The sequence below is a fragment of the Acinetobacter terrestris genome, assembly GCF_004331155.1.
Taxonomy (GTDB): Bacteria; Pseudomonadota; Gammaproteobacteria; order Pseudomonadales; family Moraxellaceae; genus Acinetobacter; species Acinetobacter terrestris.
In genome coordinates this window covers 1-57671 of the sequence record NZ_SJNZ01000009.1, presented here as the reverse complement: position 1 = coordinate 57671, position 57671 = coordinate 1, and the positions used below count along the sequence as shown (strand labels likewise).

The 57671-nt window shown below is 36.8% G+C and carries 52 protein-coding genes and 5 pseudogenes (1 of these 57 running past the window's edge); 33 read left to right on the top strand and 24 right to left on the bottom strand.

Features of this window, described 5'->3' with window-relative positions:
• Positions 1-711, bottom strand: partial view of a type VI secretion system protein TssA gene (gene tssA, locus E0H81_RS06815; RefSeq protein WP_131317650.1) — the 5' portion only. 417 nt of this gene lie to the left of the window's left edge; 711 of the gene's 1128 nt are visible here — the first part of the coding sequence; it begins with the start codon at positions 709-711; its stop codon lies off the left edge, out of view.
• A gap of 49 nt (positions 712-760) precedes the next feature.
• Positions 761-3442, bottom strand: a complete 2682-nt coding sequence (tssH, locus tag E0H81_RS06810) for a type VI secretion system ATPase TssH (protein ID WP_131317648.1) — start codon at positions 3440-3442, stop codon at positions 761-763.
• Between the two features lie 384 nt (positions 3443-3826).
• Between tssH and E0H81_RS06805 the strand changes: the two genes are divergently transcribed.
• The 11 genes and pseudogenes from E0H81_RS06805 (at position 3827) to E0H81_RS06755 (ending at position 16707) form a co-directional block, all read left to right on the top strand.
• Entirely contained in the window at positions 3827-4543 is a 717-nt protein-coding gene (locus tag E0H81_RS06805) for a hypothetical protein (protein ID WP_131317646.1), read from the top strand.
• A 15-nt stretch (positions 4544-4558) separates the two neighbouring features.
• Positions 4559-5062, top strand: coding sequence for a type VI secretion system contractile sheath small subunit (gene tssB / locus E0H81_RS06800; RefSeq protein ID WP_131317643.1), 504 nt, complete (start codon positions 4559-4561; stop codon positions 5060-5062).
• The gene (tssC, locus tag E0H81_RS06795) at positions 5055-6536 is read left to right on the top strand and encodes a type VI secretion system contractile sheath large subunit (protein WP_131317641.1); all 1482 of its coding nucleotides are present in this window, start codon (positions 5055-5057) and stop codon (positions 6534-6536) included. The genes tssB and tssC overlap by 8 nt, the downstream gene beginning before the upstream one ends.
• Positions 6537-6587: 51 nt before the next feature.
• On the top strand, positions 6588-7091 hold the full coding sequence (locus E0H81_RS06790; protein WP_131317639.1) for an Hcp family type VI secretion system effector: 504 nt from the start codon (positions 6588-6590) through the stop codon (positions 7089-7091).
• Positions 7092-7166: 75 nt separating this feature from the next.
• Positions 7167-7643 carry a type VI secretion system baseplate subunit TssE gene (gene tssE, locus E0H81_RS06785; protein ID WP_131317637.1) on the top strand — a complete coding sequence of 159 codons (477 nt, stop codon included), beginning with the start codon at positions 7167-7169 and terminating at the stop codon, positions 7641-7643.
• 11 nt (positions 7644-7654) lie between these two features.
• Complete coding sequence (gene tssF / locus E0H81_RS06780) at positions 7655-9463, top strand: type VI secretion system baseplate subunit TssF (RefSeq protein ID WP_131317635.1); 1809 nt, start codon at positions 7655-7657, stop codon at positions 9461-9463.
• Positions 9427-10419: a type VI secretion system baseplate subunit TssG gene (gene tssG, locus E0H81_RS06775; RefSeq protein ID WP_131317633.1), complete on the top strand. Its 993-nt coding sequence runs from the start codon at positions 9427-9429 to the stop codon at positions 10417-10419. Before tssF ends, tssG begins: the two co-directional genes overlap by 37 nt.
• The gene (locus E0H81_RS06770; RefSeq protein WP_131317631.1) at positions 10419-11855 is read left to right on the top strand and encodes a hypothetical protein; all 1437 of its coding nucleotides are present in this window, start codon (positions 10419-10421) and stop codon (positions 11853-11855) included. Before tssG ends, E0H81_RS06770 begins: the two co-directional genes overlap by 1 nt.
• A 35-nt stretch (positions 11856-11890) precedes the next feature.
• Entirely contained in the window at positions 11891-15709 is a 3819-nt protein-coding gene (gene tssM / locus E0H81_RS06765) for a type VI secretion system membrane subunit TssM (protein WP_131317629.1), read from the top strand.
• Positions 15709-15849, top strand: a pseudogene (locus E0H81_RS16120) (type VI secretion system-associated protein TagF); the annotation flags it as partial. The gene tssM and the pseudogene E0H81_RS16120, both read left to right, overlap by 1 nt.
• Positions 15850-15990: 141 nt before the next feature.
• Complete coding sequence (locus E0H81_RS06755) at positions 15991-16707, top strand: OmpA family protein (RefSeq protein WP_244926510.1); 717 nt, start codon at positions 15991-15993, stop codon at positions 16705-16707.
• 101 nt (positions 16708-16808) lie between these two features.
• On the opposite strand, the pseudogene E0H81_RS06750 reads toward E0H81_RS06755, so the two are convergent.
• From E0H81_RS06750 to E0H81_RS06710, 9 genes and pseudogenes are all read right to left on the bottom strand, one after another.
• A pseudogene (locus E0H81_RS06750) lies at positions 16809-16955 on the bottom strand (ISNCY family transposase); the annotation flags it as partial.
• Between the two features lie 318 nt (positions 16956-17273).
• Complete coding sequence (locus tag E0H81_RS06745) at positions 17274-17765, bottom strand: flavin reductase (RefSeq protein ID WP_131317733.1); 492 nt, start codon at positions 17763-17765, stop codon at positions 17274-17276.
• A gap of 202 nt (positions 17766-17967) precedes the next feature.
• A complete protein-coding gene (locus tag E0H81_RS06740; protein ID WP_131317625.1) occupies positions 17968-18996 on the bottom strand; it encodes a methionine synthase in 1029 nt (342 codons plus the stop codon).
• A 61-nt stretch (positions 18997-19057) separates the two neighbouring features.
• Positions 19058-20068, bottom strand: a complete 1011-nt coding sequence (locus tag E0H81_RS06735; protein WP_131317623.1) for a DUF1852 domain-containing protein — start codon at positions 20066-20068, stop codon at positions 19058-19060.
• Between the two features lie 812 nt (positions 20069-20880).
• The gene (locus E0H81_RS06730; RefSeq protein WP_131317621.1) at positions 20881-21582 is read right to left on the bottom strand and encodes a CocE/NonD family hydrolase C-terminal non-catalytic domain-containing protein; all 702 of its coding nucleotides are present in this window, start codon (positions 21580-21582) and stop codon (positions 20881-20883) included.
• A gap of 45 nt (positions 21583-21627) precedes the next feature.
• A complete protein-coding gene (locus tag E0H81_RS16320) occupies positions 21628-21924 on the bottom strand; it encodes a CocE/NonD family hydrolase (RefSeq protein WP_165492598.1) in 297 nt (98 codons plus the stop codon).
• The gene (locus E0H81_RS16315; protein ID WP_131317617.1) at positions 21836-22900 is read right to left on the bottom strand and encodes a CocE/NonD family hydrolase; all 1065 of its coding nucleotides are present in this window, start codon (positions 22898-22900) and stop codon (positions 21836-21838) included. The genes E0H81_RS16320 and E0H81_RS16315 overlap by 89 nt, the downstream gene beginning before the upstream one ends.
• A gap of 472 nt (positions 22901-23372) precedes the next feature.
• The gene (locus E0H81_RS06715; RefSeq protein ID WP_131317615.1) at positions 23373-23936 is read right to left on the bottom strand and encodes a DUF4385 domain-containing protein; all 564 of its coding nucleotides are present in this window, start codon (positions 23934-23936) and stop codon (positions 23373-23375) included.
• Between the two features lie 334 nt (positions 23937-24270).
• Positions 24271-24486, bottom strand: coding sequence for a cold-shock protein (locus tag E0H81_RS06710; RefSeq protein WP_067723482.1), 216 nt, complete (start codon positions 24484-24486; stop codon positions 24271-24273).
• Positions 24487-25029: 543 nt separating this feature from the next.
• Between E0H81_RS06710 and E0H81_RS06705 the strand changes: the two genes are divergently transcribed.
• From E0H81_RS06705 to E0H81_RS06690, 4 genes are all read left to right on the top strand, one after another.
• Complete coding sequence (locus tag E0H81_RS06705) at positions 25030-25419, top strand: hypothetical protein (protein ID WP_131317613.1); 390 nt, start codon at positions 25030-25032, stop codon at positions 25417-25419.
• A gap of 295 nt (positions 25420-25714) precedes the next feature.
• On the top strand, positions 25715-26164 hold the full coding sequence (locus tag E0H81_RS06700; RefSeq protein ID WP_131317611.1) for a universal stress protein: 450 nt from the start codon (positions 25715-25717) through the stop codon (positions 26162-26164).
• Between the two features lie 811 nt (positions 26165-26975).
• Complete coding sequence (gene otsB, locus E0H81_RS06695) at positions 26976-27824, top strand: trehalose-phosphatase (protein WP_131317609.1); 849 nt, start codon at positions 26976-26978, stop codon at positions 27822-27824.
• Complete coding sequence (locus E0H81_RS06690; RefSeq protein ID WP_131317607.1) at positions 27812-29257, top strand: alpha,alpha-trehalose-phosphate synthase (UDP-forming); 1446 nt, start codon at positions 27812-27814, stop codon at positions 29255-29257. Before otsB ends, E0H81_RS06690 begins: the two co-directional genes overlap by 13 nt.
• A gap of 84 nt (positions 29258-29341) precedes the next feature.
• On the opposite strand, the gene E0H81_RS06685 is transcribed toward E0H81_RS06690, so the two are convergent.
• Positions 29342-30535: an MFS transporter gene (locus E0H81_RS06685; protein WP_131317605.1), complete on the bottom strand. Its 1194-nt coding sequence runs from the start codon at positions 30533-30535 to the stop codon at positions 29342-29344.
• A 682-nt stretch (positions 30536-31217) separates the two neighbouring features.
• Here E0H81_RS06685 and E0H81_RS06680 point away from each other — a divergent pair.
• On the top strand, positions 31218-31541 hold the full coding sequence (locus E0H81_RS06680) for a pyrimidine/purine nucleoside phosphorylase (RefSeq protein ID WP_131317603.1): 324 nt from the start codon (positions 31218-31220) through the stop codon (positions 31539-31541).
• A gap of 221 nt (positions 31542-31762) precedes the next feature.
• On the opposite strand, the gene katE is transcribed toward E0H81_RS06680, so the two are convergent.
• Both katE and E0H81_RS06670 read right to left on the bottom strand, forming a co-directional pair.
• Complete coding sequence (gene katE / locus E0H81_RS06675) at positions 31763-33892, bottom strand: catalase HPII (RefSeq protein ID WP_131317601.1); 2130 nt, start codon at positions 33890-33892, stop codon at positions 31763-31765.
• An 83-nt stretch (positions 33893-33975) separates the two neighbouring features.
• Positions 33976-35394 (bottom strand): iron-containing redox enzyme family protein, encoded by a 1419-nt coding sequence (locus E0H81_RS06670; protein ID WP_131317599.1) that lies wholly within the window; start codon positions 35392-35394, stop codon positions 33976-33978.
• 240 nt (positions 35395-35634) lie between these two features.
• On the opposite strand from E0H81_RS06670, the gene E0H81_RS06665 reads away from it, so the two are divergent.
• The 6 genes from E0H81_RS06665 to E0H81_RS06645 all read left to right on the top strand — a co-directional run bounded on the left by E0H81_RS06665 (position 35635) and on the right by E0H81_RS06645 (position 39218).
• Positions 35635-36105 carry a CinA family protein gene (locus E0H81_RS06665; RefSeq protein ID WP_131317597.1) on the top strand — a complete coding sequence of 157 codons (471 nt, stop codon included), beginning with the start codon at positions 35635-35637 and terminating at the stop codon, positions 36103-36105.
• A 214-nt stretch (positions 36106-36319) separates the two neighbouring features.
• Positions 36320-36760 carry a hypothetical protein gene (locus E0H81_RS06660; protein WP_205677719.1) on the top strand — a complete coding sequence of 147 codons (441 nt, stop codon included), beginning with the start codon at positions 36320-36322 and terminating at the stop codon, positions 36758-36760.
• Positions 36761-36854: 94 nt separating this feature from the next.
• The gene (locus E0H81_RS06655; protein ID WP_131266243.1) at positions 36855-37163 is read left to right on the top strand and encodes a hypothetical protein; all 309 of its coding nucleotides are present in this window, start codon (positions 36855-36857) and stop codon (positions 37161-37163) included.
• A gap of 294 nt (positions 37164-37457) precedes the next feature.
• Entirely contained in the window at positions 37458-38324 is an 867-nt protein-coding gene (locus tag E0H81_RS06650; protein WP_131317596.1) for an SDR family oxidoreductase, read from the top strand.
• A gap of 249 nt (positions 38325-38573) precedes the next feature.
• The gene (locus E0H81_RS15910) at positions 38574-38744 is read left to right on the top strand and encodes a hypothetical protein (protein WP_165492597.1); all 171 of its coding nucleotides are present in this window, start codon (positions 38574-38576) and stop codon (positions 38742-38744) included.
• 240 nt (positions 38745-38984) lie between these two features.
• On the top strand, positions 38985-39218 hold the full coding sequence (locus E0H81_RS06645) for a hypothetical protein (RefSeq protein ID WP_131266241.1): 234 nt from the start codon (positions 38985-38987) through the stop codon (positions 39216-39218).
• A 409-nt stretch (positions 39219-39627) separates the two neighbouring features.
• On the opposite strand, the gene E0H81_RS06640 is transcribed toward E0H81_RS06645, so the two are convergent.
• Complete coding sequence (locus E0H81_RS06640; protein WP_131317595.1) at positions 39628-39903, bottom strand: hypothetical protein; 276 nt, start codon at positions 39901-39903, stop codon at positions 39628-39630.
• 474 nt (positions 39904-40377) lie between these two features.
• Here E0H81_RS06640 and E0H81_RS06635 point away from each other — a divergent pair, with 474 nt between their 5' ends.
• Together E0H81_RS06635 and E0H81_RS06630 are read left to right on the top strand one after the other, a co-directional pair.
• On the top strand, positions 40378-40959 hold the full coding sequence (locus E0H81_RS06635) for a lipocalin family protein (protein WP_131317593.1): 582 nt from the start codon (positions 40378-40380) through the stop codon (positions 40957-40959).
• A 107-nt stretch (positions 40960-41066) separates the two neighbouring features.
• Positions 41067-42488 carry a cryptochrome/photolyase family protein gene (locus tag E0H81_RS06630; protein ID WP_131317589.1) on the top strand — a complete coding sequence of 474 codons (1422 nt, stop codon included), beginning with the start codon at positions 41067-41069 and terminating at the stop codon, positions 42486-42488.
• A gap of 136 nt (positions 42489-42624) precedes the next feature.
• On the opposite strand, the gene E0H81_RS06625 is transcribed toward E0H81_RS06630, so the two are convergent.
• From E0H81_RS06625 to E0H81_RS06615, 3 genes are all read right to left on the bottom strand, one after another.
• Positions 42625-44003 (bottom strand): IS3 family transposase gene (locus tag E0H81_RS06625; RefSeq protein WP_425320989.1). Its coding sequence is split into 2 segments (ribosomal slippage): positions 42625-43529 and positions 43529-44003, totalling 1380 coding nucleotides; the frame shifts between segments, so codons are not numbered across the junction.
• A complete protein-coding gene (locus E0H81_RS06620; protein WP_131317585.1) occupies positions 44004-44951 on the bottom strand; it encodes an IS30 family transposase in 948 nt (315 codons plus the stop codon). It lies immediately after the preceding gene.
• 577 nt (positions 44952-45528) lie between these two features.
• Positions 45529-46506 carry a GlxA family transcriptional regulator gene (locus E0H81_RS06615; protein ID WP_131317583.1) on the bottom strand — a complete coding sequence of 326 codons (978 nt, stop codon included), beginning with the start codon at positions 46504-46506 and terminating at the stop codon, positions 45529-45531.
• Positions 46507-46639: 133 nt separating this feature from the next.
• Here E0H81_RS06615 and E0H81_RS06610 point away from each other — a divergent pair, with 133 nt between their 5' ends.
• The 3 genes and pseudogenes from E0H81_RS06610 to E0H81_RS06595 form a co-directional block, all read left to right on the top strand.
• Positions 46640-47524 carry an MBL fold metallo-hydrolase gene (locus E0H81_RS06610; protein WP_131317581.1) on the top strand — a complete coding sequence of 295 codons (885 nt, stop codon included), beginning with the start codon at positions 46640-46642 and terminating at the stop codon, positions 47522-47524.
• Positions 47525-47606: 82 nt separating this feature from the next.
• Positions 47607-48149: a cysteine hydrolase family protein gene (locus tag E0H81_RS06605; protein WP_131317579.1), complete on the top strand. Its 543-nt coding sequence runs from the start codon at positions 47607-47609 to the stop codon at positions 48147-48149.
• A 157-nt stretch (positions 48150-48306) separates the two neighbouring features.
• Positions 48307-48468, top strand: a pseudogene (locus tag E0H81_RS06595) (helix-turn-helix domain-containing protein); the annotation flags it as partial.
• Here the strand turns inward: E0H81_RS06595 and E0H81_RS06590 are convergent.
• The 3 genes and pseudogenes from E0H81_RS06590 to E0H81_RS06580 all read right to left on the bottom strand — a co-directional run.
• Positions 48463-48627, bottom strand: a pseudogene (locus tag E0H81_RS06590) (helix-turn-helix domain-containing protein); the annotation flags it as partial. The pseudogenes E0H81_RS06595 and E0H81_RS06590 overlap by 6 nt on opposite strands.
• A gap of 161 nt (positions 48628-48788) precedes the next feature.
• Positions 48789-49187 (bottom strand): hydroxyisourate hydrolase, encoded by a 399-nt coding sequence (uraH, locus tag E0H81_RS06585; RefSeq protein WP_131317575.1) that lies wholly within the window; start codon positions 49185-49187, stop codon positions 48789-48791.
• 26 nt (positions 49188-49213) lie between these two features.
• Positions 49214-49690 (bottom strand): GlcG/HbpS family heme-binding protein, encoded by a 477-nt coding sequence (locus E0H81_RS06580; protein WP_378235458.1) that lies wholly within the window; start codon positions 49688-49690, stop codon positions 49214-49216.
• 121 nt (positions 49691-49811) lie between these two features.
• On the opposite strand from E0H81_RS06580, the gene E0H81_RS06575 reads away from it, so the two are divergent.
• The 6 genes and pseudogenes from E0H81_RS06575 (at position 49812) to E0H81_RS06550 (ending at position 56195) form a co-directional block, all read left to right on the top strand.
• Complete coding sequence (locus E0H81_RS06575) at positions 49812-50483, top strand: heavy metal response regulator transcription factor (RefSeq protein WP_131317571.1); 672 nt, start codon at positions 49812-49814, stop codon at positions 50481-50483.
• Positions 50480-51859 carry a heavy metal sensor histidine kinase gene (locus E0H81_RS06570; RefSeq protein ID WP_131317569.1) on the top strand — a complete coding sequence of 460 codons (1380 nt, stop codon included), beginning with the start codon at positions 50480-50482 and terminating at the stop codon, positions 51857-51859. The genes E0H81_RS06575 and E0H81_RS06570 overlap by 4 nt, the downstream gene beginning before the upstream one ends.
• Before the next feature lie 315 nt (positions 51860-52174).
• A pseudogene (locus tag E0H81_RS06565) lies at positions 52175-52336 on the top strand (ISNCY family transposase); the annotation flags it as partial.
• A gap of 160 nt (positions 52337-52496) precedes the next feature.
• Positions 52497-54194 (top strand): phosphoethanolamine transferase, encoded by a 1698-nt coding sequence (locus E0H81_RS06560; protein ID WP_378235457.1) that lies wholly within the window; start codon positions 52497-52499, stop codon positions 54192-54194.
• A gap of 3 nt (positions 54195-54197) precedes the next feature.
• Positions 54198-54875, top strand: a complete 678-nt coding sequence (locus E0H81_RS06555; protein ID WP_131317567.1) for a response regulator transcription factor — start codon at positions 54198-54200, stop codon at positions 54873-54875.
• On the top strand, positions 54876-56195 hold the full coding sequence (locus E0H81_RS06550) for a sensor histidine kinase (protein ID WP_131269225.1): 1320 nt from the start codon (positions 54876-54878) through the stop codon (positions 56193-56195). It abuts the gene before it with no gap.
• On the opposite strand, the gene E0H81_RS06545 is transcribed toward E0H81_RS06550, so the two are convergent.
• From E0H81_RS06545 to E0H81_RS06535, 3 genes are all read right to left on the bottom strand, one after another.
• Positions 56192-56875, bottom strand: coding sequence for a phosphatase PAP2 family protein (locus E0H81_RS06545; RefSeq protein ID WP_131269226.1), 684 nt, complete (start codon positions 56873-56875; stop codon positions 56192-56194). The two genes, E0H81_RS06550 and E0H81_RS06545, sit on opposite strands and share 4 nt — an antisense overlap.
• A 30-nt stretch (positions 56876-56905) precedes the next feature.
• Positions 56906-57277, bottom strand: a complete 372-nt coding sequence (locus E0H81_RS06540; protein ID WP_131269227.1) for a diacylglycerol kinase — start codon at positions 57275-57277, stop codon at positions 56906-56908.
• Between the two features lie 258 nt (positions 57278-57535).
• On the bottom strand, positions 57536-57671 hold a 136-nt coding region (locus tag E0H81_RS06535; RefSeq protein ID WP_165492596.1), incomplete at its 5' end, for an integrase core domain-containing protein.

The following is a 57671-nucleotide window of genomic DNA, read 5'->3' as shown; positions in this document are numbered from 1 at the left end:
GGATTCCAGTTGAGAATCAATTACTGCAAAACTTGGAGCATCTAGGCCCATTAAGCCATTCAGTACATCTTTTAAAATATTCCACTGTTTCAAAATTTCTAAATACGCTTGATAATTTTTATACTGAAAAGATTTAGAGCTATTAAAAAGTGCTTGTTCAAATTGCTCAAGTGATGAGTTCAAGTTAACTTGATCATTATCTTCAGTATGTTTACGGCGTAAATTTTGTTGATGTAATAAAGCCTCATAATCTATTAAAGAATAAAAAGGTGATAGATTCACCACAGGGATATTTTTGATTGATACTGGCAGCTGATTAATCAGTCCTTGCAGTAAACCCAGACGTTGATCCAAATCATCATCTTCAATTTCTGGATGCAATAACATCCAGAAATCACTTAAGCTCCGTTGGGTTAACTCTAAACCTTTGGCTACACCTTCAAAGCCATACAGCTTTGACCATGCTTCAATCAACCAGCTATATAACCGAATATCCTTGGTTTTTTCAGTCAGCAATTCAGTGGCTTTGCTATTTACAAAGTTCCAGTCTGCCTGTTTAGGCTCAGTAATCCAGTCACCCTGATCTAACAGCGGGTCATCCTGAGTTTTTGCTTTCTTAATGGCATGAAACTCATTGGAAAATGAACAATCCATCCCGCACGGGGCTTCAAGTGAAATTGCTTTTAATAATGCTTCGAGTTCTAAACTCATGTCCTGGCTTTCTCTTTTTTTAATTTTTTTAAAATAAAGTTTTTTAAAATTATGCTTCTATAACTTTGGCTTTTTTCGTACGTTTTTTTGTTGTTTTAGCTATCGGGTCAAGTTGATAAATAATTTCTTCATCCTGAACATCAATAAATATTTGTTTAGGTAACTTCTGTTCTGCCAAGCAAACCAGAATCTCTGTGGCTAAAGCAGGCAATACCGATGCATTCAGGATGTTATCAATATTGCGTGCGCCACTATCGACTTCAGTGCAACGGCTAAGCAGTAATTCAATCAGATCTTCACTATAGGTAACTTTGGTTGTGTATTGTTGTTCTAAACGTGCAGTAATTTTGCCTAATTTATGTGTGATGATGCGTAGCAGTAATTCATCATGTAAAGGAAAAAAAGGAACCACACGCATACGACCTAAAAATGCCGGTTTAAATTGTTGATATAAACTTGGCTTTAAATGAACGATTAATTCTTCTGCCGTTGGCCATTCTTCAACAGGCGAGTTCAAGCAGGCTTGCATAATGGCACTCGAGCCTGTATTGGAAGTTAAAAGAATTGTGGTATTTTTAAAATCAATTAAACGGCCTTCGCCATCTTCAAGCATGCCCTTGTCGAAAACTTGATAAAATAATTCCTGAACATCGTTATGTGCTTTTTCAATTTCATCTAGCAAAACAACGCTATAGGGATTACGGCGTACCGCTTCAGTTAAAATGCCCCCTTGACCATATCCAACATATCCCGGGGGAGCACCTTTAAGCGATGAAACCGTATGGGCTTCCTGATATTCAGACATATTGATAGTAATCAGGTGAGACTCACCCCCATATAATTCGTGAGCAAGGGCTAAAGCTGTCTCAGTTTTACCTACACCACTTGGACCCACCAATAAAAATACACCTTGTGGTTTATTTGGATCTTCTAGTTTTGCTTTTGAAGTTTTGATGCCTTGAACCAGTTGCTGTAATGCATAGTCTTGCCCCATCACACGTTCAGCAAGTTTGTCCCCTAAAGTCAGAATTTGTTTAATTTCATCACTGACCATCTTCCCTACAGGAATACCGGTCCAGTCTGAAATAATTTCATTAATGATTTGTGTATTTACACATTCATAAACCAAGGGGGATACGCCTTGGATATCAGCCAATTGCTGACGAAGGGCAGAAATCGTATGCTTATCTTGATTTGAATATTCAGCTACCTGATCTTTATGTTCAAACGCTTGAATGTTTTGAACAATTTTAAGTTCAGATTGCCATTGTTGTTCAGTAGCGATAATTTTAGATTTAAGTAATTCAATTTTCAGACCTAATGCTTCTAGACGCTCATGATGAATCGGTAGATTTTTATGCTCGTTTTCCAGAATATCGCGTTCAAGATTTAAATTATGCAGTTGTGCTTGAAGTTGATCCAACTTTACCGGTTGAGCATTCTGCGTAAGTGCAACACGCGCAGCTGCGGTATCAAGTACGCTAATCGCTTTATCGGGAAGTTGACGACCACTTATATAACGATGAGAGGAGTGTACTGCTGCCACAATCGCCTCATCATCAATCTGCAAATTAAAATGCTTTGCCATCACCGGAATCATTGCGCGTAGCATATCTATTGCAACAGCTTCTGTTGGTTCTTCAATCTTAACCACTTGAAAACGACGGCTTAACGCAGCATCCTTTTCAAAATATTGCTTATATTCAGCCCAAGTGGTTGCCGCAATGGTACGTAATTCACCACGAGCCAAAGCCGGTTTGAGTAAATTAGCCGCATCATTCTGACCTGCCTGGCCACCCGCACCAATCAAGGTATGTGCTTCATCAATAAATAGGATAATGGGGTGACTAGAATTTTGAACTTCCTGAATCACTTGTTTTAATCGGTTTTCAAATTCACCTTTAACGCTGGCACCTGCTTGTAATAGCCCCATATCCAGAACATGCAAATGGACATTTTTTAGGGCATCTGGAACCTGATTATTGGCTATTTTTAGAGCTAAACCTTCAACGACTGCGGTTTTTCCAACTCCTGGCTCGCCTGTTAAAATCGGATTGTTCTGACGACGGCGCATTAAAATATCAAGCATCAAGCGAATTTCAAATTCACGGCCAATCACCGGGTCAATTGCACCATTTTTTGCTTTTTCAGTTAAGTTAATGGTGTATTGCTCTAGAGCCGGTGTTTTTTTCGAGGTTTGTTCTAATTGCTCTGGATGTATTGTTGGGTCTTGATAATGTTCATTTTGTTCAGATTCCTGTTCAATACTGTGTAAACATACCTCCAAAAACTTGTGCTTCATTGTATCGATCGGGAACAATTCAAATAAACTCGAAGCACGGGTCGCAATTTGATAAAGATCGGATGCAGTCAATATTGCAACCAGTAAATGCCCACTTCGAATTAATGGTCTTTGTTCTGCCGAAGCCAATAACCAAGCTTGTTCTAATAGACGTACAATTGATTTTGCAAAAATAGGGGTTCGTGCATTGCCTTTAGGTAATTGTGAAATACTTTGTTTTAAATCAGCAATTAAACCATCAGTTGAAATTTTGTACTTTTCTAATAACAGGTGTAAATCATTTTTTGCAGTATTCTGTAGAAGTTCTAAAAAGAAATGTTCAATTTCTATTTCATAATTTTGTTGAGAAATACAGGTGTTGGCCGATTTTTCCAGTGCTATACGGGCACAGGAAGATAACTTTGTGATCAAAATTTTTAAATTATTCATATGTTACTCAATATTCCAAAAGAACAATCAGTTTTTATTTTTATTTCAATCCGAATGGGGTGGATCTTATTATTTTTTAATTTTTATTAAAAACAATACCTTATATTTTTATCTGTTAAAGCATCTGGCACATTCTACACATTTATTTTGAAATATTAAAAAATATTTGACCAAAATTAGCTGCTTTTACATAAATAAACAATAAATCATGAAAAAAATTGCCGATTACTGTTAATTTCCTGTTGACTTGAAGTGATTATTTTTTGTTAAATTCGCAACGTTGATTTGAAGTCATAAAAATTAAACTAAATTGAGAAAATCGCGGAACATGATTTAACTCAGATAAACAATAAAATTTAAAATTAGAATAATTAGAGGCATCTTTTGAATAAAAATATATCTTTTATCCCCTTGATTGTAATGATCTTGGTGAGTCAATTAACCTTTGCTAATGAAAAACCAGTTGAACTAAAAAAAGGGTGTATGAAAGACTATCCTTTAGTTACTGGTGAAACTGACCGCGATTTACTCAATATTTATAGCCAGATATGCGATAAAAAGAATAAGAAAAATATCGCCTTGCAAAGTGAATTATTAATTCAAGCTGCACAAAAATATCAGCAACTTGGGAAAAATCTGAAAGCATTGCAGTTGGTAGAGAATTTACATCAACAAAATGTTCAACGTGCTGCTCTTACGGATGTTGCTTTTCTTGCAGGGGTCGGTATAGCCGAGAGTTCTTTGCAATATATGCGTTCCAATGAAGTACGTTATTTAAGTGCGCAAACGACTTATCCTGCAGCTAAAAAACTGTCGGATTATATTCAGATCTCATTACCTGAACCGGATACATCTGATGCTCAGGCCATCACGGATGCGTCAATTAAACAAAAAAAATTCTCAAAAAACACTTTCAATAAAAATGCTTCCTTGAACCGTTCGGCTTATAAAGCCACTCAGGTGAATCACCAAAAAAATAACAATGCAAAACTCAAAACAGCTAAAGCACCTGCACGAAACACCATAGCACAAGCCAAACCACAAAATGGCAATACGACAGCTTCTGGTTCAAGCCCATTTGCTTCATTTAATAAGAACTAAAATAGGAGAACATCCATGGCTAAACGTGAAAGTGTGCAAAAGAAATTACAACGAATTCGTCCACCACGTGTACAACTGACTTATGATGTAGAAGTGGGTGATGGTAAAGAAGTAAAAGAATTACCTTTTGTTATTGGGGTGTTAGGTGACTTTTCGGCTGCTTCAGAATTAGAAAAAACAAAGTTAAAAGATAAAAAATTTATCAATGTTGATTTGGATAATATTGATGAGGTGATGCAATCACTTGCGCCACGTGCAAATTTTCAGGTCGAAAACGCTTTAACTGAAGAAGGCGGAGGTATGTCAGTCGATTTAACTTTTAACTCAATGCAAGATTTCCGTCCGGAAAATGTAGTACAGCAGGTTGATCCTTTACGTAAACTGGTTGAAGCACGCGAGCGTTTAACCGATTTACGCAACAAAATTTCGAATAATGAACGTCTTGAAGACTTACTTGATGAGGTTTTACAGAATACTGATCAAGTTCGCAGATTAAGCGCGGAGGCAGAACATGAATAATTTACAAACTGCTCATGCAACCAATACCGATGTTGAAGAATTCACTTTGCTGGACTCTATTGTGGAGCAAAGCCGTATTGCCCGTAATGGTGAAGAACATGATCGAGCAAAAAGCTTGATTGGCGAATTAGTTAAAGAAATTATGGCAGGAACTATTATCGTTTCTGAAAATATGACTTTGTCGCTTGATAAACGAATCGCAGAAATTGATGCCTTGATTTCAAATCAGTTAAGTAAAATTATTCATCATGAACAATTTCAAAAAATTGAATCAACATGGCGTGGTTTATATTATTTTTGCCAGGAAACACCTTCACATTCTCTCATCAAAATTCGTATGCTTAATACGACTAAAAAAGAACTGATGAAAGATTTCCAGGGTGCGACAGATTTTGACCAAAGCACCTTGTTTAAAAAAATCTATGAAGAAGAATATGGTTCTTTTGGTGGTGCGCCATATGCAACTTTAATTGGTGATTTTGAATTTGATCGCACGCCATCAGATATGTATTTGTTGGCGCAAATTTCTCATGTTGCAGCTGCTGCACATGCACCCTTTATTTCAGCAGCAAGTCCCAACATCCTTGGGCTTGAATCATTTACAGATATTAATCGACCACGTGATGTTTCTAAGATTTTTGAAACAGCCGAATATGTTCAATGGCGTTCATTCCGTGAAAGTGACGATGCACGCTATGTCGCATTAACCATGCCACGCGTATTAGGTCGTCTGCCATATCATCCTAAAGAAGGTACTGTCACTGAAGGATTTAACTTCGTAGAAGAAGTGTCTGGTCAAAATCATGATGAATATTTATGGATGAATGCGGCTTATGCATTTGCGACACGTTTAACCAATGCCTTTGATATGCATGGTTGGTGTGCAGCCATTCGTGGTGTTGAAGGCGGGGGCTTGGTTGAAGGTTTACCCATACATACCTTTAAAACCAATGATGGTGAAGTAATTTTTAAATGTCCAACTGAAATTGCCATTACCGACCGTCGTGAAAAAGAACTCAGTGATTTAGGCTTTATTCCGCTGGTGCATTGTAAAAATACAGATTATGCCGCTTTCTTTGGTGCGCAATCGACTCAAAAACCGAAAAAATATGATAGCGATACAGCAAATGCCAATTCAGCTTTATCTAGCCAGATTCAATATATTATGGCGGTTTCTCGTATTGCCCATTATTTAAAAGCCATGATGCGTGACAAAGTGGGGAGTTTTGCCTCTGCTGGAAATGTTGAAGCATTTTTAAATGAATGGTTATCGCAATACGTTTTGTTAGACGATGGAGCCTCGCAAGAAGCGAAAGCACAATATCCGCTTCGTGAAGCTTCAGTAAAAGTTGTAGAGAATCCAGCTCAACCTGGACACTACAAGTCTGTGGTCTTTTTAAGACCACATTTTCAATTGGATGAGTTATCAGTTTCTTTACGACTCGTTACTGAGTTACCTCAGTCCTCTCATTAATCAGAGTGCAATTTATAATAACTTAAAATAAAAATAGGAAAACTTATAAAAATGAAAGATATATACGTGCAATTTCGAGGAAAATATAAAGTTGACGGCGAATCTCGTGACTCAGAGCATAAAGATTGGCTTGAGGTGAACTCTTGGGCACACAATATCCGCCAACCAAAATCTGCAACATCTTCAAGTGTGGGTGGGCATACTGCTGAACGTGTTGAACATTCAGATATGCTGTTTATTAAAGATCTGGATGCGACAAGTCCAAAACTTTGGGAAGCTTGTTCAGCTGGCCATACCTTTGATGAAGTCCAAATCGATTTTTACCGTGCCAATGGTGATAAACGTATTAAATATCTTCAAATTAAGTTGAAACATGTTCTGGTATCTAGCGTAACGCCACACGTAAATGAAGAAGGTGTACCTACAGAATCATTCGGTTTGAAATATGCAGCGGTAGAGTGGACCTATAATCAACAAGATATTAACGGCACACAAAAAGGTGCTGTAACCAAAAAATGGTCACTTTCAAATAATACAGCATCTTACGCTGCATAATTTGGTGACAAGAATAGTGGCTAACCTATGTTGGCCTCTATTTCTTCATCAATTACATGAATAAATAAGAAAAACATGAATCTAGATCAACTTTATCCATATGGTTTTAGAACAACTTTATTTGACCGTTTATTGCCTGAAACAGAGAAAAACTATCAGGGAATATCGCTTCAACAACTGCGGGAATCTATTGCCTCTGATTTAGAGGATTTGCTGAATAGTCGTATGGCAAAATTGGATGACTTAATTGATGATTTTCCTTTAGCGAAACAATCTATTTTGCAATTTGGGATTATTGATTTTGTTGGATTATCCACCGCTAATCCAACTGATCGGGACAAAATCTGTCAATCCATTGAACAATCAATCGCTGCACATGAACCGAGGTTAAGACAAATTAAAGTCGAGATGTTACTCGATGGTCATAATATGGGAGCGCTATGTTTAAGTATTCAAGCCTACTTAAACATTTATCCTCTATTTGAACCGGTTGTTTTTGATGCTTTATTAAAACCAATAACACAACAATATGTTATTTCCGCACGATCTTAAGTGGGTTTTCCGTGATTGAAGAACTATTACCGTATTATGAAAAGCAATTACAAGAATTTGGGCAACAATCGCGTGAATTTGCGCAAAAATATCCAAAAATTGCTCAGCGTTTATCGCTCAATCAGGAACAAATTGATGATCCGCATATTGAGCGTTTGATTCAGGCTTTTTCACTGGTGGCTGCGCGTATTGATAAAAAGTTGGCAGATAGTTATGAGGTTTTTACCCGCTCATTATTCGAGGTGATGTTTCCTCAATACCTTAAACCTTTCCCTGCATGTTCAGTGGTGAGTTTTGAGGATATCAACAAGGTTAAACAACTGACTGCAGTACATGAAATTCCTAAATCAACTGCATTAAAGTCACGTAGTTTTAAAGGGGTACAGTGTGAATTTACAACGACGAGACCAGTTAGATTACTGCCTATTTTATTGAATCGGCTAAATTTTAAGACCAATCCAAGTGCGCATATGCATTTAAATCAAAATGCGATCTTGAGTTTTGGTTTTGAAATTTTTAATCAAAGCACAGAACAGTTAATTCATGAAAAATTGCCAATTTACCTGGATGCAATTTCCAATTTCCCATTACAGGTTTTAGATAACGTATTCAATAAAAGTACTGGATTTTCATTAAAAGTGGGGAATGATTTTATTGAAATCACCAATCCATTTGAAGTGGTGGGTTTTGATGAAACAGAAAGTTTATTACCAATCGATCAGCATACTCATCAAGCTTACCGTTTGTTAATGGAATATTTTTGCTTTCCTGAAAAATTTAATTATCTAAATCTCAATTTAAATTTTTTAAAGCATTTACCAATCGAGAAAAACGAATTCGAAGTGCTGATTCATTTAAAGTTAAATCTGAATGATCAGGCATGTATTCAAAATTATGCTGAATTAAATGTTGCTAACTTTAAATTGTTCTCGACGCCAGTGGTGAATCTATTTAATAAGCAAGCAGAACCCCAGAAAATCAATCATAAACAATTGGAATATTCCTTGGTGACAGATGCTCATCATCCCGAATTTTATCAAGTTTATTCAATTCTTGAGATGAATATGATTCGGGAGAAAAGTAATCAAGATCAGAGAACTTTTCCTGTTTTGCCATTTTTTGCGATGAGTCATTATCATCAGAATGACGTTCAATTTTTCTATAGTGTCAATCCAACGCAATTACAAAATAAATTTGTTGGAACAGGCTACTCTATTATTTCAAAACACTTATCGCCACAGAGTACCAAGTCTGATTTTATCAGTACCAGGTTATTGTGTTGCAATCGAGATTTGCCGCATGAGGCTTTAAGTCAGGCCAATAATATCCTGAATTTGAATGATAGTAATTTGGCACGGCGCGCAGTGGTATTAAAGCGACCCAATAAGCCCTATTATTTTGAGCAAAATAAGAAAGAACAATGGCGTATTATTTCGCATCTGTCTTTGAATACCTTGTCCTTAATGAAAGACAATGCGGTCAGCCATATTAAAGAACTTTTAGAACTTTATAATTTATCTAAATCAAAAGAAAATCATCTCATTATCGATTCGATTAAAAATATCCATTTTTCTTTGACCCAGAAACTGGTTGAGGCGAAACCTTTTCCATTATTTGTACGAGGCGTTAAAGTCAATTTAAGCATTGATGCACAAGTTTTTAGAGGGCATAGCCTATATATATTTACTCAGCTTTTAAGTCATGTTTTTAATTTAAAAGTTCAAATGAATAGTTATGTAGATGTCATTGTTAGTGATTCAAATAGTCAACAGGAGTTATACCAATGCGTGCAGAACGTTGGTGGCAAGAAGCTTCTGTAATAGATGATCTGATCACCATACCTACGGCTTATGAGTTTATTCAAGCAACTCGCTTGTTGCGGCACGTGCCGCAGTCATCCAGAGCTGGGTATTGGGCGAATAGCTTTAAATTTCACAGTTCTTTAAATCTTAATTTTCCAGTATCTGAGATTGAAACATTAAAACTGGATAATGAACACATACATATTACCAATCTGATGGTCGGTTTAACCGGTATGCAAGGGGCTTTACCTTATACCTATAGTCATAAAATTAAACACAGTAGTCGGCAGCAGAAAGTAGAATCCATTAACTTTCTGGGATTGTTCAATCATAAGCTCACTACACAATATGTAGATGCAAGCTTAACTTATCATTTGCCGGTACGTTATGAAATAGAAAAAGAAAATGATTATCTTGATATTCTGCATGCTTTAAATGGTTATGTCAGTTCACAACAAGATCAATGTGAATTAGATGATTATTTCGCTGAATTTTCAGGTTTAATGCAGGGGCAAAATAATACGGCTTATGCTTTAAGCACCATGCTAAATTGTATTTTCAAAGCTGATTTTCAAATCAAAGAGTTTATTAAAGAAAAATTCAAATTAGACGATGCACAAAAAATAACTTTGGGCGGCTTAAGCACAAGTTTATTGGGTGTGAATACCTTCTGTGGTGAAAGTATTCGACAAATCGACGGAAAAATAGAAATCCAGATTGGTCCATTGTCCCGAACAGATTACCTCAGCTTTTTACCCCAGCAGAAAATGAGTGAAAAACTTAAAAAAATCCTCACCACCTGGTGTAGTCCAACCCTCATGGTGGATTTACGTTTGATATTAAAAAAAGAAGAACTACAGCCTCTTTGCCTAAATTCCAACTTACAACTTGGCTTGGCGCAGGGGGCTTTTTTAATGCCTAAACCTGCTGAACATAATTCAGAAACCTGTTATGCATTATTGGGGGATATTTAGTGATTAAACTCGTTTTAGCAACGTTTAGCAGTATATTTCTAGTGGTCAGCATAGCGATTATTTATTATTGGCGTGATGTGCAATATGATCCATCTAGCATGAATTTATTGTCCTATTTTATTGTTTTACCATTAGTTTTATCTTTAATTCTGCTTGCACCCTATTTAATTTATAAAGCTTACAATGCATATAAAAAGCGTAAACAGCAGCAAAAAATAGCCTTATTGGAACCACAGTCGAATAAAAAAACATCAGAAATTAATGAACAAGTTGAAGATGTTGAATGGCTGAATTTAAATATCTTCTCATCATCTGTATTCAATGCATTCGGTGAAAATAAGAGCATTATTAATGCATTAAAAAACTTTAAAAGTCCTGAGTTGGATCGGCACTTAACCAATGCTTATGGCTTACCTGTGTTGTCATACAGAATTACAGCATTGGATAATGTATTGGAACAACAGAACGATGACGACGATATAGAAGAGAAGCAGGGGCGTTTGCAACGAATCCAAACCTTGATTCAACACCAGTTAGAGCAGCAAAGTGAAATTCTATTGCAGGTGGCTCAACACTTAAAACAGTCTGCATTCTTTTATGATAGTGAACTGGCATACCAATATCGCATGCATCCTGCATGGATCGACCCCGACTATCAAGCACAGCATGAAGATGATCAAGACGTTCAGGTTGAACAAGTGCCGCGTCTAAATCGATTGAATATTCATATTTTATTAGCAGACAACTTATTGCATGTTTGGGATGAAAATTCAAACAATGAAATGCTGCTTAATTTTGTAGAATCTCTGGGCATCATTTCGCAGCAAATACATATCGAACATCATTTTATAAATCAGCAAAGTTCCTATAAAAACTGGCTGAATTTATTAGGTCAAATATCAACACAATTACATGAAGTGTCATTGGTGATCAATGTGGATTCTGAGATTGATCAAGAATTGCTGGATGAAAAAATGTGGCTGTCGGATCATTATTTGGCAGCAGAATTTGCATCCAGTTGGTGCGTAGCTGCTCGGGACGTAAAGATTGACCATGCAGAAGCCATCAAGTCACTTAAAATTGCACTCAATGTCCATGATCTAGCAACATGTTTAAATCAGGCCGTACCTCGTCATACGAAATACACCCAGCAGGAACAACCTTTTGTACTGGTTTTAGATGGTGCAACTGATATCACGGTGATTAAAAAAATAAATCAGATATTTACCCCAGCTTTAATAGAAAATCATCATTTTGTATACATAAAACAAATGTTTGGGAATACACAATCACTCGCAAAAATTTTTGGCTTTATGTTGGGCATGCATTTGCCAGAGGAACTTGCGGCAATGATATACAGTACGGATCAAGTTTTAAGCCATGCTTTTTTTCAAGCGCTTAATGAATCAGATCAATTTGAAGAACAAGTCATCTAAATATTAATAAAAATTAAGAAAATAACGAGAATCGCATGTTTTATATCATTTTAGGCTATGTCTGGCAGTATCTAACTCATCCTAAAGCCATCATTGCATTATCTTTTTTGGTGGCATTGGTTTCTTCATATAATATCATTCCCCGAAATATTTTTTGGGCGTTAGTCACAGCTTATATTTTGGCACTCATCGGCTATGGCATATATTGGCTGATTCAAAAATATCGTCATGCTCGACAAGGGCAGGTCCTTGCTGAGACCATTCAAAACGATACCCAGGCTGAATATGGCAAACAGAAAGATAAAGATGAATTACAACTGATCAATCAGCAAATGAAGGAATCGATCCAGTTGATTTGTAAGTCAAAACTGGGAGATAAAAAGGGCAATGCTGCCTTATATGAATTACCTTGGTATATGGTGATTGGTAATCCGGCAGCAGGCAAAAGTTCGGCTATTTATCATTCAGGGCTGAAGTTTCCCTTTGAAGCATCACATCAAAAAATGCTTTCTTCAAGCTTAAGCGGGACGAGAAACTGCGACTGGTTTTTCTCAACTGAAGGGGTTTTGCTCGATACTGCCGGGCGTTATTCGGTTTATGCTGAAGACCATTCAGAATGGTTAGGCTTTTTAGGTTTATTAAAGAAAAGCCGGTCTAAAGCACCAATTAACGGTTTAATTGTGATTGTCAGTATTGCTGAACTAGTGAGTCAAAGTCCTGAAAAATCAATCAAACTGGCGAAAAATTTAAGGGCACGCATTCAAGACTTAACCGAACGTTTAGAGATTCTTGCACCGGTCTATCTGGTATTTTCCAAAATGGATTTAATTGCTGGATTTACTGAGTTTTTTGAATGTTATGAAGTCAATGAATTTGATCAGGTGTGGGGTGCAACCTTAAAGTATGACCCAAATTCTGCAAATAATGCCGTTGAGCTTTTTGAACAGCATTATTCTGTTCTATATGATGGTTTAAAAGGACTAAGCACTACGCATCTCAGTCGTCGTCATTCGCAAAATATCTCACCGAGTGTAATGACATTTCCTTTGGAGTTTAAAAGCCTAAAACCTGTCCTAAAAACCTTTATTGAGACTTTATTTGAAGAAAACCCCTATCAGTTTAAACCGGTGTTCCGTGGCTTTTATTTCACCAGTGCCTTACAGGAAGGCAGGGTCGAAAGTCCAATGACAGAACAGCTTGCACAGGATTTTAATTTATTTAAAAGCCCAAATAGTGAAAGTGGTATACCGACCAATTTGACTGCCAAAAATCATGGCTACTTCCTGAAAGGCTTATTTTCAGATGTGATTTTAAAAGACAAGAATCTGGTTAAACAGCATATTAATCCGGGACGTAAGAAACAGCGTTATCTTGCTTTTATTGCGGCTTTGTTAGGTGTGTCGATTATTTTAAGTTTATGGGTATGGTCATATCGTAATAATCAACAATTGATTGCTGATGTTCAGGCTGATCTGGACAAGGTTATGCAACTTGAAAAACAGTCAGGACAAGAACTGTTCACCCAATTGAACGCCTTGTTGATTTTACAAGAGCGTATGCAACAACTTGATCAGTTTGAGCAAGATCAGCCTATTCAATTGGGTTTTGGCTTATATCAAGGCAATGAATTGCGTGATAAGTTAAAAGTGGAATATTTAAAAGGCGTGAAACAAATTGTTTTACAGCCGACACAGCAAAATATTATTCAGTATTTGCAACGGGTAAAAAGCAATCAAACCACCTTAAAAACCAATCATGTCAATGTAGAAATAAAACAGGTTGCTAAAAATCAACAATATTTAGAGCCGTCTGAAACCAATCCTCAAGATGCTTATAACGCATTAAAGGCTTATTTAATGATGAGCAACGCACAATATATGGATGCAAGTCATTTAAGTGATCAAGTGACACGTTTCTGGCGCTCCTGGCTGGATTCAAATCGAGGACAAATGCCGCGTGGTGAAATGATACAGAAAGCGGAGCAAATTTTATCCTATAGTATGACCCTAACCAATGAGCAGAAATTTCCTATTCTTGAATCGGATACTTTGCTGGTCGATCAAACGCGTCAGGTTTTATTGTCCGTGATTCGTGGCATGCCTGCACGTGACCGTGTCTATAACGAAATAAAAATGCGTGCAGCAGTTCGTTATCCAACCGTCACTATGAAGCAGTTAGTTGGGGAGAATAACCAAAATACAGTACTGGGCAGTTATGCCTTACCTGGCATATTTACCTATAAAGCATGGTCTGATTATGTAGAAAAAGCCATTGATGAAGCAGCGAACCGTCCAACGGATAGTAAGGATTGGGTGTTAAACAGCACACAATCGGATGACCTGACTTTTAGTGGAAGTCCCGACCAGATTCGCAAGCAGTTAACTGCATTGTATAAACAGGAATATATTGCTGAATGGCGTAAATTCTTGAATGGCATTCACTACGCAAAAACCAATAATTTTAAACAACAGGCTAAAAATATAGAAATATTAGGTGAACCAGAAAATTCACCACTTCGTTTTATGATCACTCATATTGCGAGAGAAACCAGTTGGGATAATCCTGTTGTTCAAGCAGAACTCGCTGCACCACAAACAGGTTTCATGGCATGGTTTAAAGCTAAAGTTTTAAGTAATCATGAAGCTAAAGTGGCACAACAAACATCAAATCATGCACAGGGCGTGATTTCTAAAGAATTCCAGATGTTCTACCAAATGCTGCGTAAGCGTGATGATCAGCAGAACAAATCTTTATTCGATGAATATATGCAATCACTTGCCCAAGTACGGAGCAAGTTTAATGATCTAAAAAGTGCAGGGGATATTGGTCCTTCAGCCATGACTATAGTCAAGCAAACCATTAATGACCAAAATTCAGTCTTTAATAGTGCCCAAAAAATTATTGATGAAAAAATGTCCGTTGGTCTGAATGAATTGGATCAACAGGTTTTACAAAAATTATTGATGAGTCCGTTAACACAGTCATTTGATAGTTTATTGATTCCTGCTCAGGATGAAATTAATAAGTTGTGGATGCTACAAGCCAATCAGCCCTTTACAGCGAATTTAAGCCAGAAATATCCATTTAATTCTTCTGCTAGCTTACAAGCAACCAGTCATGAAATTAATCAAATTTTGGGTGAAAATGGCAGCATTGCACGTTTTGTGAAAGACAATCTTGACCCATTGGTGATTCGTCGTGGCTATACCTTGACCTCTAAAACATGGAAAGATTTAGGGCTGAGTCTGAATCCTGAATTTGTCATGAATTTCCAGAGTTATGTAGCACCAAGTCATGGTATGGCAACAGGAGAATTGAATCAGACCACAGCACCTGCGGCAACCAATCAATCTAATTTCCAGTTTTACCCATTGGAAAATACCCAGCTATTTTCTTATACCATTGATATTGATGGACAAAGAATGGTCTATGAAAATGGCATTCAACAATGGGTGAATTTTGTCTGGCCAAACCCGGGATCTATTCCAGGTGCGCGTATTACAGTCTTAGATTTGGAAGGGCAGACCCATACGATTTTTGATGAGCCGGGTGAATATGGCATTAATCGCTTAATTGATAGTGCGCAACGTACCCAACACGATGGTAGTTTTGAATTGATTTGGAAAGATCAAAAAAATCCGAACTTGGCTGTGAAAGTGAATTTTCGTTTAATTAGTGGCAATTCAGGACAGATTGGTTCAAGCCGGGGCTATGCTGGCACGCAATTGGTTAATCATGTGGTAAATAGTAAAGCCATACGTGTTGTCGCTGCTCAAGCAGCACCGACACCTGTGACGGCAGTTAAAGATAGTGCAATGTCGCCATTAACGGATCTTCATGGAGCAACACCATGATGCATGAAATAAAAACGTTACTACTTTATTATGGTAAATGTCCTGCACGTGGCGACTTCCTAGAAAACTGTGGTCAATCTGCTTTAATTCAATTGATAAATCAAAGGATTACTGAAGCACTTGAATCAACGATTCATTCATTTTCACAGTTAATGAGAATAAGTGCTTAATTGTTCTTTTTGAGCTTAAGCCAAGCTATAAAATTATTTAACAAATATTATTAATGAATAAAAATTATGAAAAAACAAATAATTAAAAGTATTTCTTATATCGCTTTTTTTATGTCTAGTGTCTTAGTTATTGCCTACGCAGAACCGATTATAGTTGAAGGTGCTGTACCCAATGAAGCAAGTAAACAAGCGATTTTGAATAAAATGTTTGCTGTTTATGGTGCAGATCAAGTAATTGATAAAATTCAGGTTCGTGCTGTATCTGCACCAAATGGCTGGAGTGATTCTGTTGCAAAAGTCATTACGGAGGACCTAAAAAAAGTTAAACAAGGAAAATTGTCTGTACGTGGTACACAGGTTGAATTAATTGGAAAAATATCAAATCAAAATGATCTTCAGCCAACCACAGCAAATTTTCAGAGTTTGGTTGAAACACCATATCGTTTAAATGCTAAATTAACAGTGAATCAGGCAGAACAGAAAATTATTGATGCGGCTTTAAAAAACCGAATTATTGAGTTTGAATCTGGAAGTGCAATATTGGCTGAATCAGGCACCAAAATTTTGGATGAGATGGCGACTGCATTAAATAAGGTTGCTGGGAAGAAAGTAAAAGTGATTGGTCATACGGATAGTTCAGGTGATCCAGCTAAAAATTTAACTTTAAGCCAGAATCGTGCAGATGCTGTTAAAAATTATTTAATTGCAAAAAATATTCCAACAGATCGTTTAAGTGTTGAGGGTTTAGGTTCAAATAAACCGGTTGCAGATAATACAACAGCTGAAGGTCGCAAGAAGAACCGTCGGATTGAGTTTGAAGTTCTATAAGATATTTATAAAAAGCCACATACTCGTGGCTTTTTATAAATATCTTTTGTTATTCACCAATTAAAATGTCTATGCGATAAACCATTTAAAATGTCCTGTTTTTAACCACAAGAGTCAAGCACAGGATTTAACTTTTTTTGTTCAATGATGGCTTTCTGAGCTTTACGACTCGGCATACTTTTCTTGGCATGGGAACGTTTATTTTGTTTTTCCAACTCTTCATGCTGCTGTTGAATATGTGCCAGAACTGCAAGACGTTGAATTTCTTTATCAGACATAGTGATCAGCATCTATATTTTATATCCAGTCCATCGTGATAAAAATCATCATAAACCAGACATTTTTATTGGTGAGAATATAGACACTTTAAATGGTTTCTAACAATCGCATTTCGTATAATGTATATTATGTTAAATAAGATATTATGCACATAGCCTATTTCTAACTTTGTTGTTGCTTGTGCAATGACTATTTAAACTAGAATACTGGCTACTTATATGGCTAATAAAATAATTAATTCCACAATACATTTACTTGCTTAAGAGTTTCATATTGAAAAAGTTGGTTTAAGCGATTTCTGCTTCACCCACATGATGATAAGCACGATTAAAATAAACTAGACTGTGTTCAAGCTGACTTTGTTGAATCGCTACAATAGGACACATAAAAACAGTATGTGTTCCGACTTCTTGAATTTGCTCAATCTCACAATCAAAACTCACCAAAGCATCCTCTAAAACTGGTGCGCCCGTTTTTAATGCTGTCCAAGTTGCATGTTTAAAGCGATCTTCTGAACTCATTTTCGATGAAAATACTTTGGAAAGATGTTCATGCTGCGCGCCTAAAACATTCACCGTTAAAATCTTATTGTCTACAAAATGTGCATGTGAGCTAGATGCTTTATTCATACAGACCAATAATGTCGGCGGTGTATCCGTTACACTACATACCGCAGATGCAGTGAATCCATAACGACCAGATACCCCTGCTGTGGTCACCACATGGACCGCACTGGTTAATAAAGACATTGCATTTCTAAAGTCTGCTGCTTCAATCATCACTTTGTTCCTTAAATGAAAGGTAATTTGTTGTTTAGAATTAGCCATAGCATGCAATTGCTTCACGTAGGTCTATCATCTGAATGAGTTGTAAGTAGAAATGATGCATCTTTTTGATTGAAGTGAGGGTTGCTGGTTTGATCAGGAATATCCAATCAAACCAAACGAGTTAACCTTTCACACATCACGAAACTGGTGGGTCCTAGGCAGAGAGTTCTTTTCGGACGATTTCCGCACCTGCACTTAAAGCATTCAGCTTGCCACATGCCACCTGACGCGATAAAGGCGCCATGCCACAATTCGTTGAAGGATAAAGCTTATCCGCATCAACAAATTGCAGTGCTTTTCTTAAGGTCTCAGCAACTTGTTCTGCTGTTTCAATGGTGTTGCTTGCCACATCAATTGCGCCAACCATTACTTTTTTACCGCGAATCAGTTCAATCAGATCCATTGGCACACGAGAGTTTTGGCACTCTAAAGACACGATATCAATTTTGGATTTTTGCAGTTTCGGGAAGGCTTCTTCGTATTGACGCCATTCTGAACCCAAGCTTTTTTTCCAATCGGTATTGGCTTTAATCCCGTAGCCATAACAAATGTGCACGGCGGTTTCACATTTTAGGCCTTCAAGTGCACGTTCTAATGTCGCCACGCCCCAATCATTCACTTCATCAAAGAACACATTAAAGGCAGGTTCATCAAACTGGATAATATCAACACCCGCAGCTTCTAATTCACGTGCTTCCTGATTAAGAATTTTGGCAAATTCCCACGCCAGTTTTTCGCGGCTTTTATAGTGACCATCATACAGCGTATCAATCATGGTCATAGGACCTGGCAGCGCCCATTTAATCGGTTGATCAGTTTGGCTGCGTAAAAACTTAGCATCTTCCACAAAAACAGGTTTTTGACGGCTGACTGCACCAACTACACTCGGTACGCTGGCATCGTAACGATTACGGATGCGCACTGTCTCACGTTTTTCAAAATCAACACCATCAAGATGTTCAATAAATGTAGTGACAAAATGTTGACGGGTTTGTTCGCCATCGCTGACAATATCAATCCCTGCATGTACTTGTTCTTGTAATGACAAACGCAATGCATCTTGTTTGGCTTCGAGCAACTCTTCGCCTTGCAATTTCCACGGCGACCAAAGCTTCTCTGGTTCTGCAAGCCAAGAGGGTTTTGGTAAGCTGCCTGCTGTTGAGGTTGGTAATAATAGTTTCATGTACAGTGTCTTCTATATTTGGTTTAACGTATCTATTTCGCTGAATTCAGCAGCATGTTTTTTAGGCAGCAATATCTTTTAAAACAGCACGGTTTTGAACTGTGTAACTTGCAGCCCATTGTTCAAGAATCTCTTGATAAGGCTTGATAAAGTTTTCTTCAGTCCACTTCCCTTGCTTCACCGCCAATTGACCACGCTCTACTCGGTCATAATCAATGCGCGTGAGTGAATAATCCTGATAGTTCAAACTTGCTTGATACACTTGCCCTGCCGCCGCATTGGCATTGTAAATTTCAGGACGGTAAATCTTTTGGAAGGTTTCCATGGTGCTAATAGCACTGATAAGCTCTAGATCAGTGTAATCACGGGTTAAATCACCGTTAAAATAGAATGCTAAAGGCGCAACAGCATTTTCAGGCATGAAATAACGTACCTGTAAGCCCATCTTGTGGAAGTATTCATCTGTGAGTGAATAATCATCTTGTTTGTATTCAACGCCCAATACCGGATGCACATTGGCAGTACGATAATAGGTTTTTGTGGTTGAAACACTCAGGCAAATCACCGGTGCCTTATTAAAGTTGGCGGTGTATGCCTCAGTATTTAAGACATATTGAAATAGCTTGCCATGTAAATTACCAAATTGTTCTGGTGCCCCCGATGCCAATTTTTTGTTGCGATGTTCTGGAAGTACCACGCTAAAATCATAATCACGTACATAAGATGAGAAGCTATTTCCGATCATGCCATCAATACGTTGATTGGTTTTATGATCCACAATTGTGCTTTTCAACATTTCAATCACAGGAAAGGTATTGCCGTCGCCTGCAACATCCAGATCAAAAGAAATGATGTCAATTTCAACTGAATAGCGGTCTGCGGTTGGGTTGTCGCAATGTGCCAAAGCATTAAAACGGTTGGTCATCATGTTTAAAGTTTTGCGCAAGTTCTCTTGACGAAACTCACCGCGCGCCAAATTGGCAAAATTCGTGGTCAGACGTGTGTTATTGGCAGGATGATAATTTTCATCGAAACGAATACGTTTAATTGAACATGCAAACTCTTTACTCATGGTGATGCACTACCCTATTTTTTTAGATAAAAACAAATTTTCTGTATGAAGTAATTTATACTTGAATCAAAACATGAATAAAAATGATTTGATCTCAAGTAAAGATGAATAAAATTCATGTTTATTGGTTTTATTATATTAATAATGGAACAAGATAGAAAAACTGAGTAACCAATCTTTAATAATATAAATTAATTAAACCAAGGTGAAATGGTTGATAAAAAATTTTAGGCTTTGTCTTTATATAATATATAAAAATCATAAGAAACAATAATTAACAAAAATTTATTTCGAAAGATAGCTAAAATATTTACTTAGAAAAGATGCTTTTAAAAAGCATAAATTGAATTTAGTATTTGGCTTGAAATTTCTCTAGAGAACATTTTTATTTTGTTATTTGAGCAGGAATAACTGTCACTTTAGAATGCATCTAAAATCATACATAATGAATTTAGCTCATCTCAAGCTTAGAAAATATCAGCATATTCACTCTGTTTAACTTTATCCAAATGACTCTATACAAAGGTTAGATATAAACCCTATCTTTATGTCGAACATACTTGGACATTAAAAACTGAATTTCATAAAAGATCATGGATAAGATTCAACAACATTCATTTCAAAGCTTAGAAGTTAAAGATCGAATATTAGGCTTGTTGGACTTTCTCAATCCTAAAAATTATTACTTCTCGTAGCAAGTTCATGAACCTATTCCATTAAATTAATGAATATTCTTCACATTCGCGATTAAGCTTTAAAAAATCCCAAAACAAACTGTCGTGGGATTTTTCGTATACAAAAGATTGAAAGAATTATTGACTTAAATACTGATTCGGCACTTTTGGTAGCACAATACTTGAGGGATATTGAGAGTTTGAGTAAATTGAAATAGAACCATTCAATGAAGAACTTAAACTGGTGGTAATTGGCGCGACCCCTTTCCAAATATCGCTGGCAACCACAGAAACCTGCAGATGGTGTCCTTTTGGAATAACAGCAGCAGTAGGCGAAATTTCAATCTGCATCAAGACGGGTTTATTTTTCTCCAGTGGCTGCATATCAGAATATTTAAAGGTCTGCCAAGGCTGGATCATCACACCATTCACATAACGTGAGCGTTTTTCATCTACTTTACGTAGCGAAGCAGTCAAAATACCGGTACTCAGATTTTTAGCATTGCCTGTTTTTGGATCTACATCCGCTAACCGAACCACCAAGCCCATATCTTTTGAACTTGAAGAAACCCATAAATCTGCCTGCATAGGGCCATTTAAATAATAGTCTGATGGCATGGTTTCTGAGTTGAATACAGCCGCAGGTACATTCGACATATTATTGTTTTGCAAACACGGTAATGGCAGCAATGCAGCTACACCTATAGTCACGGTTTCAACAGTATTGGAGCATAAGCCAAAAGTGGGCGCTTCTAAAATAAAGTTCTCGCCCACAGTAAATGTAGATTTCGCTGCTGTCAGTTTACCTAGAGAATTTAAATACAGGCGCTCAGGTTGCATCGCTGTATGTGGTCAATCTGTCGTAGTGACATATTTTTCTTTGCCCTAGACCCATTGGGTCACGTTTGGCATTTTATCCGCCTGGGTATCCATGCCTTTGACATACTGGTCAAACCATTGCAGTGCAATATTGGTCAGCGGTGGCAAACTGCTATCCCCGTCTGTTGTACCCATGGCTGCCTGCAAATGGTTCCAAGGACCGATAATAATTTTTGCTGTCGTATGATCTTTCAGTGATTCTAGCCATAAAGGTTCACTGCGCTGGAACAAATCGCGCGTACCGCCAACGACCAAGGTTGGGACTTTGATTTTCGGTGCATACTCTAAAGGTTGAACGTTCACCCCAGAAATCATTGTCAAATGAATTTTCAGTGCCTTTTAACGCATCTAAGGTCAATGGCAGCTGAAATTCAAATAAGGTATTTTTAATTTTTTCCAAAGCTAAAGTCAGACCTTGAACCGGATCGTCTTGGAGAGCATCAACAGGTAAAGCGCCCAGTATACCAACTAGACCCAGCCACACTGGAATAAAGTTTGTGTTGAGCTGACCGCCATTAAATAAAATATCACGGTAACCATCACCAATTGGAACCATCGGGAAAGCAGCTTTAATCGCAGGATGCTGTGTCGATGCACCTAATAAACTGGTAATCCCCAAGTAGGAAACACCGTATAAACCAATTTTGCCATTTGACCAGGACTGTTTGCTGGCCCAGTCAATAATTTCATAACTGTCTTGTTGTTCAATACTGTCAAAAGCCTGCCATTTCCCTGAAGAGCTGCCTGTACCACGTACATCCGCAACCACCGTTGCATAACCGCGTTTAACAAATTCAGGATTGGGTCCGCCCGCAATGTCCGATAATTGCCCTGCAGCGCCGGTATTATAAGAAGTTTGAATCAAAATGACAGGATAGCTTTTTAGAATCGCATTACCCGCTTCGTCTGCAGGTAATGTCACCCGAACTGCGATTCTTGTACCGTCCCGTAGCGTAATCCATTGTGATGGCAGCGTGACCATATTAGGATATTCCTCAGGTCGAGTGTAATTGCTCCATGTAGCATTGGCATTGCTGAGTAAAGGACGTTGAATTTCACTTTCAGCTAAGCGCGTTCCTAACTTGGTATTTTTAAGCGAGATAATGGGATTGCTTGAACCACTTAAGGGAGGATTCGATGTGGTTTGAGGGTTTAGGTAAGATAAGTCTGAGATGGTCTGCTGCGTTGGGGCAACCGTTTTATTGACAACACCCACAGTGAGGGCAACAACAGTGACACCCACACCTATAGCAGCATAGAGTGCATTTAATAGTTTCATTTTATGGGTCCTTATTTTTTCCTTTTATTTTTATTGTTAGGGATGAATTAACTGGATCATTTCAATTAAAATAATTTCATTAAATCCTTGATATATAGTTATTATCCTGTAATTTTTCGAAATTCTTTTATATTAATCAGGATGATGTTGTTAGAAAGATAAAATAAATATTTTAATTTGCTGATAATTTCAGACTGATTTTTTGTAGCACCCTTCAGTTTATTAAGCAGCGTACACTGATCTAAATTATTTTTAATAAAATTTAATTATATGATTTCACAATAATATTTTATTTTGCTTTCCGATTAAAATGCGCTGCATTGAACCCATTTAGAATAATATTGGCGTGATCATCTTTGAGTTGTTAGGCATGTTGTATTTATTACAAACGACTGACCAATAATTAGAATATATATGATGTCAATACAGTTAAATTTCTGAGGGCGACTGATCCTCATCCTTAGCTCATCTATTAGAGCTGACACTTATTATTTTCCTGAATAAACGCATTAAATTTTTCTTTTAATTCAAGATACTTCTGATTTAATTTGGCTTCATCCCATTTTTTCTTAAAAATTTGTGCTGCCGCAGCTTTAACAGGATCTTCTGCACTACGCGCTAACTCTGGACGACCATGTGCCCCACTCAGCCCTTTTTGATCTGCCGGAACTGAACCTTGATATTTCTTACCGCCTTTATGATTTGCATAGCGACGCGCGCGGGTATAACCCATTTGCAAAAACTTTCTGGCCATATCCGCACCAACAAAGTCATCATATTCTAAATATTCTAAAAATAACGCATAGATCTTTTCGCTACTGTGCAGAGCTTTATCTTCATCGGCAAATTGCCAATAAGGCAGGATTTCCGATTTATAGGGTTCTACCAGAAGTACCCCTTGTTCACCCCGACCAATACGATACAGCTCGGGTCTTTTTCTAAAATTGATCTTTTTGAAATCTAAAGAATAATCAAAACTTTTTGAAAAAATGCGTGATTCCCGCTTAGGTATATCTTGTTGTTGATCTGGATTCACTCTAATAACTCCATGAGTACTACGCAGAAACCTAATGGCTTGTGTATAGCATCATGGCAAATTTAACTGAAAATTTGCAGATGATTTTTGCAATCAGATGTTCAAGAGATCAAATGAGGCTGATATTTTTGGATTGAATGAAGAATTGAAGAAATGAAGAAATGAAGAAATGAAGAAAATGTTAAGTTCACTGCCCTGTCGAGCAATTTAAATTACAGGGTATATAAACACAAAAAAGCCGAGAATCTCGGCTTTTTTGGCATACAAAATAAGAAGAATAATTTGTAATTTACATCACATTTAATTTATCTAATTTTTTGTATTCTGATATCTATTAGATAGCAACAATATTTACAGCATTTGGGCCTTTTTGACCTTGTGCAACGCTGAATTCTACTTGTTGACCTTCCATTAAGGTTTTGAAACCCGAACTAGCGATTTCGCTGAAATGAGCAAAAACATCTGGACCGTTTTCTTGTTGAATGAAACCAAAACCTTTAGTTTCGTTGAACCATTTTACAGTACCTTTAACAACATTTGAGTTTGACATAATAAATCCTACTGATTTTTAATAATTTAAGCCATTTTATTGACTGATTGTAACTTGGAAAATAATAAAGAATGGAACTTAAAATCTGAAAAAACGAAGGATTATGACTAAAACTGCGATACTTAAAGAAGATTTACCGAAACAAGACTTTTTTTCTAGTTGAGTTAATAATACATGAATTAAATTAATATTCAAGTTTTTTTCATATTTAATATTTATTTTCATAATAATGAGGAGGATGGCTAAAAATAGTTTATTTGTTGAAGTATATGACTCAGAACTTGTATTTAAAGCTACAACATTCGGCTGGTGCTGTGTATTCCGTTGGAAACCCAAGCTTGAGCCGATATGGTTCCCTAATTTATAACAATTAATTATTTTAATATTCCCCTTCTTATTAGAATTTATCGACGCAATTTATTCATTACTTTTACTCCTATTCAGTTGGATAGGTTTTTATTTCATCTGATTTTATAATGTTGTAGTTGTGTAAATTTTGACTGTATGGTTAGATTAAGAAAAAAAATAATAAGGCATAAAAAAATGAAATTCCATTTGCTGGCTATTTATATCGCTTTGACTTGTAGTTTTGCTCATGCTGCACAATGCTTATCAGCAAGCGAATCAAAAGCATTAAATAATATTTATCAAAATTCGAATGAATTTTATAGTCATGTCAAACTCGATTGTCAGTCTACGGATGAAATCGTTCAAAAAAACTGTGCCTCTCCCGAACATAAAAAAATCTTAGAAATATATCTTCGCACTGCAATCTATGATTATGAAAATACGCATGCAGAAACCTTAACAGGCAAGCCCTACAAACGTGAATACACTTCTGCTTTCAAAGAAGTCACCAATAGTTTTGACAGTTGTGACGATTTAAAAAAATCCTTGAAATATTTCTTATCTACGTCTATCTGGGCAGATTGATCAGCAGCTAAAGCATTCTCTTAAATCATTGGGTTACGGGTTAGCCTCAAGCCAATCATCCAGTTATAAATCATGATTCTATTAATGTTTTGCTGAAATGGAGTAAATAGTCCTGTTGAGGATTACCGATAATCAATCGGATGAGTTGAAATATAACGACTATGAAAACTGCGAACGTTAATGCTTTCACAAGCTAAGAGAAGTAAAAGATAGATTTTTACCCTTTTTTATCACCGTACACTAGCTATGTTAATCTTTAGGTAGATAACGAATCTTGAAACAAGAGGAACGTATCATGGATTACCAACACATCTTAGTCGCTGTTGATGATTCCCCTATTGCCATTGCTGCAGCTGATCAGACCATGATTTTAGCCAGAGCATTGGGAAGTAAAGTCACCATAGCCAGCGTTGTCGTGATAGATCCTTTAACCAGCGTCAGTTTTTATAAAAATGTACCTGGAATAACGGATTACTATATGGAAGCAAAAGCTCATGCTAAAAATGTTTTGGCGGAGTTAGGACTGAAATTTACCAATGCAGGTATTGAAACCCAGACCAAACTTCTTAGCGGTCAATCTCCAGGTGAGGCTATCGCTAAACTTGCTGATGAGTTAAGTGTTGATTTAATTGTCGTTGGTTCTCATGGGCGTACCGGTTTTAAAAAAGCCGTTCTCGGCAGTATCGCGCAAGAGATTCTGACCTCAAGCCATGTACCGGTACTTGTGGTAAAACACACAAAATAATTCGTAATGAGTAATAAATGAGCTCACCTAAAGTGGACTCATTTATTAAAAATCCATGGATCTCACCTTTTGATCCAAAATAAAGCAATAAAAGCCACTTGAATATAAAAGTGCATGATTAGGCTTATTAAGCAATTCTCATATTTAGTTTTTTTAAATATAAGGTTTTAGAAAATTATTTTTTAAGACCTACTCAATGGAGACTTAAATTTTTTACTAAAAACTGGTACCAGCTTAAAATTTTTTCAATATGACATTTCTTACTTAAAATCATGCCTTCAACTAATCAATGTCTGGTTTTTCCACACTTACGACATTCAACTTCTTCAAAATATTCATAAGTGTGCATGCAGAATAACTTCCGGAAAAATTGAAGCATATCGTTGACCTCCTGCCCATAGCAAATTAAGCAGTACCCCTAATTGGGTAGGGCTATGTGTGGGTCATATATTTATATGGGGACAATTATTTTGAAATGAAAGATTTCAAGTTTAAAAGCTTGGCTATTCTTGCTACATAGCAGAAACACTTTTATTTTTAGATGAAAAATTCACCCATTAAAATAACGAAATTCACATTAATTTCGTGTTCATTTAAGCGATTTGTTGTTAATTTTTGAATATAAAAAACGATACCTCATGCTAAAATTAATCGTAAGCATATGTAAATAAAAACAAAAAATAACAGAGTTAAAATAAGAAGAAAATATGTAAATTTTATTTAAATTATGTAGGTTTAATAATAAATTTATTCGATATTCAAATTTTTGATGCTATTAGTTATTCATCAGAATAAGTAGTAGATATCAAATATGTATAATGCTATAAGCCAATGTTTAAGTAATAAATCTTATTCTTCAAACGTATTACAAGTTATTTCTCATCAGCATTCTAAAGAAAAACAATACTGTGTATTTCTGGATATAGATGGGACACTTTCCGAGTTTAACTCGGATCCTTCGCAAAGTTTTATTCCTAAAACCACGTTGCAAACCTTACAGCAGTTAAAAGATTTAGATATCCCGGTTATTGCTGTAACTGGACGTTCTGTACAAGTCGCTTCTCAGCTATTTTCTCCCCTTCAGTTACCTATTGCAGGGACGCACGGTTTAGAAATACACCTAGATTCAGACCAGAAATTAGATACATTGGTAGATGAAAGTGATATTTCTTTGCTGCAACACAATGTTCAAAAGGCCTGCCTTCGCTATCCTCAGCTATTAATTGAAAATAAAGATTATTCAGTCGCCATACATTATCGTCAATATCCAGAACTGGCTGAAATTGCAAAAAAAATTGCACATGATATCCAGCGCATGCAGCCAGAATTTAAAATAAATGAAGGTAAATACGTATTTGAGTTATTACCTGCAGAGGCTGATAAAGGGCAAGCCATCCAAAAAATTTTAGATCATTATAATTTTCAAAATTTTTTACCCATTTTTATTGGGGATGATAAAACGGATGAATCCGGTTTTAAAACAATAAATAACTATCACGGCGTCAGTATAAAAGTTGGAGAGGAAGAAACCCAAGCGTGCTGTCGCCTTAAAAATGTTGCAGACGTCGCTCATTTTCTGGACTTATATTTACAATTTTTAAAAACACCTCTTTCAAGACAGTCTCAAGTATCAAAAGGAGAAAAAGCATGTCTAAATTAATTGTATTGTCGAATCGTGTGAGTTTACCTAATCCCGATAAAACCACTGCAGGCGGTTTGGCAGTCGCTTTACAAGATGCGCTGAACGATATTGGGGGAATATGGTTAGGATGGAATGGTGAAAAAATTAAAAATCACCAGGAGCCATACTTTAGTTCGACTGAATATAAAGGCGTGGAATACATTACCACCCCTCTCACTGAAGAACAATACAGCGGCTACTATTGTGGTTTTGCAAATCGTACCCTTTGGCCCGCCATGCATGATCGTGCAGACTTAATAGAATATCAGCCAGAAGAATTTAAAACCTATCAAGACGTCAACCGTTTATTTGCCCAACAACTTTCTGAAGTCGCTCATCCAGACGATATTATTTGGGTACATGATTATCATTTTTTCAGTGTGGCACGTTATTGTCGTGAACTGGGCATGCAAAATAGAATTGGATTCTTTTTACATATTCCCTTTGCGGGTAGCAATATCTGGAATTTAATTCCCACAGCCCAAACAATCATTCAAGACCTTTGTCATTATGATGTGGTCGGCTTACAGACTGAATACGACCAAAAACAATGTATGGATGTCTGCCATCATTTCTTGGCTTCTCAGGTCATTGATTCTAATGTATTAAGCTATAATCTCCGTCAGATCACGATTCAATGCTACCCAATTGGTATTAATCCCGAACTTATCCAGAAAGTCGCTCAACGAAAACTGGAAAATTCTCATCCTGTATTTGAATTTGATGATTTAGCGGATCAAAAAACAATTATTAGCGTCGATCGGATTGATTATTCCAAAGGATTGATTGAGCGTTTTAATGCTTTTGAAGAATTTCTGAAAGAATATCCTGAATATCATAAACACGTCACCGATTTACAAATCGCGTGTCCATGTCGTATGGATATCCCGGCTTATAAAAATTTATACGATCTTATAGATTCAAAAGTTGAGTTAATTAATCAAGAATTTTCACAGGATAATTGGCAACCCATCAATTGTACGAATGAAACGGTAGAGCATGGTGCCTTGATGAAAATTTATCGTCAGTCCGATATCTGTTGGGTCAATTCATTACGTGATGGCATGAATCTGGTTGCAAAGGAATTTATTGCAGCACAAAATCCTAACAATCCTGGTGTTTTGATTCTTTCTAAATATACCGGTGCCGCTGAGCAAATGTCGGAGGCCATTATTGTAGATCCGGAAAATTGTGGTGATATGGTTAAAGGATTAAAAAAAGCTTTAACCATGTCAAGATCAGAACGTATAGAGCGTTACAAACATTTAATGCAAGGTCTAAAACGTTTTGATATTAATGACTGGCGGAATGCTTTCTTGAAAGATCTTAGACGAGTTGAGCTATTCAATATTTTTAAACCTTCTATGCGGAAATCTTATAATCAGCGTGCTCATCAGCAAATATATACCTAAGAAAACAGCTTTCTTCTAAGCACTAAAAAGCCGGAATATCTAATGATATTTCGGCTTATATTTACTTCATTGGGCGGATAAGAATTAAGAAGCTTTAACCTGAGTAAAATGATTTAAAAAGGTAATCAACATTAATAAAGCTGCAATCATCCCAAAAACAAGGCTGAGTCCCATGATTTCACTGGTCAGTCCCACCAAGGCAGGTCCCAATAAAGATCCGCTATAAGCCATCGTCGACACACATGATAATGCTGCTGCTTTAGGCATAACATTTTGACGACCTACACGTGAAAACATCACCGGTACGATATTCGAGCTACCTAAACCCAGTAAAGAATAACCTATTAATACGACTATCCAGTGCGGTGCCATAACTACAGTGAAAAGACCCAGTGAGGCACAAATAGCACTATAAATAATGATATTTTTTTCGCCCAACATTCTTTGTAAATGATGACCAGCAAAACGTCCAATCGTCATCGCGATAGCAAAAAATGTATACGCAAGTCCAGCAAATGCCGGCTTTAAGCCATACTCACTGACTAAATAAATACCACTCCAATCCATGGCTGAGCCTTCGGAAAGAAAAGCGATAAAACACACCAGACCCATCAATAGAACCAGTGGGCTAGGAAATTTTCTCGTTTTATTGTTTATTTCTTCAGGATTAATTTTCTTGTCTTTTTCAATTTCAGACAAACTATGCGGAACAGCAATTAAACCGATGATGACCAATAAACTGCAAATTGCCAAAGCACTCATCAGTGGTGATATACCCATCGCAAGCAATGCGGTAACCGTCATTACCCCAGCCAATCCACCCAAGCTGCACATACCATGAAACTGCGACATCATGCTTTTAGTACTATTCTTTTCTACAATTACAGCTTGTAGATTAATAGCAACACCTAAGCTACCTGCAGCGGTACCAAATAAGAACAAGGCTACTGACATAATGATGATGCTATTGCTCAAAGCAAAAGTCGGTAAAATCATTAATAAAAGTAAAATTGCGACCGATATAATCGCGCGACAACCCACTTTTTGAATCAATAGTCCTGTTGCCGGCATAGCAATCATGGAACCCAAACCGATACTCAGTAACAATGTACCAAAGTCGGCATGATTAAGATGAAGTCGCTGCTGGGCATAAGGAATAAGCGGAGCCCAAGCGGCTGTACTCAATCCTAAGCTGAAAAAGCATAAGAGTGTAGATAAACGCTGCTGAGCATGATGTTGTGTTGCATGGTCTAGATGTGCTGTTTTGGAAGAAAACATGTGTGTGCCACCACGATAAGAAAGTTCTGGGCATCCGAATCCAAAATGATTTCCATAGAAAAACCTCTGTAGATTTATTGAAGAACCAATCACTGTACAGAGGCTGAATTTGGCGGAATTATACACAAAAGAAACGTAAATAAATTGCCTTTTTTAAAAAATTAAAAACTGTTTTGTAACCGACCGGATGGTGAAAAAATATACAGATTAGAGGCTATAAATAAGCTATTAAATTTATAGATTATTTTGCAGATAGACTTAAATTAAAGCTCAATTTTCATAATAAGTCTTTTCTCTCAAAACAAGAGCATTGACTGTTACAACTATACGCTTGGGCTAGAATAAACAGGAAATTTCAGGTTCAACCTGAAATACACTATTCAAGTAATTAATGCTTGTGCTTAGTATTTAATAAGACCAGCAAAAAGATCTTATGTATTTGTTTTAATTATTAATTATACTGAAATTTCATCTGTATTTTTTAGTTGAATCATCAAGATAATACAGCCCAAGATTATTAAGTGTTTATAAGTCTTAATGTTATATTTTTGTACAATAAATAGCTATATAAAATTTACACAATTAAACAAAAAACTATATATCTTAGGTACCTGTTTTCATTGCCATTATATATTCTGTAATTGCTCAATAATTATAAAAATACCTTTACAGGAGCATGTTAATGTCAACTCAATTCGATTTCGTTTCTGTGGTTAAAAAGCCAAATATCTATTTTGATGGTTTATCTATTAGCCGTACAATTCAATTCAAAAATGGAATAAAAAAAACAATAGGCGTCATTTTACCCACGGAACGCCCTTTAACCTTTGAAACGCATGTACCGGAACGTATAGAAATCATTTCAGGTAAGTGTCATGTTCAGATCGCAAATAACCTAGAGGGCCAGATTTATTATGCTGGACAGTCATTTTATGTGCCAAGGAATAGTCGTTTCAGCATTATGACAGATGACGTCTTGGACTATATTTGTCATCTAGAGGACTAAATTCAATCTTACATAAAAAGCGAACAGTATTAAGCTCATTGATTAAATTTTTATTTAATCTATATAAATAGAATTTTAAAAAATATGAAGATATGATTCCTATGCTTTCATTATAAAAATAAGATACATCGCAAATAATGAAGGGAACATTAATGTTCCCTTCATTTAAATAATAGCTCACTCTACAGGAGAATGAGCATAGATATATGCTTCATGAAAACTTAAGCAGGAATACCTTCTGCAATTGCTTCCCTAGCCCAAATACGATGATTACGGATCAGCTCTTTAAACTGGTCACTGACTGCATTAAAGCCTTCATCATGTAAAGTACCTTTATCTACCACTAACTGTAGATCATTCAGCAGATTTTTCTTGTCACCCAAGAAAACGATTGGTTTGAGATGCTTATAGGCTTCTAAAATATAGTGAGTCGCTACCCCATCCATTTTAACCACATCGTAGTTGTCACCATCTACAATTACTACTGCATCATACATAACAGAAGGCTCGCCTTTTTGCATACCGTCTGAAGCCAATGGCATTTTCTTGTCATTTAAAACAGGACCTGGGGTTGGGGTAAGAATATGCGCCACCGCACTTTCAGCTTTTGCCCATTGTTGAATGGCATCCACATTTGCCTGATTAACATTATCATGGACCAGTACAGCAATTTTTCTGGCTTTAATATCTTTAGGGATAAAAGCTTCGAAACTGATCTTGGCAGATTTTTCAACAGAAGATTTTTTAAGATCTTTATCCGAGTTTTTAGGCACTTCAATGCCCAATTTTAAACCGACCTGTTGAGCTAAATCTAAATCAATATTCGCCAGTATCTCTTTCACTTCACGTTCACGGATATGTATTCGTTTAACTTTACTTAACTCAAATACATAGGCATCTACCACGTGTTTTTGTTCATGTGGTGCCAAGCTTTGGTAGTAAAGTCGCGTTTGCGAGAAGTGATCGTTAAACGACTCGCTACGTGCACGAATTTTATTGCCGTCAATACGTTCCTGATAGCTTTCAAAACCACCGTCCTGTGCAGCAGGCGGAGTTTCTACTGGCCAGTTGCTATCAATAGAATCCGGTTCATATGGCGCCTGTCCGCGATGCACAAATGTTTGATGCATGCCATCGCGCTGGTTGTTATGGAATGGACATACTGCTCGGTTGATCGGCAATTGATGGAAGTTTGGCCCGCCTAAACGACTCAGCTGAGTGTCGGTATAAGAGAATAAACGTGCCTGCAATAGCGGATCATTGGTAAAGTCTATCCCGGGAACAATATGACCTGGACAGAAGGCAATCTGTTCAGTTTCAGCAAAGAAATTATCAACATTACGATTCAGTACCATTTTGCCGATTGGAATAACAGGCACCAGCTCTTCTGGAATAATTTTTGTAGGATCCAGCAAATCGAAATCGAAGCTCATTTCATCTTCTTCATTGACGACCTGAATACCCAGTTCCCACTCCGGATAATTTCCATCTTCAATCGCATCATATAAGTCACGACGATGAAAATCAGGATCTTTACCGGCTATTTTCTGAGCTTCATCCCAGACCAGCTGAGTTAGACCCTGTTTAGGCGTCCAGTGAAACTTAACAAAAATACCTTTACCTTCGGCATTAATAAGGCGGAAGGTATGTACCCCAAAACCTTGCATTGAACGAAAATTTCGAGGAATTCCGCGATCTGACATAGCCCACATGACTGCATGCGCCGTTTCTGGAACTAATGATACGAAATCCCAAAAAGTATCATGAGCAGATTGAGCAGTTGGAATTTCAGTATGCGGTTCTGGTTTCAGGGCATGCACGAAATCTGGAAATTTAATCCCGTCTTGTACAAAGAAAACAGGCGCATTGTTGCACACCATGTCATAGTTGCCTTCTTGAGTATAAAACTTGATGGCAAAACCACGAATATCACGCACTGTATCTGATGAACCACGCGGTCCCTGTACAGTAGAGAAACGTACAAAAAGAGGTGTTTGTACTGATGGGTCGGTCAAGAAACCAGCTTTGGTGTATTTTTCATTGCCTTCATAAGCCTGAAAATAACCGTGTGCACCTACACCACGCGCATGCACAATACGTTCGGGTATACGTTCGTGGTCAAAATGGGTGATTTTTTCTCTTAAAATAAAATCTTCGAGTAAAGTTGAACCACGCACTCCTGCTTTTAAGCTATTTTGATTATCGGAAATTTTGACCCCGTGATTGGTGGTCAGCGCCTCTCCTGTCGGATCACGTCGGAATTCATCCAACTGTTGCAGTTTTGCATTGGTATTTTGTTTATCTAAACTGTCCGTGCCTGCGAGTTCACTTTTCTTTACTTTAGGGTCCATATTCCTACCTATTATTTGTGGGTTAAAGTATGACTTTGTGGGTGGAAAACTGTTTCAATTCAAAAATTATGTTTAGATCAAATTTAATAGCTGGATGATTTTTTATCGTTCAGAAATGGAAAGAGAAAGTCGACAAAACGCTGGGTACACCAAAGGCCAACCTCATTATGATGTGCATGAGGGGCTAGGTAAGGAAGCAACTTATTCATCTTGATAGCGAGATTGCCGGTTTCTGAAATCTGCTGTTGAATATCTTCCAGCTCTCCATCAGACAAGTAACTGAACATAAAATCATTTTTATTTTTAAGCGCAGAATTAATTCGCTGATGTTTTAAATCAAAGTTTTTAGAATGCTCTCCTGCAATCCAGTCATAAATAATCTGCTTTTCTGTGGAGTTAAAGACGCCGTACATTTTCCCTTCTTCATGACTAATTAACTGCCAGAAGCGGCTTTCTTCAGGATCTCTATTCATCTTGATCCATTGCTTCTCAATCAGAAGATCTACAAATTCTTCGACTAAATTCGGCTCTGAAAGCCATTCATTAATAGACCGATTATTCAATTTGCATTTATCGCTGTGGATCACATTCCCTACTAAAGCTTTACGTTTAAAAATCTTAAGCACCATGGCTTCTAAATTGAGGTTTTTAATAATCTGCCGTGATGATAATCCTTTATTATTTAAAGCAAAGCCTGCCTTTACTTTATCCATAAAGGCATCTTTATCCTTGAACTTACTGTAAATCTTCTCAAGCGCTTTAATAGATAAATGTGCATGACCATTGTCCATATTGTCTATGGTGATATGCAGATTAAAATATTGGGAATTGATCCCTAATTCTTTAAGTTCGTAATTGGTAATCAGAAGATGTAACGGCAGTTGCTCATATCCCAAATTAAAACCAATAATTTCTGGAATGAATTCTGGCGGAGCGTAAGCAAGCGCTAATTGGATCGCAGGTTGATGATAATATTCATCTTCTAGCTCTAATACGAAATGCTCTAAACCTAAGCTGAAAAGCAAATCATCATATACGGTGACATGATTGGCTTTGGGCAAGCCTAATCCGAGTTCTTCAACATAAATCTGGATTAGGTCTCTAAACACTGGGTCATTCCAGTAATGAACGATGCTATATAACCATGAACCGTCTACCCGCTTTACCGGAGCAACTTTAATTAAAAATTCAAATGCTTGACCCACATTTTTAAAATATTCACGCTCTGCTCCGCTATTTCTTCGTTCTTTATATAACTGATATTCATGACATTGATTATGATTACTGTTCACAATCCATTCATGAATTTCACTTAAATTTGAAGGGAAATCGGAATAACTTGAATTGAGGGCATGAATTTCTTTTTTTAAAAAAGCGGATGCTTTTCGTTCCTTATCGGGTGTAGAAATATTTGAATCTAGAAAAAAAGTAACTAAATCGCAGTAACTTTGATGGTTTTTATCAAGTAAATCTAGCAATTGTTCTTTTACTGCTACTGGCATTTTTATTCTCCACGCGGTAAGTATGCTATAAACCTCATTGATCAATATGACATGGTGAAAAACTCTAATTGTTATTATTCGTTTATTTTGTGTTTAATTGGTTTTCATTGGTTTATATAATTCAAACACTTAAGTTACAAAAATCAAAAAGTGTGATAAAAAATACATTTAAAAACTATATTGTTAATATCTAAATCTCTGCTTAAAATAATTTTATTCAGTCTGAATAAAGTTATAAATATGACTACTAAATGCTCTGAATTAATAGCCAAAAACAAACTTAATATTACTTTTATTGAAAGTGCCTCTGCAGGTTATTTGGCTTACCGCTTCTCCCTTACTCCTTTTTCGGGCGATATTTTAAATGGTGGTCTGGTTTGTTACGACTTAAAAATCAAGGAAAATGTTTTAAAAATCTCACCAAAAATGATTAAGAAATACACGCCAGAATCTTCTGAAATTACTGAGGAATTGGTTAAAAAATCAAAAAGAATATTTAAATCAGATATATATGTTGGATGTACAGGGCTGCTTAAACCAGGTGGTTCAGAAACCAAAGAAAAACCTGTAGGTACTTTCTTCTATTCTATTTTATATAAAAACAAAATATATAGTTATCGTTGTTTTTGCAAAGGAAAAAAGGAAGATAAACTAAAAAAACTAATTAATTTTATTTGTAAAAGTTTAATTAAAATTATTAAAAATAGTTAATATCTTGTAATCTAGATTTAAATTATTTAATCTTATTTTACTGAATGATTGATAAGCTTGTTTATATAAATTGTATTGAAATAACATAAATTAAATATTACATAATATGTAACATCTGTTTTGTTTTTTAATTAAAAATTCATGCTAATAATAATTATATCTGGTTTAAACAGATTTTAAGATTTCACTAAAATATATATTATGAGGTGTAAAAATGACTACTGTAAATAATCAGCAAGATCAAAATAATGCTAATCCAAATCAACCCCAACAGCAAGGTGGCAATCAAGGTCAACAAGCTGGGCAGCAACAAAATGATCAACAGGGTCAACAAGCTGGGCAGCAACAAAATGATCAACAGGGTCAACAAAATCAGCAAAACCCGCAAGATCAGCAACGCCAACAGCAACAACAAAATGACAATCACGGTCAACAAGGTGGACAGCAACAAAATCCGCAACGTCAGCAACAGCAAAGTGGCAATCAAGGCCAACAAGCTGGACAGCAGCAAAATGATCAACAGGGTCAACAACATCAGCAAAACCCACAAGATCAGCAACGCCAACAGCAGAAGCAAAATGACAATCAAGGTCAACAAGCTGGACAGCAGCAAAATTTTAAACGAAATCCAAATGAGCAAAATAATCCGCAGTAATAAATACTGTAGTGATAATTAGATTTCATACTTTCACCGGTAGAGATGATTAAACAATACTTTCTCTTGCGGGTTCAAAAATCAGGAGTTAATAATGACCACGAATGTAGAAAATCAAAATCGTACTCCAAATAGCGAAACTGATCAGTATTGGCGAGACAGCTATACTAATCGCCCTTACTACAGTGATTTACAGCGTGACATTCCAGACATTGATTATGATCGAGATCTGTCTTCTGCTTATGAATTTGGTCGAAACTCACGTTCTGAATATGGGGAAAATGCCCGATTTGAAGATTCAGAATCTGACCTTCAAACCAAATGGGATAATTTTAAAGCAGAGTCTCGTTTAAAATGGGATCAAGCTAAGCACGCTGTAAAAGATGCGTGGGATAGAATGTAAAAATTCTAGAATATGGGCTTTTATAGCCCATATTTTTTTGCCTAAAGCATAATAAAACTAAGCCTTTTGAGCATTTATTCATATTAAATTTAGAAAATTTATTGCATAAAAAATTTTATAGGATTCATTAAATATAGATTTAAGTATAAGGTTAATTCTTTATTCATTATTTTTAATAATAAATAAGTTATTAACTTAATTAATGCATTATGTTATTTAATGTTTTTCTCTAATAAAAAAATATGAAAATCAAATAACATATGATCAACACATTTAAAAAATGGGAAAAAGAATATGAATGAATATCCTAAGACGCCATCTACAGAAGTACAAAGCCATCAACCCGGTATTCAATCCAAAATGGATCCCCAACCAGAAATAATCAAAGACAATTATCCAGGAAGCAATAAATTAAAAGATAAGGTCGCGTTAATCACTGGCGGAGATAGCGGAATTGGCAGATCAATTTCCGTACTATTTGCCCGAGAAGGTGCAGATATTTGCATCTGCTATTTAGAAGAGGATCAAGATGCGCTTGAGACTAAGCAAATGGTTGAGAATGAGGGACGACGTTGTTTACTTATAAAATGTGATTTACAGCATCAAGATGAAATAAGAAAAATGGTAGAACTGGCTCTGCAAGAATTTAAAGCCATCAATATTTTAGTTAATAATGCAGGCGTGCAATATCCACAGAAATACATTACAGATATCACTACACAACAGCTTTTTAAAACTTTTGAAACCAATATTTTTTCAATGTTTTATTTAACTGAAATGTTAATCCCCTATATGAAACAGGGTGATACGATTATTAATACGACAAGTATCACCAGTTATCATGGGCATGATTTACTTATAGATTACGCGAGCACTAAAGGTGCGATTACTTCATTCACACGCAGCTTATCTACAAATCTCTTAAAAAATAAAACAGGGATTCGCGTAAATGCTGTGGCTCCAGGCCCTATTTGGACCCCTTTGATCCCCAGCAGTTTTGATAAGGAACAGTTGAAAGACTTCGGTAAAGACACGCCAATGGGACGCATGGGACAACCCAGTGAGGTCGCCCCTGCCTATTTATTTTTAGCCTCTGACGAAGCAAGTTATATCTCTGGACAAGTCATTCATGTTAATGGCGGAACTATAATAAATGGCTAAACCATAATTAAATAAAAACAAATCCATAATGATTTATATTGAGTCATTATGGATTTCTTATTGTTTTTAACATTATAGGTTTTATGATAAATAATTCAATTAATTAAATTTATAACAATTTGATAAATATATTTTATTTATAACTTAACAAGTCTTAATTAAAATTTACAAAAACTTTGCATATTATTTTTATGGCTTAAGTCATATTTTAACTATAAATATTGATGCAAATTAACAGGAGGATTGAACATGCCTACTGATAACAAATCGGCTTATACCGATAAGCAAAAGCGCAAGGCAGAACATATCTTTGAAAGTGAAAGAGAACGTGGTGTTTCTGAAGAAGAGGCAGAACGTATCGCTTGGGCTACCGTTAATAAACAAGATGGCGGTGGTAAGAAAAAAGGACAGCGAGATTAGAAGGATAAATATGTTTTTTCATATCTTAAAGCCCTTTAATAAGGGCTTTGTTGTGCTGACTTTATCTTTATTTGGAGTTTATTTACCGTTTATCGGGAATCAAAATAGAATAAATATTTTAAAAACATCATTTTAAGGCTGTATTAAACAACTTTAACTTGCAGATCACAATTTAACACTATTTCAGTTCCCCTGCTCATCTACAATCTGATTTTTACTTTAGGCGAGGTAGAAAAGCAAATGGCGCTCTATTGCATAAAAAAAGATGGTAATTTTTTAACTTATCGCGATCAATTTAACGACTCATATACTTGCGAGATATCAGAGTTGCATTTTACGATGTTTAGTCAATGGCACTGGACGACTGATGAAGAAGACTCAAAAATTTTTACCAGTCAAAAAGAAGCCGAACTTTTTATTGCAGAGCATTATGGAGAGTTTTTTCGGAACGCTGAAATAACTTTACTAAAATAATGACGACTTCACTGATTATCTAATTTATATAAACAGAATTTATTTAAATAAATCATAATTAAAATTTAAAGTAATTAAAAAAGTAATTAAAGCAGATTTAGTGTGGAATAGTATCATGTAGAGACCACAAAAATAGTTGCTTGATTCGTGTGATCAAGGTCGGAATTATAGAATCAGAATTAACGAAATAGAAGGCAAATAAAATAACTCATCAATAATCTACCCAACAGAAACAACCCTCCTCACCATCGAAAAGCATTTAGAAATCAAGCTATAAACTCTTCATGACCCTATAAATAAAATTTTCTTTAGAAGTCTCACTTCTTAATATTCAAGATTTTATGAATTGGCAAATAATAAAAATAAACGAAGCGCGGATCTAAGATCCGCGCTCTTTTATCTATCATCGTTACTTTTGCTGATTCTGCTGATTTTGATGACGCTGTTGATCATTTTGTTGTTGCTGTTGGCGTTGTTGATCTTGCGGGTTTTGTTGATTTTGCTGACGCTGTTGGTCATTCTGTTGCTGTTGTTGGCTTTGCTGATCTTGCGGGTTTTGTTGACCCTGTTGATCATTTTGCTGCTGTTGGCGTTGTTGATCTTGCTGGTTCGGTTGACGCTGCTGATCATTTTGTTGCTGCTGCTGACGTTGTTGATCTTGCTGATTTTGCTGTTGATTAGCCATTTTTATATTCATCCTATTTTTAAAATAAATCACAGTGGTTTGTAACTACTCTAAATTTGCATATCCCTTGAGAGAAAGCTATGAGGCTCATGTGACATTTCTTGTCATTGTAAAGTCCGATATTTTTAAATCAGAATAAATGATTCATTAAAATCAATTTATTTAAATATTTTAAAAAATATTAATTACATTTTTTACTTAATCAAAACATAGATAAAATTTTAATCAGTTAATAAAATTTAATTCTTTGAAAAGAAGAATTTTTTACAAGAGTCATTATTAAACAGAACGAAATTTTCGTAAAATTAACTTAATAATTATTTAAGCTAACTAAAATAAACTTTATAAAATGCTATCAAGTCTTTGATTAAATAAATTTCATTCTCTTTATTACATAATATTACACCAGATGTTAAAAAAACAATTAAGGTAAGTATATGAAGTTACTACTCTATTTTATTGGAATAAATATTTATGACTAACATGAGTAAAGGACCAAGTCTTAACTTGGCGAAAATTACATTCGCTATGGCGATTGGTGCGAGCAGTATATTAACTCTAGCGCATGCCCAAACTGAGCCATTACAGGCTGTTGAAAAGATTGAATTAAATAAGTACTTGGGGACTTGGCATGAAGTTGCCAGAAAACCTTTATATTTTCAAAGAAAATGCGACAGCAATGTGACCGCAAACTACTCTTTGAACAAGAATGGTAATATTAAAGTCGACAATAGTTGCTATACAAAAGATGGAAAGTTCAAACAGACGATTGGTGAAGCTTTTGTACAAAATGCCCCTTCCAACTCTAAACTTAAAGTAAGTTTTTTACCTAAAATCATCCGTTGGTTGCCAGTTGGACGTGGTGATTACTGGGTATTAAAAATTGATGAGAATTATGAAACGGTATTAGTCGGTGAGCCCGATAAAAAATATATGTGGATTCTCTCACGCTCACAGCAGCCCCAACCGGAAGTCGTACAGGAATATTTGAATTACGCGGAATCGATTGGATATGACTTGAGTGATGTAATCAAAACCAAGCAGACTCAAAAATAATTTACATAATAAAGCCACTAAAGCATGGACTTAATGTTCATGCTTTTTTTATGTCGCAACATTGCATAGAATAATAATCAATAATCTTCTCGAGACATTATACGTTCATGCAGCTCATTTGGTTTCGGCAGGATTTACGCATTCAAGACCACACTGCTCTTTGGCATGCCACACAAGCGGGACCCTGCCTTGCATTGATCATCATCTCACCTGAACAATGGGCTTTACACCACGACTCTGCTGTTAAGATAGATTTTTATTTAAGACAACTTCAGGTTTTTAAAACACAGCTCAAAAACTTGAATATTCCGTTACTAATTCGTCATATTCCCTTTTGGAAAGATGTTCCCCAAGGTATTTTGCAGCTTACACAACAATTCAATATTAATTGCATACATGCCAACATTGAACTGGGCGTCAATGAATTAAAGCGAGATGTACAGGTTCAAAAGATCTTAGATCCCTATAATAAGGCGTTCGAGCTATATCATGACCGCACTTTATTTCCTGTGGGCAGCATTCGCAATAAGAGCCATCAACCCTATCAGGTGTTCAGCGCATTCAAGAAAAATTGCTATGAACGGCTCAGCGTGAGTTTACCGCAGTGTTATCCTCAAATTGAAGTACAGGCTGCTCTTCAGCTTGATTCTCTTGATGATCAGCCGGTTTGTACTTTTGCAGATCTATATCCAAATCAACCTTCACCAGATCTTCAGAATCGTTGGCCAGTCAGCGAAGAATATGCCTTAATGTTATTGGATGATTTCATCAATGACAAAGTCACTCATTATGAGAAAGAGCGAGACTTTCCTTATCTGGATTCAACCAGCCAGTTATCGCCCTATCTAAATTTAGGGATGATTTCTATCCGTCAATGTATTCAGGCCCTCTTTCGTCAACAGCAGGGACATTTCCATATAGCACATTTAGGTCAGCAAACCTGGCTGGATGAATTATTATGGCGCGAGTTTTATCAGCATATTTTATTCGATTTTCCGCAGGTTTCTAAACACCAGCCTTTTAAGGCAGACACAAAAAGAATCCAGTGGCGTGATGCCCCCGAAGACTTGGCTGCCTGGCAGCAAGGGCAAACCGGTATTCCGATTGTAGATGCAGGGATGCGACAATTATTGGCAACGGGCTGGATGCATAACCGAGTTCGTATGATCACGGCCATGTTCCTGACCAAAAACCTGCTGATTGACTGGCGACTGGGTGAACAATGGTTTATGCAGCATTTAATTGATGGTGACTTGGCAGCCAATAATGGCGGCTGGCAATGGTGTGCTTCTACCGGAACGGATTCAGCACCCTATTTTCGTATATTTAATCCTGTTAGTCAGTCGCAAAAATTTGATGCAAATGGAGACTATATTCGCCAATGGGTCCCTGAACTGGCCCATTTAGATGCTAAAACCCTGCATGAGCCTTATGCCAGAAATTCCAATTTAAATTTAAACTATCCCAAACCGATTGCAGATCTGAAACAAACCCGAATTCGTGCCATTGAGGCGTTTAAGAATATTTAAATGAATATGGATTAGGTGGTTAAGTCGAAGTAGTGAAATCAAAAACTCTTAATTTTTCTATTCTTTTCAGAAGACAAGTTATATGTAATAAAAAAGCCCGGCATCCTGATCTGACCCCCAAAAGTTAGACAGTAAGTTAGGCAATTTCTAAGGACTGATTTCTGTATTCTACAGGGGTCAGTCCTTTCAATTTAACCTTGATTCTTTCATGATTGTAATAGTGAATATATTCTTTCACTTTTTGCTCCAATTCATCAACTGATTTAAATTCTTCTCCATAGAAACATTCAGATTTAAGTATTCCAAAGAAGCTCTCCATAGCAGCATTATCTAAACAATTCCCCTTACGTGACATACTTTGGGTGAGCCCTCGTTCTGCTAACTGTTTCTGGTAAAATCTCATTTGATATTGCCAACCTTGATCAGAATGGATCATTGGCTTCTCATTTAGGTTGAGTGTCTCTATAGCCTCTTTAAGCATATCTTTGACTAGTCCGAATACTGGTCTACGTTCCATTTGAAATGCAATAATTTCACCGTTAAATAAGTCCATGACGGGAGATAGGTAAAGCTTGTCCCCCCGAATATTAAATTCAGTCACATCAGTAACCCATTTTTGATTAGGTCGCTCAGCCTTGAATTGACGCTGCAATACATTGTTTGCAATTTTACCTACTTGCCCTTTATACGAACGGTATTTCACAACCCTAATACGTGATTTAAGCTTCATAGATATCATCAATCGCTGTACACACTTATGGTTCACGATCAAACCTGTATTTCTCAATGCAAGCGTAATCCTGCGATACCCATAACGCCCTTTATGCTGATGATAGATCACTTTGATTTGCTGTTTTAAATCACTGTATTTATCATTGATTTTTGATGATTTCTGATGATAAAAATAGGTACTACGCGCCATCTTGGCTGCACATAGCACATGCTTTAGTGGGTAGTTTTGCCTTAATTCAGATATGAATCTTGCAGCCGTTGCTGTTCGACTTTTTCCTGTTCTTTCTGCTTCTGAATCAAGGCTCTCCGCTTTTTTAGGAAAGCAACTTCAGCACGTAGATATGCCAACTCCTCAAGCAGTTCCTCATGGGTTTTATCCTGATCTGCTTGAGTATATTGAGCTCTCGTTATCTTTGGCTTTAGCATGCTTTTGGGCCGTCCTCTAGCTTTCGGTTTCAAGCCATCTATACCGTTTTCTTTATATTGTTTCAACCAATCTCTTAACGTGCTTGTTTCTTTAATATGAAAGCGTTGCATCGTTTCTCTTAATGAAGCTCCTTCCTCACATATTGCTTTAACAACTTGATATTTAAATTCAACCGTAAAAGTTGTTTTAGATCTTCTGAGTTCTAAGCCTGCCATGCCATAAAGTTTAAATGCTTTACTCCACTTTTGAACATCTGATCTATGAACATTAAAAATTTGACCTGTTACAGAGTCGCCATGACCAGACAAGTAATGCTCCACAACTTTTAATTTAAATTCTTGAGAATATTTAGCCACTTAGATTAGCAGTTGAAGTGCAACGCCATGTTGTTGCCATAATACCTGACTCGGACTTTTAAAGCCGAGTCTTTTTCTTGGGCGCTGATTTAAACGTTGTGTGATTTCTGAGATATATTCATCCGTATACTGATTCAGATCACTGCCTTTTCTAATATATTGCCTGATTAAGCCATTGGTATTTTCATTCGTGCCGCGTTGCCAGGCGCTATAGGGATCAGCGAAATAGAAGTCAATTTCTAATTCTTGAGCAATATATTCATGCAGACTAAACTCTTTACCATTATCTGCTGTAATTGTTTTGAGCTGATCTTTAATCGGCTCGAGTAGGCTGATCGTTGTTCGACAGACTTCCCCAGACTTACGTGAGCTACACTTTTTCAACCACAAATAACCTGTCTTACGGTCAACAATAGTGACCAGTGATTGTTGATGATTCTTACCAACAATTGTATCTATTTCCAAGTCGCCAAAGCGGCTCCGCTGTTCAATCTCACTAGGTCTATCATGAATACTGTTGCGATTGTTCAGCTGACCACGTGTTTCAGAGCTACCATATTTCCTCTTTCGCTGATTTCTAAAGCGTAAATTTTGAAATAGCTGACCACCGCTATTTTTATCTCGCTTTATGTAGCGGTAGATAGAATGTGAACTGACTGGAACATGGGACGCGATTTGTTCAGGACTCCACTGAAGATGCAGATAAGCAAGAACACGTGTCCAAGTTTCGAGAGGAATTATTTTGGGATTTGAACAATGTCGTCTTCGAGCTAAGAGGTTAGCATGTTTAGCGAAATAACCATTCCTTGCTCGATTGCGTGTAGTTTCCCTGGAAATGGTTGAAGGTGAGCGATTTAATCGCCAAGCGATATAACGTTTAGAAAAACCTTCGCGCAATAAGGTATGAATCTGATATCTTTCTTCTTGAGTAAGATGAGTATAGTTCATGATGCAACTTTGACTTTGGTCGGTCGGATGCAGAATGCTAGCTCATCTTGCTCCCTTCCAGTATTTTAATCTCTGTTGCACTTCATATGAGAATCTAAGCCATTAAAAAGCACCCTTCAAATTAGACTAAGAGTGTCCAACTTTCGGGGTGCAGATTATCCTGTCGGGGTTTTTCGTATTGGTTCGCTCGGTATAACTCCTGTCGTACCTTACTATCCTTGTGCTTGTCTATTGTTATTCTTGTATGGAGCTTCCTGCTCTCTATGTCCCCATCATATGAAATTTCCACTATCTGGTATAGCAGCAAAGAACTGAGATTGATGTACGCTTTGGACTACAAAATGGCTTAAATTTTATCCACAGAAATTGGGGATATTTTTAGGTCCTAGATCCTTATGAACTGCACATAAAACCACAAATTGATCATTTTTTAATCAATTTTAAGGGCAGAATGTTACAGATTTGCTTAAAAACTTACCCATTATTACAAAGGTAAATTTCAGCCTGTTTTTTTATTCAACTTAAAATTAATAAACATTTTATTTTAGTTATTTTAAATAGCTCCGTATAAGCAGTATTACGTTACATGAGGCGGATTATTCTCATTAATGATCCCAAAAGACTTTCTCCACACCTGAGGACTGGTGCCATATTTTTCACGGAAGTTCTTTCTAAATGACACTGTATTGTTAAACCCTGAAAGCTCGGTGATCTTTTCGATAGACAAGTTTGTGGTTTCTAATAATTCACAACTTAGTCTTATTCTTTCAGTATTCAGCCAATCGACTAAGGTCATGCCCGTAGCTTTCTTGAAATGCCGTGTGAATGTCCTGCGTGTCATATGTGTCCGTTCAGCGAGGCTTTCAATATTATGTTGTAAAGCTAAATTCTTTCTTAAAAAATCAAGTAATAGATTAATTTGTGCATCTTGGCTCGATTCTGCGACTGGCTGTTCAATAAACTGAGCTTGCCCACCTTCACGGTGAGGTGGAATGACCATTACTCTAGAGACTTTATTAGCAATTTGTGCATTATAGATTTCACGTACCAAGTACAAGCAGCAGTCTAACGCTGCACCTGTTCCTGCAGAGGTTACGATCCTTTGGTCTTCTACATATAGGGCATCATGATCGAGCTGAACCTGTGGAAATCGCTCACTGAAATCTTGTTCAGCCATCCAGTGCGTAGCGGCTTTTTTATGGTCGAGCAAACCCGCATATGCCAATGCATAGGTCCCGTAGCATAGTCCCACGATTCTGATTCCAGTCTGATATGCCCAATTTAGGCCTTCAATCAGGACTTGTTCAGGCTTGTGATTAAAATCATCCCATCCAGGAATAATAATGAGATCCGACTCTTTGATGAGTTCGATGCCGCCATCAGGAATAATGATCATGGATTGTTCTGTTTTTACGGGCTGGCCATCTATAGAAAATATTTTAAGGTTAAATAATGGCTTATCTTCAATTTTAATATTAAAGATAATGTGAGGAATGGAGAAGTGAAACGGATTGATATTGGGATAAACGAACAATCCAATAGTAGGTATAGCCACTCCATTTCTCTCCGCGAAAATTGTGACTATAGCATTTTGTCCCAATAGTTTCGATGATTGTCTTTAAGGACAATTTTTTTATTGGATGATTTCTATCATGATCCAAGTATGACTCAATGATTGGATCTGGAATATGAATAAAGTTTTAAGCCGCTCTGTTATTGCACTCTCTCTGGCAATCGCTTCAGTCCATTTATATGCGAATGATCAGGTGGTTCAGCGAGATACCTCTAAAGTTACCCATATACAAGAAATTCGCAATGCAACGATTAAAATCAGCTATGCCGATACAACCTTTTTAATTGACCCAATGTTTGCGAAAAAGGGGTTTTATGAAGGTTTCCCTGATACTCATCGTAGCTATTTACGCAATCCATTAGTCGATTTACCCATCAAGCCTGAAACGATTTTACAAGGTGTAGATGCAGTAATCGTGACTCATACCCATTTAGATCATTGGGATGATGCAGCACAAGCGGCTATTCCGAAAGACATGCCTGTGTTTGTACAGAATAAAGACGACCAAAAAGTCATTCAGTCCCAAGGCTTCAAAGAGGTTCGTGTACTAACGCAAGCGACTTTTGGAGGGATTAAATTGACTAAAACTGGTGGCCAACACGGTACGGATGCCATGTATCGTATTCCTAAGCTTAAAGCTGGATTAGGCGAAGCAATGGGTGTGGTATTTGAAGCTGCGGGCCATGAAACGGTTTACGTGGCTGGTGATACCATTTGGCGTTCTGAAGTTGAGCAAGCGATTCAAACATTTAAACCTGATGTAATTGTATTGAATACCGGTAACGCCTTGGTTAATGGCTTTAAAGAATCCATTATTATGGGTAAGGAAGATACTTATCGCGCAACTCAGAAAGCCCCAAATGCTAAAGTGGTTGCTGTCCACATGGATGCTATTAACCATATGTCGGTAACACGTGCTCAGCTTGCAGAATATGTAAAAGACAAAGGAATCCAAGATAAGGTTTTAATTCCTATCGATGGTGAAACGCTTTCATTTTAAAGCAACTTAAAGAAGTGGAATTTCCACTTTTTTAAAATCATAAGCAGAACAAAACACATACTAGTTAAGTAAAGGAAAAGACATGTCAAAATCAGCTTTATTAGTCATCGACTTACAAAATGAATATCTGCCTACCGGTAAATTACCATTGGTCAATATTGAACAGGCTGCTGCTAATGCAGTGAAGGTAATTGCCAAGGCCCGTCAACAGGGTACTCAAGTGATTCATGTCCAACATATTGCGAATGCTGAATCTCCTATATTTGAACCCAGCTCAAACGGTATTGAATTTCAGGACACAGTTAAACCGCACGCAGATGAAACTGTGATCATTAAGAATCACATCAATGCGTTCTTAAACACGAATCTCAAAGAAATTTTAGATAGCAATCAAGTGACTGAGCTAGTCGTAATGGGTGCTATGAGCCATATGTGTGTTGATGCTGCTGTTCGCGCTGCTTCTGATTTTGGTTATAAGGTAAAAGTGATTCATGATGCGTGTGCAACACTAGACCAGGAATTTAATGGTGTTACAGTACCAGCAGCGCATGTTCATGCCACAATAATGGCCGCTTTTGAATTCGCTTATGCTCAAATTATATCAACTGAAGATTATATTCGCTAAAGATTAAGATTTTCTAAAATCAACATAGTACGGATTATACGAAGTATGACTGTCCGAGCCCATTTAAAGTATCTATATTCTCACCAATAAAAATGTCCGCTTTTAGAATATGCACTTTTGCGATTATCGAAGCGCACGGTTTGATATGTTGGTGTCTATGTCGGATAAAGAACTTAAACGATTGTCGGTCTTGCAGGAAATCTTTGATCAATGCATAACTCAATCTCGGGCTGCTCAGCTACTTCATATTTCAGAACATCAGATCAGACGTTTACTGCAGAAATACAAAGCTCAAGGCCCAGCTGCATTAGCCCATGCCTGAAACACCGTCTGGATTGAGCTTCTGCAATAACCGGGTAATTTGACGGGTGGAAAGATTGAGGATTTCAGCAGCACGGACCTGGGTAATACGATGATCTCGAACGTCTTGCAGAACAGCAAGACGTTGAATTTCTTTGTCAGACAGAGTGAGCAGCATCTATATTTTATATCCAGTCCATGGTGATAAAAACCCATCATAAATTAGACACTTTAAATGGGTCCTAACATTTACATTTTGTATAAGGGCTATTATGTTAAATAAGACCAATATTCTGAAGTTCCAATCTTATAAAAGTTAGGGCTTTTATTTTACTCAGCTTAGTTACCACGATAGGTTGAATATCCATAAGGACTAAGCAATAAGGGAATATGATAGTGTTTTACCGAGCCATCGGTTTGGAAAATCACCGGAACTTCCGGAAAGAAAGAATTTTGCTTATTTTTCTTAAACCAGTCTCCTGTTTTAAATGTGACTTTATATATCGTATTATCTAAAGTTTTATTTTCTGGAAATAATGCAGTTACACGACCTTGCTCATTGGTTTTAGCTTCTGAAATCTGTATCCATTTTCCACTTTTCTGTTCTTCTAAAGTAACTTTTACATCGGGTGAAGGCAATCCACTTTCCAAGTTAAGAACATGCACACTTAAAGGATTTTGCGCCATTACCCAACTTGAAATGAATAAACTGCCAGCGAATAAAAAAAACTTGTTCATATGAATTTATCCTGAATTAAATTGATTTAAATTTGTTTGAGTGTAATTTCTATACCCTGTTGTGCACATTGATCATCTTGAATTGACCCACCTGCACCCGCTACACCAACTGCACCTAATAACTGACTTTTATAAACTACGGGCACTCCTCCACCTAAAAGTAATAATTCAGGTAAGCTGGTTAAATTCTGTGAATCAACATTCTTCTGAGCATTACGCATAAATTGTAAGGTAGTCACCTTGCTTGAATATGCGGTAAAAGCTTTCCTTTGCGCTGCGATTAAATTATGTATACCCACAGTTTCATGCCGTTGACTTGCTAGGACATTGCCACTCTGATCTAAAACCACTACAGCCGCAGGTTTAGCAGTAGTGCTACATGCCTGCATGACATTGGTGACCAGTTGATTGGCGAGGTTTAAATCCATGACATAGCTGGTTTTAGGAGCTGAATAGGTGATTGAACTAAATAGAAGTACCGGAATAAATAAAAGTTTTTTCATCATTTCTATTAAGCTAGATTAAGAGATAAGTTAGCTTATACAAAATAAAGTCATGATTGCATGACAATAAGATTACGGATTTGTAATGTGGAAACAGACAAATTCATATAATATTATTTGGATGCAGATACTTATTATTGAAGATGAAACCAAAATTGCTGAATTTCTAGCCAAAGGGTTAAATGAATCTGGTTATTTATCCAGTATTGCTCATGATGGATTAACAGCGTTAACGTTGTTACAAGAAAAAAACTTTGATTTAATGATTTTAGATGTCATGTTACCTGGAATTGATGGTTGGCAAGTATTAAAGACCTTAAGGACTTTTTCTAAAATTCCAGTACTCATGCTGACTGCGAAAGATCATGTCTTGGATCGGGTTAAAGGCTTAGAACTAGGTGCAGATGATTATTTAATTAAGCCCTTCTCTTATATTGAACTATTAGCACGGGTCAAGAGCCTATTGAGACGCAGTGTAAAAATCGAGTCTGAATATTATCAAGTTGAAGATTTAATTTTATACCGGCTTGAACGTACTGTTTATCGGAACCATCAAAAAATCGACTTAAGCGCTAAAGAGTTTTTGCTTTTACACTTATTAATGCAACATCAAGGTGAATTATTAACCCGATCTCAAATTTCCTCTGAAGTGTGGAATATTAACTTTGATACAGACACCAATGTGGTGGATGTCGCTATCCGTCGTTTACGTGCCAAAATTGATGACCATTTTCAGCCCAAATTAATTCATACTGTTCGGGGTATGGGATATCGTTTAAGCATACATAAATGAAAAATCGGCTAAGGCATCTGAGTTTAACAACACGCTTAAGTATTTCCTTCAGTATTATTTGTTGCAGTGTATTTTTTGCTATTGGTTTACTTTCTTATCACAACATGCAGCACCTGTTAGCTAAACAACGGGATCAGAATTTAACTGCACGTGTTGAACGCATCGAAATTTTTTTACAAGATCAAGAAAGTTTTCAGATTTTAGTCCAACACCCTCGTCTGTATGAAAATATGCTGGGAAAAGAAGATAATCTTTTAATCTTAAAAAACCAGCAACAAGCCTTAATTGAGATTAATCCACTGAAAGTCCATATTCCAGATATGGCCGAATCAAAAACCATTACCTTTCTGGATAATCAATCTGAATTTGCCACAACCCGTTTGGCCTATAAAACTGTTGTTTTTAATGATCAACATTATCAACTGATTGCTGGCACACAACTTGATGAAGCTCAATCTACTTTAGATCAATATTTATGGAAATTGATTCTCTATAGCTTATTGGGAATTGTAATGGCAAGCCTACTCGGACGTTGGGTGGGTTTGTATTTACTCAAATCTTTAAATGACTTGATTGAGCAAACACATAAAATTCAGGGTACTCAACCACATCAGCGAATCGAAGTTAAAAGTACTACGGTTGAAGTTGATAAACTCAGTTCAGCAATGAATGCTATGTTAGAAAAAATTCAAATTAATTATGATCAATTGGCACGGTTTTCTGAAGATATTGCCCATGAACTAAGAACCCCCTTAAATAATTTAATGGGTCAAACACAAATTATGCTCATGCAATCTCGGTCACAACAAGAACTGGAGCAGCTTTTATATTCTCATCTTGAGGAATATGAACGACTAAGTAAGATGATAGACAATATGTTGTTCATCGCTCGTTCTGAACACAGTGATTATATTATCGAAAAAGAAAATATTGACTTATCCAACCTTATTTTAGAATTGGTCCACTATTTTGAATTCTTGGCTGAAGATAGGCTCATGAGATTTGTTTTAGAGTTAGAAAAGGGAATTCAAATATATGCTAATGCAGATTTGTTAAAAAGAGCGCTGTCTAATCTTATAATTAATGCGATTGATTATGGATTTGAAGATCAAGACATTGTGATTTCAACAAAATCTACGGAAAATCATATCGATATTGAAGTATTAACTAAAAATGTTTTTATTGACAAACAACATTTGAAGCATTTATTTGAACGTTTCTATCAAATTGAGAGTAGTCGACATGCCAAAGCAAAAACTGGTGGTTTAGGATTATCAATCGTTAAATCTATCATGATGTTACATAATGGAGAAGCAAGCGTTTATAACACTCAGGAAGGAATTGTATTTAGTTTAAAAATTAAATATTTAACTTGAAGTTGTTATTAAAAAGTTCTTAAAAATGAGAGATTGCAAATTGTTTAAATGCCCTAAAATTAATATATTATAACTTATACAGAATTTAATTAAATTATCATATAAAATCAATATGATACGTTAGCTTAAAAAGCTAATCCACTTTTGTACGCATTTAATCACAACAATTCCAGCCTCTTGCACGGCTATAGAGTAAAAATCGCTGTTTTCACCATTGAAGGACTTTTAGCACATCAGCTATCTAAGCCAGAGAAACGAGCTATTTGTGCAGCATTGGTTTCCAGTTCTTAAGTTAATTATGGAGAAGCAAGTTATAAACGATTAGGTTCAGTCCCGGCATATATCCAGCAACAGCATGAGGAGTTGGAGAAACAGAATAAACGCTCCCGTGCCCAGAAAAGTATGCCGAGCCGTAAAGCTCAGAAAGCTGTTATTGAACAAAGAAAGTTGAATCCTGTGCTTGACTCTTATGGTTAAAAACAGGACATTTTAAATGGTTTATCGCATAGATATTTCTACGTGGGAATAACAGCAGCACAACAATGGGAGCTATAAGCTCCCATTAATATATTTATTAAGCCATTTTTAAGCTTGTAGTTTTAGGCTAAAGCATCTCAAAGTCTTTGATTGATTCATGATGTCTAAGCTCTTCATAAATAAATTATTTGCCCAGACCAGTGCTACTAAGCAAAAATCCATTTCTCTTTTATATTTTAATCTTTTATTGGCAATATGGCTCGGATTAATTCTGAATTACAGCTTTTATGAAAAAATTCATCAACTTACCCCTTATCAGAACCTGAAATCTGGACTTCTGCTGGTCGCTACGAGTCTTGTAATCATTACCACCTATAATCTTATTTTTCAATGCTTGAGCTGGAAGTGGAATGCCAAGTTTATGGCGAGCTTACTAATTATTGTGGGCGGTTTTAGTGCCTATTTTGTCAACAGTCTGGGGGTGATAATTACCCCAGATCAAATCCAGAATATGCTGCAGACAGACACGCGAGAAATCCGAGATCTCTGGTCGATCCGCTTGCTGATCTGGACGATTATTTTTGTAATTTTCCCTTTATGGGTAGTGATGTGTTTAAAGATTAAAAAAACATCGCTGGGACAGCAGTTCATGCAAAAATTGCTTAGTAGCGTATTTTCCGCTTTGCTCATGTTCAGTTTATTATTTTTCTTTTATGTTGATTATGCAGCGATCTTTCGTGAACATCGTGATTTAAAAGGCATGATTTCGCCACAAAATTCAATTGCGTCCAGCCTGTCTTATTATCAGAAAAAAGCACCAAAACAGAACTTACCCTTGGTCCGCTTCGGTGAAGATGCACATCTGATCCAGCCGATCCAATCGGGACAAAAACCCAAATTAATGGTTTTAGTGGTAGGAGAAACAGCCCGTGCTGAAAGTTTTGCTTTGAATGGTTATGCTAGAAATACCAATCCTGAATTATCTCAACTTAAAATTATTAATTTCACTCAGGTCAGCTCTTGCGGTACGGCAACTGCCGTATCGGTTCCCTGCATGTTTTCTGGTATGCCACGAAAAAGTTATAATGAACAATTGGCTAGCCATCGCGAAGGCTTACTCGATATTGCACAACGCGCAAGCTATCAGGCGACATGGATCGACAACAATTCTGGCTGTAAAGGTGCCTGTGAGCGGGTACAGCAATATCAGATTCCTGTTGCTTTGAAACAAAAATGGTGCGATAGCAGTGGCGAATGTTTGGATGAAATACTGGTCGACAGCTTGCAGGACTATTTAAGCCATCTTAAACAAGATGACACCCAATCGCATTTGATTGTGTTACATCAAATGGGCAGTCACGGACCTGCCTATTTCAAACGCTCCAAAGCGCCTTATCAACCCTTTCAACCAATGTGTAATAGCAATGCTATTCAAGGTTGTAGTGCTACAGAATTACGCAACAGTTATGATAATTCGATCATTTACACGGATCATGTGCTTAGTCAGCTGATTAAAACTTTGCAACAGCAAAAGCATTATCAGACCGGATTCTGGTATGTGTCTGATCATGGGGAATCCACAGGCGAGCATGGTCTTTATTTACATGGTGCACCTTATACAGTAGCACCCACGCAACAAACTCATGTACCAATGCTGATGTGGTTTTCAGATGCTTGGCAGCAGCAAAATGTCTCTCAAGTCGCCTGTTTAAAAAGTCAGGTTAACCATTCTTTAAGTCATGATTATCTGTTTCCAACCCTACTAAGTTTGCTGAATATAAAAACGCAAGTAAGTGACCCTGAAAATGATATGCTCCATCTATGTTTACCGCATCCACAACTACAGCAAAGAGCTTAGTCCATGCATAAAATTCTCCTTATTGAAGATGACTTTATGATTGCAGAGTCTACGCAAACACTGTTAAAGCTGCATCAATTTGAAGTGATCTGGGTCAATAATGGCCTGGATGGATTAAAGCAGCTTCAGCAGAGTTCATGTGAACTGGTACTTCTTGATCTTGGTTTACCGATGATGGATGGCATGCAGGTCCTGAAAAAGATTCGTCAATCTTATCCGCATTTACCTGTGTTAATTATTTCGGCACGCGATGAATTGCAGCATCGGGTCGATGGTCTAAATCAGGGTGCAGATGATTATTTAATTAAACCTTATGAATTTGATGAACTGTTGGCTCGTATTCAGGCTTTGTTAAGACGCAGTGGTCAACTCAGTGCCGCATCTGAACCCCATCAAATTTTGCACTACGGTGATTTAGTTCTAAATCTCGAACAGCACTCTGCTAAGTTTAAGGGAAAAGAGCTGGATTTATCTCATCGTGAATGGGCAATTCTGATTCCGTTAGTTACCCATCCCAATAAAATTTTTTCCAAGACCAATCTGGAAGATAAACTTTACGATTTTGACAGTGAAGTAACCAGCAATACGATTGAAGTTTATATTCATCATTTGCGTGCCAAACTGGGCAAGGACTTTATTCGCACCATACGTGGTCTGGGTTACCGTCTAGGATCCGTATAAATGCAAGCCAGTTATTCTCTGCAAAAACGGCTAATTCTATATGTCTCTGTATTTAGCGTCATACTCGGCTGCGTGTTAATCTTTGCAGCCTACCGAATTGCACTGGAAGAAATTAATGAAATTTTAGATGCTCAGATGCAAAGTTTGGCAGAGCGTATCGCGAAAAATCATCCACGGCCAGTACAAAGCCAGATTGATGTCAATCAGCGTTATAGCGAAGAGGACTTGTTTGTTGATATCTGGTCCTATGCTGATGCCAATCAACTGGCTCACCCGCAGGGTCTACTGGTTAAAGCCGTACAAAAAGCAGGTTTCTATACGCAGCAAACGGAACATGGCATTTGGGATACCTATATTTTGCCCCAGCAAAATTTTCAGATCCAGATTAGCCAGCAAAAATCGGTACGACAATACTTGGCTCTGGAATTAGCGGCCAATATGTTTATTCCTTATCTTCTATTTCTTCCCTTTGCCTTATTAGCCTTGAGCTGGCTGATTCGACAAAACTTCCGGCCTTTAAATAACTTTAGAAAAGAGTTAGCAAGTCGTAAAGCCCAGGAACTGAGTCCGATTCAAAGCAAGAATTATCCTGTAGAACTCATGCCGACCATTCAAGAAATGAATCAGTTATTTTCCCGCATTTCCTTAGCACAGCAGGAACAGCGCCAGTTTGTTGCCGATTCAGCGCATGAATTAAGAACACCCCTCACTGCACTGAACTTGCAACTGCAAATTTTACTAGAGCAATTTCCACACAATAATGCGCTGAAGAATTTAAGTCAGGGGCTTCTGCGTATGCAACACCTAGTAAATCAGTTGCTAAGTCTGGCTAAACAGGATGCGGTGCTAAGTTCTACTGAACAGCTACAAATTTTGTATCTCAATCACTTCACCATCCAGTGTATTGAACAAATTATTCAGCTTGCTATTCAAAAAGATATTGATTTAGGTGTAATTCAACAAGAGGATATGTTGATTCAAGGACAAGAAGCAGCGCTGCATTCCATCATTTATAATTTAATGGATAATGCGATTAAATATACGCCGAGTAAGGGCATTATTAACGTCTCCATTTTTAAGAAACAAGGCTGGGCCATTCTACAAGTTGAAGATAGTGGAAGTGGTATAGATCCTGCACAATTTAACCAAATCCGTAAACGTTTTTACCGTATTCACAATCATGCAGAAATAGGCAGCGGATTAGGTCTATCTATTGTAGATAAAGCCGTAGAACGTTTAGGCGGACAACTAGAATTTTCCAGAAGTGCAAGCTTGGGTGGCTTATCTGTACAGGTGAAATTTCCCTTAGCTGCTATTTAATGCCGCCTAGCTTGAGGCAATTTATGATAAAACAGCGCATAGGCAATCACATTGATACACCAGATGATCCAGCCGGTCCAAAGATTATGACTGAGAAAATGTGCGCCTCGCATCATTTGTGCCCAGCCCATGGCAAAGCCTAAAATACTGGCAGAACACAGGAAAAAATAGGCACGAGTACGATTCGAGCGTCGATAAACAAAATAGCCTGCCATTAATGCAAAGCCACTAGAAGCATGTCCTCCAGGGAAACAGTGGCCCGCAGTAGCACTGAAATTCCACAATACAGCGTTAGGACCAGGAAGAGTCATATTCCACGGGCACGCATGTGCTGATTGGGATTTTAAAATACCAATGAACAGCGTTGATACAATCACCATGCCAAAATAATAGCCAAATTCCCAACGTCTGATCTGCCAGGCTTGATACTTAAAGGAAGCCAGCCAGCCCAATAAAAAAGACAGATAGACCAAAATTAAAACATTTTTAACATAACGATGATTTAGCTCCGCCAATGCCCAATGGTTTTTAAGTGGAAATTGCCCTGTCAGGTCAACAAAGGGAGAAATGAGCTTTAAATCGAGCATGCCACCGATGCTGAAGAAATTCCAAAGTACCCCAAAACCCAAAGCCAAGAGTAAGCTTTGCTTCAATAGAAAGTAGGAACGATCTTGCATAATGAGCCGCTCAAGATGAATGATTGTTTCGCATTAAATTAAAATAATGCCCCAAGTCAGTACGATAAGCGTCAGCGCCGTAAATTGGGCTGCACTTCCCATATCTTTGGCATTTTTAGAGAGTTCATGTCGCTCCAGTGAAATACGATCCACTGTCGCTTCAATAGCGGAATTAATCAGTTCAATCATGAGTGCCAACAAACAGACCGCGACCATCATGGCCTGTTCAACACGACTGACCGATATAAAAAAGCTGACCGTAATTAAGAATATATTCAGTAATACGATTTGCCTAAATGCAGCTTCATTTTTAAAAGCTGATTTAAATCCTGAGAGTGAATAAATGGTCGCTGCTAAAATCCGTTTCAGACCTTTTTTACCTTTATAAGCAGAATACAAGTTCATAATCTTTAACTATAAGAAGAATCTAAACTCTACTAAATTCAGCTTAAATTAAGATTAAAGAAATAGTCTAAATAACAGAAACTGAAACGTATCTTTAATTTTGATTAATATGAAATTTCTTATATAAATTCAAAATAGCCTCTAATAGAAATAATCACTTTAGAATGTTAAATTAGAATTTTTTAGCAGACTGTTCATATGTTGGGGTAATACCCCCATTTTTAATTGAACTAATGGGTAGAAAATCCAAAGCCCTTGTTATTGTTTAAAATTAGGTGGACAACCATTTACTGACATATGAGGTCGTTCATGATTATAAAAGTACTGCCATAAGGTTGTACAGTCTTGAACCTCACTAAGCTCTCTAAATAAATATTGGTTTAGGCATTCGTAT

Coding starts and splice junctions, on each gene's coding strand:
- E0H81_RS06550 (WP_131269225.1), top strand. CDS start 54,876: ATGCAAGCCAGTTATTCTCTGCAAAAACGGCTAATTCTATATGTCTCT.
- E0H81_RS06570 (WP_131317569.1), top strand. CDS start 50,480: ATGAAAAATCGGCTAAGGCATCTGAGTTTAACAACACGCTTAAGTATT.
- E0H81_RS06730 (WP_131317621.1), bottom strand. CDS start 21,582: ATGCAACCTGAGCGCCTGTATTTAAATTCTCTAGGTAAACTGACAGCA.
- E0H81_RS16315 (WP_131317617.1), bottom strand. CDS start 22,900: ATGAAACTATTAAATGCACTCTATGCTGCTATAGGTGTGGGTGTCACT.
- E0H81_RS06610 (WP_131317581.1), top strand. CDS start 46,640: ATGAATAAAGTTTTAAGCCGCTCTGTTATTGCACTCTCTCTGGCAATC.
- E0H81_RS06640 (WP_131317595.1), bottom strand. CDS start 39,903: ATGGCTAATCAACAGCAAAATCAGCAAGATCAACAACGTCAGCAGCAG.
- tssE (WP_131317637.1), top strand. CDS start 7,167: ATGAATCTAGATCAACTTTATCCATATGGTTTTAGAACAACTTTATTT.
- tssG (WP_131317633.1), top strand. CDS start 9,427: ATGCGTGCAGAACGTTGGTGGCAAGAAGCTTCTGTAATAGATGATCTG.
- katE (WP_131317601.1), bottom strand. CDS start 33,892: ATGGACCCTAAAGTAAAGAAAAGTGAACTCGCAGGCACGGACAGTTTA.
- E0H81_RS06680 (WP_131317603.1), top strand. CDS start 31,218: ATGTCAACTCAATTCGATTTCGTTTCTGTGGTTAAAAAGCCAAATATC.
- E0H81_RS06670 (WP_131317599.1), bottom strand. CDS start 35,394: ATGCCAGTAGCAGTAAAAGAACAATTGCTAGATTTACTTGATAAAAAC.
- E0H81_RS06660 (WP_205677719.1), top strand. CDS start 36,320: ATGACTACTGTAAATAATCAGCAAGATCAAAATAATGCTAATCCAAAT.
- E0H81_RS06555 (WP_131317567.1), top strand. CDS start 54,198: ATGCATAAAATTCTCCTTATTGAAGATGACTTTATGATTGCAGAGTCT.
- E0H81_RS06645 (WP_131266241.1), top strand. CDS start 38,985: ATGGCGCTCTATTGCATAAAAAAAGATGGTAATTTTTTAACTTATCGC.
- E0H81_RS06540 (WP_131269227.1), bottom strand. CDS start 57,277: ATGAACTTGTATTCTGCTTATAAAGGTAAAAAAGGTCTGAAACGGATT.
- E0H81_RS06755 (WP_244926510.1), top strand. CDS start 15,991: ATGTCTAGTGTCTTAGTTATTGCCTACGCAGAACCGATTATAGTTGAA.
- tssB (WP_131317643.1), top strand. CDS start 4,559: ATGGCTAAACGTGAAAGTGTGCAAAAGAAATTACAACGAATTCGTCCA.
- E0H81_RS06790 (WP_131317639.1), top strand. CDS start 6,588: ATGAAAGATATATACGTGCAATTTCGAGGAAAATATAAAGTTGACGGC.
- E0H81_RS06735 (WP_131317623.1), bottom strand. CDS start 20,068: ATGAGTAAAGAGTTTGCATGTTCAATTAAACGTATTCGTTTCGATGAA.
- E0H81_RS15910 (WP_165492597.1), top strand. CDS start 38,574: ATGCCTACTGATAACAAATCGGCTTATACCGATAAGCAAAAGCGCAAG.
- E0H81_RS06620 (WP_131317585.1), bottom strand. CDS start 44,951: ATGAACTATACTCATCTTACTCAAGAAGAAAGATATCAGATTCATACC.
- E0H81_RS06630 (WP_131317589.1), top strand. CDS start 41,067: ATGCAGCTCATTTGGTTTCGGCAGGATTTACGCATTCAAGACCACACT.
- E0H81_RS06665 (WP_131317597.1), top strand. CDS start 35,635: ATGACTACTAAATGCTCTGAATTAATAGCCAAAAACAAACTTAATATT.
- E0H81_RS06740 (WP_131317625.1), bottom strand. CDS start 18,996: ATGAAACTATTATTACCAACCTCAACAGCAGGCAGCTTACCAAAACCC.
- tssH (WP_131317648.1), bottom strand. CDS start 3,442: ATGAATAATTTAAAAATTTTGATCACAAAGTTATCTTCCTGTGCCCGT.
- E0H81_RS06710 (WP_067723482.1), bottom strand. CDS start 24,486: ATGTCAAACTCAAATGTTGTTAAAGGTACTGTAAAATGGTTCAACGAA.
- otsB (WP_131317609.1), top strand. CDS start 26,976: ATGTATAATGCTATAAGCCAATGTTTAAGTAATAAATCTTATTCTTCA.
- E0H81_RS06690 (WP_131317607.1), top strand. CDS start 27,812: ATGTCTAAATTAATTGTATTGTCGAATCGTGTGAGTTTACCTAATCCC.
- E0H81_RS06635 (WP_131317593.1), top strand. CDS start 40,378: ATGACTAACATGAGTAAAGGACCAAGTCTTAACTTGGCGAAAATTACA.
- E0H81_RS06580 (WP_378235458.1), bottom strand. CDS start 49,690: ATGAAAAAACTTTTATTTATTCCGGTACTTCTATTTAGTTCAATCACC.
- tssC (WP_131317641.1), top strand. CDS start 5,055: ATGAATAATTTACAAACTGCTCATGCAACCAATACCGATGTTGAAGAA.
- E0H81_RS06560 (WP_378235457.1), top strand. CDS start 52,497: ATGTCTAAGCTCTTCATAAATAAATTATTTGCCCAGACCAGTGCTACT.
- E0H81_RS06700 (WP_131317611.1), top strand. CDS start 25,715: ATGGATTACCAACACATCTTAGTCGCTGTTGATGATTCCCCTATTGCC.
- uraH (WP_131317575.1), bottom strand. CDS start 49,187: ATGAACAAGTTTTTTTTATTCGCTGGCAGTTTATTCATTTCAAGTTGG.
- E0H81_RS06685 (WP_131317605.1), bottom strand. CDS start 30,535: ATGTTTTCTTCCAAAACAGCACATCTAGACCATGCAACACAACATCAT.
- E0H81_RS06655 (WP_131266243.1), top strand. CDS start 36,855: ATGACCACGAATGTAGAAAATCAAAATCGTACTCCAAATAGCGAAACT.
- E0H81_RS06705 (WP_131317613.1), top strand. CDS start 25,030: ATGAAATTCCATTTGCTGGCTATTTATATCGCTTTGACTTGTAGTTTT.
- tssM (WP_131317629.1), top strand. CDS start 11,891: ATGTTTTATATCATTTTAGGCTATGTCTGGCAGTATCTAACTCATCCT.
- E0H81_RS06575 (WP_131317571.1), top strand. CDS start 49,812: ATGCAGATACTTATTATTGAAGATGAAACCAAAATTGCTGAATTTCTA.
- E0H81_RS06605 (WP_131317579.1), top strand. CDS start 47,607: ATGTCAAAATCAGCTTTATTAGTCATCGACTTACAAAATGAATATCTG.
- E0H81_RS06650 (WP_131317596.1), top strand. CDS start 37,458: ATGAATGAATATCCTAAGACGCCATCTACAGAAGTACAAAGCCATCAA.
- E0H81_RS06745 (WP_131317733.1), bottom strand. CDS start 17,765: ATGATTGAAGCAGCAGACTTTAGAAATGCAATGTCTTTATTAACCAGT.